Genomic DNA, 57,671 nt, shown 5'->3' with positions numbered 1-57,671 from the left:
AGCTTGATACTTTTGAAATATCCAATCTGCCATACGAAGATTGCTGTACGGTCTTTACGCCGGCAAGCCCAAAAACGAAACCGAAACGTGAAAAAGTCAATTACTATGAAAGCTTCGTCGACTTTGAATCCTTGATTGAAAAAGCGGTCTCCGAAACAGAAGTATTGACGGTTAAACCTGGTCAGACTTTCGATAAGGAAGAAGCGATGGAAGATTTATTTTAATATCCTGTAATTACCAATAAAATAGTGCGAATGAAGCCATGTGTTTTAACACACTCTATAATCACAAGGAGGTGAAAAACACATGGCAAACAACAACAGCTCAAACGAATTATTGGTACCTGGAGTAGAACAAGCTCTACAACAAATGAAATATGAAATCGCTACAGAATTCGGCGTACAACTTGGTGCCGACACAACATCTCGCGCTAACGGTTCAGTTGGTGGAGAAATCACAAAACGCCTTGTTCAAATGGCTGAACAACAATTAGGCGGAGGCTTCAACAGATAATTTAATAAATATGGCTACAGAGAGCGGGTTTTAACACCCGCTCTCTTCTGTTTGTCGACTTCGTTATACTACATGGTTTTTTACTGTAATTCTTATTGGATTGAAGAAATTTGCGACACGCCTGCGGATACTGGCTAGCCGAGACCCCACAGACGCTTGGCAGACAGTCGGCGGAAAGGGAGCTGATTTCTGAAATCAATTGGAACGTTTATCAATAAAAAACTGAAAGCAAATTCGCTTTTCTTCGAGTTTGTCTACAGTCTGCAGAGAGCGGGTTCAACACCCGCTCTCTTTATTTATTTGTAAAAATAAATAGAAATAGTAGAGAAGTATCTTGTATAATGAGTAGGTACTAAGAGTTCATAATTGGAGGGGAAGAATATGAAGCGTGAAGACTTATTGGCTCCGGAACATTACAACTTAGTGAGTGAAATGGAACGTTATGCAAAAGATCCAGAAAAAGTTGCCGTACTCTGGGAGAACGAAACCGGAGATAAAAAACAACTTACATATGAGAATTTATTAAAGAGTGCAAATAAAATTGGAAATGCCTTAAAGAAAAAAGGACTGGGTAAAGGTGATACGGTCCTTATCATAATTCCTCGTTTGGTGGAAGCATATCAAGTGTATTTAGCCGCATTGAAAATTGGCATGATTGTCATTCCTTGTTCGGAAATGCTTCGTGCGAAGGACTTGCAGTATCGAGTCAACCATGGTGATGTCAAAGGAATCATCAGTTATCATGAATATACTCATGAATTGAATGAAATAGAAGGAGCGGAAAGCCTTCTGAAATTCTCAATCGGAAAACGAATCGAAAATTGGCTGGATTTGAATGAGCTTGCCGACAAAGAATCCGATCAGCTGCAAATGGCCGACACGAAGAGTGGGGATATGGCGTTCTTATCGTATACTTCCGGAACGACAGGAAATCCAAAAGGGGTCGTCCATACACATGGCTGGGCTTATGCCCACTTGAAAACGTCTGCTGCAAACTGGCTTGGCATCAGCGAAGCGGATGTGGTTTGGGCAACTGCGGGTCCAGGGTGGCAAAAGTGGATTTGGAGTCCTTTCCTGGCGGTTCTAGGAACGGGAGCGACCGGTCTTGCTTATCATGGGAAGTTCGAGGCGAAAAAATATCTTCAGCTGCTTCAGGACTACAAAGTGAATGCATTATGCTGCACACCAACCGAGTATCGATTGATTGCAAAGGTGGATAACCTTGATGACTATGATTTATCCCATCTTCATAGTGCTGTATCAGCGGGAGAGCCTTTAAATCAAAAAGTGTTCGAGGTCTTTAAAAACCATTTCCATATTGAAGTGCGTGATGGATATGGACAGACTGAAAATACCCTGTTGGTAGGTGTAACAAAAGGCATGGAAATTAAATTGGGCTCCATGGGCAAACCGACGCCGGGCAACCATGTGGATATCATTGATGATTCCGGTAAACCTTGTTCTCCTGGTGTAGTGGGGGATATTGCCGTACATGTCGATACACCTGCTCTCTTTAAAGAATATTTTAAAGATCCCGAGCGGACATCGCAGCAATTCCGTGGGGATTATTATATCACTGGCGATCAGGCGAAAAAGGATGAGGATGGTTACTTCTGGTTTGAAGGTCGTTCCGATGATATCATCATCAGCTCGGGATATACGATTGGACCGTTTGAAGTGGAAGATGCACTCGTTAAGCATCCATATGTTAAAGAGTGTGCCGTTATAGCAAGTCCTGATGAAATAAGGGGAAATGTGGTCAAGGCATATGTCGTCTTGATGGATGATGTTGATCCGAACAGCCAAGACTTGATCAAGACGCTCCAATCTCACGTGAAAGAATTGACTGCCCCATATAAATACCCAAGGAAAATCGAATTTTTGGAAGAGCTGCCCAAAACGACTTCGGGTAAAATCAAACGGGTGGATTTACGGAAAAGGGAAGAAGCACTCCTTAACAATTGATTGTAAGCATTATCGTCAGCCTCCATGGCTGGCGTTTTTTTTTACATAGGGGATAGGTTAAAAGCATAAATATGGGAATTCATGATATGAGATGGTACACTTACTGCATATCTGCACAGTAACAATCATTTAATAAGGAGTGTAAAGCCGGAATGGGAACGTTATGGTTCAATGGGTCGATTTATACGATGGTTAAAGAAAACGATCAAGTGGAGGCAGTCTTCACTGAAAAGGGGGTAATTGTTGATACTGGCAGCCAGGATTATTTGAAAAATGAATATGCCGGCAATATTTCCAGGGAAATCGACTTAAAAGGACAAACGATGCTGCCAGGGTTAGTGGATAGTCACCTTCATTTGGTCGGGCATGGTGAAAGGCTGCTTCGTTTAGACCTCTCCTTGATGGATAGCAGGCAGTCCATCATGAAATCCTTGAAGGAAAAGTGCTCAAAGACCCCGGCTGGAAAGTGGATTGTTGCCGAAGGGTGGAATGAAAACGAATGGCCGAGTCCTGAATTGATATTACGGGATGAGCTTGATGTTATATCGACAGAACATCCCATCGTATTGAAAAGGATCTGCCGTCATGCCCTGGTGGTCAATTCCCGTGCCCTTTTGGAAGCGGAAATTAAAGAAGATATCAAAGAACCTTCAGGCGGGGTGATCTGCCGTTATCCGGACGGACGTTTAAATGGTTTATTTAAAGAAAGTCAGGCACAAAACCTAATTTTAGACAGTCTTCCGGGCATTGATCAAGAATATATCGAAAACGCGCTCACAGAGGCCATAGAAGACGCATATAAGCTAGGTTTGACTGGGGGACATACTGAGGACCTCTATTATTACAATGGCTTCATGCCGACATATCAGGCGTTTAAATCGGTGATCGAGGACCGGGAAATGGCCTTCCGCGCCAATTTACTCGTCCATCACGAAGCGTTTGAAGAAATGCTGGCAGCAGGCGGCGGCTATCAGAAAGGTACGCGATATATTAAATTCGACAGCATGAAGATATTTACGGATGGCTCCTTAGGCGGACGCACAGCCCTTTTGAGCGAGCCTTATGTAGATCAAAAGAATACGAATGGAGTCGCGATATTCACTGAAAACGAGCTTCAGGAATTGGTGAAAAAAGCAAGGGATGCCGGAATGCCGATTGCTGTCCATGCGATTGGCGATCTCGCTTTTGAATATGTCTTGAATGCAATTGAGGCCCTCCCCCCGCAAGAGGGACAGAGGGACCGGCTCATCCATGCGCAGATCGTCCGGCCAGAGCTGTTGCAGCGGGCGGCAAAGCTGCCGTTAATCTTTGATATCCAACCGGGCTTCGTCCCGTCCGATTTTCCGTGGGTGGAAGAAAAGGTTCCAGCCAATCTGTTGAAATCCTCCTATGCCTGGAAAACCTATTTGAATTTGGGCATCATTTGTGCGGGAGGGTCGGATGCACCCATTGAGCCATTAAATCCAATTTTGGGCATTCATGCAGCTGTCACAAGGATGAAAATCAATAGTGAGGACCATACCGTATATGGCCTGGGTGAAAGGCTTTCCGTTTACGAAGCCTTTGCACTGTATACAAAAGGGAGTGCTGCGGCAATTGGCCAGGAAAAACGACGTGGTGTAATCATTAAAGGGTACGATGCCGATTTTACCGTGTTTAATCTGGATGTCTTTGCTGTTGCGCCGGATGACCTCCTAAAAGCTGAGGCGGTCATGACGGTCATCGATGACAAAATCATGTATGATAAAAAATAACAGTTGCAAAAAAGAAATGGAAATACAAAATTGTGAGATGGAATTAGATAAAAGGAATGTAAATGGAAAGAAGGCAGGTTATGAACGTGGATGAACAAAAAGAAGGGGCGATCTATGCAGCCCTTTCTTACATGATGTGGGGAGTCGTGCCGATTTACTGGAAGTTCCTTCAGGGGGTCGGTGCAATAGAAATTTTAGCTCAGAGGGTATTATGGTCTTTCGTGTTCATGCTGGTTTTATTGATGTTCATGAAAAAATGGCAGTCGTTTCTTGTCTATGTCAAAAACATAATGGGAAATCCCAAACTCTTTGCGGCATTACTTACGGCGTCACTGCTTGTTACAGCTAATTGGGGAGTGTTCATCTGGGCCGTTAACTCAGGACGGATCCTCGACACGAGCCTTGGATATTATATCAATCCGCTAGTCAGTGTACTATTGGGAGTGATAGTCTTAAAAGAAAAATTGAGCGGGGCCCAAATCATTTCGTTCCTGCTTGCAGGAATCGGAGTCTTGATCCTGGGCATTCATTTTGGCACGATCCCGTGGATTTCTCTTGTTTTGGCCATGACCTTTGGATTATACGGTCTGGCAAAAAAAATGATCAAGGCCGAAGCGGCGATCGGGCTGACGCTCGAAACGATGATGGTAACGCCTCTGGCCCTGGGTTACCTGATATACTTGATGAACCGATCAGAAATGCAATTCTTTACAGAAGGAAGCACAAGCTTGCTGTTGGTGGGCGGCGGGATTGTCACGGCCTTGCCTCTTTTATATTTTGCAAAAGGGGCGGAGAAAATCCCGTTATCGATGCTTGGCATTTTTCAGTATATCGCTCCGACCTTATCTTTATTGATCGGGGTATTCATCTATCATGAAAGTTTTACCAAAGCACATCTTTTAGCCTTTTTGTTCATATGGTCAGCCTTGGCGGTTTATACACTATCCATAACGAAATGGGGTCAGGCCAATGCCCGCAGGCTTAAAGGCAAAGGGAATATTGGTGCATGAATAAGAAAAAATGCTTGGGAGATCTCTCCCCAAGCATTTTTTTACGCCGGTATATAAAACAGAAAGGTCATGAAAGGTATATCTTCGAACCTATTTCAGAAACAATACAATTGGAAAGGCTGACAGGACAGTGTTCGGGCTTTGCTCTATTTAGTTGGAATTGTCTATAGAAGGAACTATCCAGGAAAATGATATGCGTTGTCAGGAATGCTGATATGGTGGCGTACGGCTTTCTATTGCTATTTAATTCATTGATGATTCCCTGTGAAGTGGTAATCCCGATCCCGTGGCCATAAAAGAGGTTTCTCCCTAATAATATGGCATTTTCACCTTGCCATTCAGGAGTTGACTTGTCGTGATCAGGGTTAATGAAGTAAACGCAATCGCCTGGTGAATAATCCCTTCCTTGATGAATATTAAGAGCCATATTCTCTGGAGGGCGCCAGTCATATAAAAAAAGGTTTGAAAAAAGATAGTCGAAATTCCTAGGTCCGATTAAATCCAAAATCGCCTTTAAAAAAGTGACGACTATTGCTGTCCCGCATTCGAAAGCATAAAGCCTTCCATTCATGAAAATGTCCAGAAGTGCAGCATGAGGGAAAATCCCTGGCTGAAGAGTAAAGGTGCCACCCTTTGAAAGGCGCCAATATTGTTCATTGGATTGCGATTCCTCAAGTGTGGAAAATTCTGCATCACTCTTATCCAACGCAATAGCTGCCTCAATGACTCGGTGCCTCAGCTGCATATCGAAATTAAACTCACCAAAGTTCCGGTATTCAAGAACGTTAGAATCTCCCGCCAAACATTGGAGAATTTCAAGTGATTTAGCAGATGCTATTCCTGGTTGGATTTGACTGACATCTAACCATTTGTGATTAATCTTTATCATGATCATATCCACCTTTTGCTTATTAAATTAACGGTTTATAAAACCAGTAAACATAAATGTCTACATGTAATGCTCATTATATGAACGCCTGCAAAGAAATGACTATTTGCCACCGTTGCATCCAAGAATGATTGGAATGGTAAGAGGCAGAATTACCTTGCTTTCAATGATTTTCGTTCCTAAAGATGTTTTGCTAGATATCCTTAAGAGCAAGGAATACCTTTCCAATTAGTGAGAAGAAGCAAATTAGTATTCCCTTTTCCCTATGAATTGATATAATGAGAGAGAAAAGTTCATATGTGCGAGAAATGTAGGGGGGCCAGTACTGCTGGCTGAGATTGCATCCTTTAGATGCTGACTCTTTGAACCTGATCTGGATGATGCCAGCGGAGGGAACATATTATTACTGATTTTCTGTTTTGTATGTTAACGTCCGAATTCATCTTCGGGCGTTTTTTGCTTTTTTATCCAGTATTTGAATAGACCCTGGAGTCCCATTATGGTTCCGGCATATGGATCTTATATGATGTATAGGAGGATAATAACTTGAATAAATTCTTACCACTGTTAACTTCGTTGTTCCTTTTGGCTGGATGTGGTGCAGGCGGAACTAATGAAAAAGAAGAAGCATCCAAAAATGAAGAATTAAAAAAGGTATCGGTCGTTCTCGATTGGACACCGAATACAAACCATACAGGATTGTATGTTGCCAAGGAAAAAGGTTATTTTAAAGAGCAAGGTCTTGATGTGGAAATTATCATGCCAGGTGAAGCTGGAGCGGATAAGCTTGTCGCTTCAGGAAAATCTGAATTTGGCGTGAGCTACCAGGAGGGCATAACACAGGCCCGCGTGCAGGGCGTGCCAATTGTTTCGGTTGCTGCCGTCATCCAGCATAATACCTCTGGATTCGCTTCCCCTGAGGCAAAGAATATAAAAACTCCCAAGGATTTTGAAGGGAAAACGTATGGTGGCTGGGGGTCTCCGGTTGAAAAGGCCATTATTGATTCACTAATGAAAAAAGAAAATGCGGATGTAAATAAAGTGGATATAGTCAATACAGGAGACATGGACTTTTTCACTTCGGTTAAAAGGGATATAGATTTTGCCTGGATTTATTATGGATGGACAGGCATTGAGGCTGAGTTGCGAAATGAAAAGCTTAATATGGTTTACTTAACCGAATACTCTGATAAGCTTGATTACTATACGCCTGTTTTGACTACAAATGAAAAGATGATAAAAGAAGATCCCGAAACTGTTAAAGCATTCGTTCATGCAGCATCGAAAGGGTACCAGTTTGCGATTAAGAATCCTGCTGATGCAGCAGACATGTTAATTAAGTCTGCGCCGGATCTTGATGCAAAACTAGTTAAGAAAAGCCAGGAGTGGCTTGCAGCCAAGTATCAGGATGATGCTCCGCGTTGGGGTGAACAAAAACTGGAAATCTGGAAGAATTACAGTGATTGGATGACTGAAAACAAACTTCTTGAAGGTGATTTCGATCCTGAAAAGGCATTTACCAATGAATTTTTACCAAAATAGGAGGAAATACAATGGCCAATTCATTAATTAGTATACAAATTATTCCTAAAGGGGAAAATGTCATCCCTATGGTCGATGAAGCAATCAAGATCATTGAAGAATCTGGTGTCAAGTATGAGGTTCACCCGCTTGAAACGACAATGGAGGGCGAGCTTTCCGAACTTTTTGCCGTGATAGAAAAAATGAATGTAAGAATGATTGAAATAGGATCGCCGAATGTCATTTCGCAAGTGAAAATATTATATCAGCCAAGCGGGATTACGATGGATACGTTAACGGAGAAATATCGGGCATGATCGGAAGGGGAATTTGGAAGAAGGGGGCTCCCTTCTTTCTTTTATTATTGTTGCTGATAGTTTGGGAGTCAGTGACAGTCTTATTGAAGGTTGAAGAATGGCTGCTTCCCGCTCCATCGGCCATTTTCATTGAAGGAATTGAGTCGTCGCGCAATCTTTACGGACACCTTATATCGACAACTGAGCTTGCGTTGTCGGGTTTTTTTATTGGAAGCTGCATCGGCTTATTGATCGCAGCAATCCTACACCTATTTCAAGGTGTGAAGGACGCGGTTTATCCTCTGCTCATACTATCACAAAATATACCTATCATAGTTTTGGCCCCGCTTTTGGTGATCTGGTTTGGCTTTGGCATGCTGCCTAAGTTAATAGTGATTTCGCTTGTATGTTTTTTTCCGGTTGCGGTTGCATCATTGGACGGTTTTCGCCAGACACCATACGAACTTAAGCATTATTTCAAGATGATGGGAGCTGGAAAAAACCAGTTATTTTGGAAGCTGGAATTTCCTCACTCAATCCCGTTCATTTTCTCCGGCCTGAAAATTTCGGCCACCTATAGTGTAATGGGTGCGGTTATTTCAGAGTGGCTCGGGGCAAAATCGGGGATTGGTGTTTATATGACGCTCGCGTCCTCTGCGTTCAGGACAGACCGGGTGTTTGTTGCCATTTTCATCATCATGGGAATGAGCCTGATCTTTTTTGGAATCATCACCTTCCTGGAGAAATACTTAGTTTCTTGGAAGAGAAAGGAGGGCGGCAAGGATGAAGCTGGAAATTAAAGATGTCTCCTATTCTTTCGATGGTAAACAGAATATATTGGAGAATATGAATTTTCATGTGGATGATGGGGAATTTGTCACGATCCTTGGGCCATCGGGCAGCGGTAAAAGTACATTGTTCCACTTGATCGGCGGCATTTTGAAGCCGGATCATGGCATCATTTCACTGGATGGTAAAAAGATAAATGGCTTAAAGGGCCATATCAGCTATATGCCGCAGCAGCCTTCCCTTTTACCTTGGAGAACGGTATTGGAAAATGTTTTGCTTGGAAGTGAACTTGCTGGGATCAGTGATAAAGAAAAGGCAAAAGCCCTTTTAATGAAAGCTGGATTAGAAGAGTATGAGAAAGCATATCCGCATGAATTATCAGGAGGCATGAAGCAAAGGGCCGCATTCATCCGGAGTATCTTAAGTCCACAGGACTTGATGTGCCTGGACGAACCCTTTTCTGCCTTGGATGAACTGACAAGATTGCAAATGCAAAAATGGCTGTTGTCGGTTTGGGAAGAAAATCGGAGGTCGGTGCTTTTTGTTACGCATAGCATAGATGAAGCGGTTTTCCTATCCGATAGAATTTATGTGTTATCAGCAAAACCGGCTGCTGTCATCAAAGAAGTGAAAGTTCCATTTCCAAGGCCAAGAAGTGAAGAACAGCTTCTTAGTGATGAATTTTTTCATTTGAAAAGAGAGTTATATGCAGCACTAATGCCAACTCTTTCTACTTAAGGAGGCTATTAAATTTGAGAATCATCGACAGCCATATCCATTTGGATAAATATGATGTTGTTAAGCGGAAGCAGATTCTGACTGACATGGAAAAGGTTCATTTGCAATCCTTGCTGACTGTTTCCATGAATTTGGCTTCTTCGATTAACAATTATCAGCTTTCACTGAAAGATTCCCGAATTAAGCCTGCCTTTGGCTTTCATCCAGAGCAGCCCCTCCCGAGTGATGAAGAAGTGAACGAATTATTGAACTGGATGCGGGAACATCGTCAAGATATGGTTGCCATAGGTGAGGTTGGACTGCCCTATTACTTAAGGCAGGAAAATCCCGATATTGATAACTCAGCGTATATATTGATACTGGAGAAGTTCCTGGCTTTTGCTAAAGAGGTGGAAAAGCCGGTTATCCTTCATGCCGTCCATGAAGATGCACCTATCGTTTGCGACCTTTTGGATAAGCATCAAATCACAAAGGCGCACTTTCATTGGTTTAAAGGCGATATCCGGACAGTCGAAAGAATGGCCGAAAAGGGCTACCACATTTCGATTACACCTGATGTTTGTTATGAGAGGGAAATACAGGAATTAGTTTCGGCATACCCACTTAAGCTGATGATGATTGAAACGGATGGCCCATGGCCGTTTGAAGGGGTTTTCGAAGGGAAATGGACCCATCCCGGCATGATGCATGACAGTGTGCGTCAAATTGCTTCGATTAAAGGATTGCCGATTGAGGATGTTTATGAAACCCTTTATCAAAATACGAAAGATTTTTATCATATATAAGGTACCGGCTATCATATCCGGTACCTTTTTAGTTCGTTCAAAGGAAGGTCCTTTTAACCTTTTCCCAAAAGGAATTGTCTTTTAGCTTAACGGTCTTGATGACTTTACCGCTTAACCGGACCTTTACCTGTTCGACATGATTGATGCTTAAGGCTTCATTGTCCATTCCGATGATCGGATAGCTTGGTCCGTTTTGTTCAAGGTGGATGGTCAACGTCCTATCACCGCTAAGTATGAATGAGGAACCTAAGGTCCGATAGGTATTATTATTGATGGAAGCAAGCTCGCTCACTTGAAAGCAAGGGAGAAGGGGATCGACAACCGCCCCATTGACCGATTTATTATAGGCGGTGCTTCCGGTCGGAGTCGCAATGATGATTCCGTCCCCGCGAAAAGTTTCAAAATGGAGTCGATCAATGAAAATATCCATGATGAACGTTTTGGTGATGGAAGACCGGATACTGAGTTCATTAAGGGCATAAAAGGAAGGCTGATCGTCCAATTGGATATCGATGGTTGGATATTTACGCACCTCAATTTGCTCTCTAGTCATGGCATCGATCATTTTATCCGTATCTTCCAAGTGGAAATCGCAATACATATTCAAATTACCTGTGGTGGAAATGCCCGCATATAAACAGTCATCCCTGAACCCGGTTTTACGGGCTGCCTGCAGGAATGTGCCGTCATCACCGATGCTTACTATAATGTTTGCTTTTGTGAAATCCTGGATGACTTCATACGAATGTTGCTTCGCCAAGTCTGACAAGTATTCAACCTTGCTAAGCATCTCTGCATTCGGTGCATGGAAAAAATAAATATTCCTTCGAGTGTTCATAATGATCCCTCCTAGTATGTATGGTGATGAAAGGGCTTTCTTTATCCTGTTTACGATAAATGCAATTTGTGCAAAATGCACCAATTCATTTCCAAATTGAGGATTCTTTGCTACAATTTTATATGTCTTAGTTTATCATGGAATGAAACATTTTTGTTATTAGTTCGTATGGTAAGAAGGATACATATATTTAAGGGGGAAAACAGATGAATGGAAAGCGTTGGGCGGCACTTGGAATTGCAGCCGTTTTATTTTTTGTTTCTATTGCTGTAGGGATTTCTACGACTCTATTTACAAAGGATACGGAAAATATCATTGATGATTTATTTGCTTCTGAAAGTGCATTTTACGAGGAAGTCATAGAAGGCGATGATTTCTCTAATGTTATTGCCGTATTCGATGTAGAAGGCACGATTCAAGATACAGGAGAAGCATCATTACTTAGTTCGGCAACATATAATCACCGTGCCTTCATGGATAAGCTGAAGATGGCTGAGGAAAATGATGATATCAAAGGAATCATCCTTCGGGTGAATTCTCCAGGCGGCGGTGTCGTCGAAAGTGCAGAGATATATGAAAAGATCCTTGATATCAAGAAAGTGAAAAAACCTGTTTATGTATCAATGGGGTCTATGGCAGCTTCAGGAGGATATTATATTTCTGCACCAGCCGATAAGATTTATGCTAGTCCGGAAACGATGACGGGTTCACTTGGTGTCATCATGCAGGGGTATAATTACGAGAAGTTGGCCAAGAAGTATGGTGTTGAGTTCCAAACCATCAAAAGCGGACCACACAAAGATATTATGAGTCCGACCCGGGAAATGACTGGTGAAGAACGTGAAATACTCCAAGACATGATCGATAATTCTTATGACCAATTTGTAAAAATCATTGCAGACGGACGCGGTATGTCAGAGAAGGAAGTAAGGGAAATCGCCGATGGCCGCATTTATGATGGACGTCAGGCTAAAGAAAACCATCTAATCGATGATTTCGGCCATTTGGATGATGTAATTGCCGCGATGAAAACGGATATCGGCGAAAAGGATGCTCAAGTTATCCGTTATACAGATGAGGCAGGATTCGGTTCATTATTCAGTATGGGTGCGCAAAAAATGTTGGGAAATGATGTGGAAACGGCAGTCTTGACAAAAATCCTTTCCTCTTCAAATTCTCCACGCTTAATGTATTTGTATGCGGAATAGGGGGGCTGAAGGATGACGGAACGAAATGAAAATAATGAACAAATCGCTTCATCCAATCTAATGGCAGATCAAGAGGTTCCCGTTCAGCAGGGATTTTCACCAGTCAGTAAGGCCGTGGATGATGACGGTGTCAAGAAAGTGCATTTTGCCGGTTTTTGGATGAGGTTTTGGGCCTATTTAGCCGATCTATTGGTTATCGGAAGTTTGAACCGGATTTTGATTCATCCCATCTTCAAGTTTTATGAAGGGACAGATGATCTCTGGTTTTCCGCAGAGGGCTTTTTAACGGGGGTCGTATTCTTCTTATACTTTGTTTTGATGACCAAATTCTTGAACCAAACTCTTGGTAAAATGATTTTTGGACTGAAAGTCGTGGCATTGAAGGAAGAGAAAAAAAACATTTCATGGGGCACGATTTTGTTCAGGGAGCTGATTGGCCGCTATATTTCAAAGGTCACTTGGATTGGCTATCTCTTGGCAGGCCTATTACCGAAGAAACAGGCTTTGCATGATGTCTTTGCAGACACGGGCGTTGTGTTGGTCAGAAGATGATTTCTTCTATTCATAAATCTGTAAGAGCGTGATTTTCGCTTTTGCAGGTTTATTTTTTTTGCATATGTCGATAATGATAGGCTGAAGGGGTGTGGGTGCATGAAGTGGCTTTTTTTGATTATAGGTATCCTCATTTTGGTGCTGCTAATAGTTGTTTTCACTAAAGTAAGTGTGTCCATCGACTACAAACGTGTCCAAACTAATGACCTAATACATATTAAATTATCAGCTTGGTATGGGCTTTTTCACTATACATTCAAGGTTCCGGTCATCAAAATGGAAGATGACTCGGCAACTGTAGTAGTAAACGAAGAGCAAGAAATGAACGGAAAAACAAAAAAGGAAGAAAAGAACAAATTCACATCCGAAGATTTACGTGAAGGATTTGCAGACATTCTGGAGATGCTTCAGCATATCATCGGATTCCATAAGATCGTCCGTCACTTCGCTGGGAAAGTCCAAGTCAAAAAATTCACCTGGCATAGTAAGGTCGGTACTAAAAACGCTGCACACACCGGTGTTTTAACAGGAGCATGCTGGGCACTCAAAGGTTCCATCATCGGTTTGCTGACAACCTATTTCAACTTCCTGATCATGCCCTCCTATTCCATTACACCCGACTTTCAGAGATGGCAGGCAAACACATCGATTTCCTGCATATTACAATTTAGAATCGGGCAGGCTATGGTGACTGGAATAAAACTGCTTCGTTATTGGAAAGGCGGAAAGCCGCATTTCAAGTCGAGGAAATTAGCGAAGCTATCAGGTGATTCCAATAAACAATCGTTCTAGAGTGGAGGAATTTAAATGTCAGATCATCCGATCCAAGGTTTAATGAAAGAAGCGATGGAAAATCTGAAAGAAATGGTCGATGTGAACACGATCATCGGGGATCCGGTGGAAACTCCGGATGGAAGTGTCATTTTAACCGTATCCAAAGTGGGATTTGGTTTTGCAGCCGGTGGCAGCGAATTTGTAATGGATGGAAACCATCAAGGACAGCAAGGTGGTTCCAAGCAACCCTTTGGCGGCGGTAGCGGCGGCGGGGTCTCCATAACACCAATTGCCTTTTTGATTGTCGGATCCCATGGAGTGAAAATGATCCATCTGGATGAAGGGACGCATCTTCTCGAAAAAATGATGGATTTAGCTCCTCAAGTCGTCGATAAGATTCAGTCCATGCTATCCAAGAAAGACAATAATCAAAAGCAGGGCAGTAATCAAAACCAAGGCGGCAGTCAACCAGCTGCAAAAAGGTACCAAGAACCTAAAATGGATATAGATTTCTAACTGCGACTCGGCATCCGCCGAGTTTTATTTTTGCTGCAGTCTGCCATTACACCTTCAAAAGCTTGGATGTCATGTACGGGCACCAATCTCATTTCCCAAACCAATTAATTGCAAAATTCCGGCAAAACAAATATTATTATGCTTGTACATATAGCAGAAAAAGGAGGAATTTTTAATGGCTTCAGTTACATTTAAAAACAACCCGATCACTTTAGTGGGACCAGAACTAAAAGTTGGGGACAAAGCGCCTGACTTTACAGTATTGGCTAATGACTTATCACCGGTTACATTAAACGACTCCAAAGGTTCTGTCCGCATTATCAGCGTGGTTCCATCCGTGGATACAGGTGTTTGTGATGCACAGACGCGTAAATTCAATGAAGAAGCGGCAAAATTGGATAATGTAAAAGTACTTACGATCAGTAACGATCTTCCTTTCGCGCAAAAACGCTGGTGTGCTGCCAGCGGCTTGGACAATGTTCAAGTTCTTTCCGATCACCGTGACCTTTCATTCGGTGAAGCATATGGTGTCGTCATGCAAGAACTTCGTCTATTGGCTCGCTCTGTATTCGTAGTGAACAGCTCTGATGAAATCACATATGTAGAATATGTAAGTGAAGGCACAAGCCATCCTAATTACGAAGGTGCAATCGAAGCGGCTAAAGCGGCAAAATAAGATGCGAATACTAAGAAACCGGGCGCGATGTGCCCGGTTTTTTGTTTTACAGAGTGCTTTGTTTAACGGATGTTGTTGAATAAACACCATTGGAGTGGACAGGGGCTTTTTAGGCCCTGATTTTCAATGGAGCTGTGGTTATATTAGTCTTTGTTCGTTTCTTATACACTGTTTTTATCATTAATATCCTCAATTTAGTTATGGCTCTAAACTCGGGCCATTCAATGGTAAGACAATCTTGCCAGACCACTCTTGGCCATTAGGTGTCCCGACTTTTATGTCAATTTCATTAGGCCACGACGGCATTTGTCTTTGATGGGGTCCTGGAAAAAAACCCGCTTGTTGCCCTGCTCGATATCCATCTCGATACCCTTGACGATACCCTTGTCTATACCCTTGACGAAACCCTTGTTGAAACCCTTGTTGCTGCCTGTTAAATTCATCTTCTGACTGAATATCATGTTGCTGATTTATCGGATTAACCTGCCCATGATAGTTTTGATATTGATTATCCATATAATCACCACCTCATGCATGATATTCTGTTTGGGCATTCATTGAGCCTATCCAATTAATAAAAAAACTGTAGACAAAATCATTTTCATCGAGTTTGTCACAGTTATTTTATGGCTTGTACAATTTGGACGTTGATTGGAACGTAAGGCACTCGCTTTCCGCGGGCGGTCCGGGAGCCTCCTCGGCGCCTTTGCGCCTGCGGGGTTTCCCCTGGACGCGCTTTTCCCGCAGGAGTCTCGTACCTTCCGTTCCAATCAACTTTGTTATAAAATTTAGATACAAACCATACCTAATACAGGGGAACAACCCTGTTTTTTTATTTGTTTTAATTACTCATGGTTAAAAATTTTGAAAAAGAGTGTCTCGCGCGAATTCATTATATGCGGACTTTCGAATCGGAAAACAGTACGCTAAACAAACGAAGAATGATAAGCAGGACGTACGGCTTGTATCTCTTTCTTCTTACCTTTAAAATAGGGACAGAAGCAAACAGGAGGAATTAATAAGTGAAGTCTACCCCAGTTGAACAATTATTTTATGAATTTGATGAAACAGCCCAAATATTGCAAAGTGAACTATCATGTACGTATCTGGATGCCTTAGGTGAAACGGGCGAGAATTTCTTCGAAGGGAAAGTCCTGCAGGAGGAAATCAGTGAAGTATCGAAAAAAAGGTTAGTGAAGCATTATGCAGATTTTTCACCAGAGAAATATGAAAAAGAAGCAATCCGAAAAGCGTACCAGCTTGCCATTTTAAAAGGCATGCAGCAGAGCGTTCAGCCGAATCATCATATGACTCCTGATGCAGTCGGCATGTTCGTCAGTTATTTAGTCGGTAAATTCACAAAGGATCAAAAAGAGATAGTCATGCTCGATCCAGCCATCGGAACGGGGAACTTACTATTTGCGATCTTGAATCAACTTACTGATAAAAACATCGCTTCATATGGTGTCGAGATTGATGAAACCTTGATCAGGCTTGCTTATGCAGGTGCCAACCTGCAAGAACACCCGCTGCAATTTTTCAACCAGGACAGCCTGGAGCCGCTTTTCATCGATCCTTCAGATGTTGTGGTCAGTGATTTGCCGATTGGTTATTATCCGAATGATGTGCGTGCAGCTGAATATGAATTGAAGGCCGATAAGGGACATTCGTATGCACACCATTTGTTTATTGAACAAGGTGTTAAACACGCGAAGGATGGCGGTCATCTATTCTTCATTGTCCCGAATAACCTGTTCGTCTCGGAGGAAGCGCCGAAACTCAATGATTTCCTGAAGAAGCATACACATATCCAAGGGATGGTGCAATTGCCGCTATCCATGTTTAAGAGTGAAGCGGCTGCGAAAAGCATCCTGATCCTTCAAAAGAAAAAAGAGGGTATCGAAGCACCGAAGAAGGCATTGCTCGTACAGCTTCCGAAGTTGTCGGATTTCGAAGCGACAAGGTCCGTCATGCAACAGATGGACGATTGGTTTAAAGAGGAAAAATAGTCAATGAAAGCTGATGCCCCAGGCATTGGCTTTCATTTTTTTATTTGAGAGTGATTATTTGCAATTATTCATTAATATTTGGTTGAATCCGCTTGTCATGATAAGATTGTACAATACACTGCACGTTTCGTTGAGATAGCATTGGAAGAACTAGCTTAGAGAAAAGGAGCAGGATGGATGTCAAAAATCATGGCTATTAATGCGGGCAGCTCTTCATTGAAGTTTCAGCTTTTTGAGATGCCTTGTGAAAAAGTAATTACAAAAGGTCTTGTAGAAAGAATCGGCTTGAAAAATTCCGCATTTACTTTAAGCGTCGAAGGCGAAAAGGTCTCTGAAACGCTGGATATACCCAATCATGAAGTGGCTGTAGGGCTTTTATTGAAAAAGCTGATTAACCATCGCATCATTGACTCCTTTGAAGAGATAGATGGCGTAGGGCATCGGGTGGTGCATGGCGGTGAGGTATTCAGTGACTCGGTCTTGATTACGGAGGACGTAATAGCGGAAATCGAAAAGCTTTCCGAGTTGGCGCCCCTTCATAATCCCGCCAATATCACCGGGATCAAAGCCTTCAGGCAAGCACTGGATGATGTGCCAGCGGTTGCGGTATTCGACACTGCCTTCCATCAAACGATGGCAGCAGGTTCCTATTTGTACAGCTTGCCTCTTGAATATTATGAAAAATACGGAATAAGGAAGTATGGTTTTCATGGTACTTCACATAAATATGTATCTCAGCGGGCTGCCGTAATGATTGGCCGCCCAATTGAACAGCTTCGATTGATATCGTGCCATTTAGGGAATGGTGCAAGCATCACGGCCATAAAGGGCGGCAAATCAATTGATACATCAATGGGATTTACACCATTGGCCGGTGTTACTATGGGAACTCGTTCAGGGAACATCGACCCTGCATTGATTCCTTATATCATGGAGAAGACGGGTAAAACAGCAGATGAAGTTCTGGATGTCCTGAATAAGAAAAGCGGCATCCTTGCCCTTTCCGGTTTTTCCAGCGACCTGCGCGATATTCAAGTTGAAGCGGATAAAGGCAATGAGCGGGCTGAACTCGCACTTAAAGTATTCGCAGACCGAATTCACAAGTACATTGGCTCCTATTCAGCTAAAATGGGAGGTGTGGATGGCATCATTTTTACAGCGGGCATCGGTGAAAACAGTCAAACCATTAGGGGGCGAATCTTGGAGGGACTTGAATTCATGGGGGTTTATTGGGATAAGGATCTCAATCGCACCTCGGGTAAGGAAGCGTTCATCAATGCACCCTATTCCCCTGTAAAAGTCATGGTCATCCCCACTAATGAAGAAATCATGATTGTCAGGGATACCATGAAAATAGCTTTGCGCGAAACTTGGAAAACATGACTTCCTGTTTTTTTATAATGATCCCCTTATCCCTCTGGTAAGGGGTCTTTCCCGTGAAATTTCCTCCTCAAAGTCCGACTCCTCATGGAGTTTAAGTCCATTCAGCCCATCCCCATTTACACTGGATTCCCATCATCCGTTCTCTGAAAAGCTTCCCTCTATGGTATACTTAAGGGAGAATCCACCAATTCTGTACATAGGAGGCTTGATGCATGGAATTCACGAACCGGGAAATGAAAATTTGGAATGAAATTAGTGAATGGCAGGAAAAACTTTATCAATATGAGCCCACGGACCTTGCTGCATTGTATGATAAATGGCTGGAGCAGGGGTTTGCACTGCTTCCTGAAAACGTCCAACAACAGTTTTTTGAAAAGCTGGATACCTGGCTTTTTCATTTACATGCCATGGTTCAGAGCTCACAAGTTCAAATAGATGCAAGAGAGCGGATTTTAGCATCAGCGCGCGTGTTTAATGAAGAAATCGAAACATTGAGTGATTTGAATCATTTATCGATCGATCAGTTGAATTACATAGCCAATCAGCATATCGCTAAGCATCGCTTATATTCATTTGCACAGGGCGGGATGAGCGGATCAGGAGGCCTGCTTCTGCTAGGGAGCGATATTCCAGCCATGACGGTCATCAATGTCAGGATCGTACAGCTGATTGCGATGTCTTATGGTGTTGAGGTGAATACGCCGTTTGAAATGATGTTGGCCCTTAAGGTATTCAATGCAGGAGCGATGCCAAAGAGGCTCCAAGGAATAGCGTGGGAAGAATTGATCCGCGAGGTCCAGACCGCAGAAGATGACTATTTTTATTTAGGAATAGAAGAACTGACAAACCCTACCTGGATGGAACAGCCTCTGAAGCAGCTGTTGAAAGCATTATCCATTACTGTTTTTCGAAAAAAACTGGTTCGGGGCATACCGTTCATCAGCATGGCCATCGGGGCTGGAGCCAATTATCAAATGACCCGGAGTGTCAGTGAATTTGCCCAGAAGTTCTATCAATATCGTTATTTACTGGAGAAGAAGGCTGATGAAGAATGAGTGTCAAGAATCATAAAAAAGCCATCACGGAGCCAGTTCGCTGCATGGTGATAACCGTAAGTGATACACGTAATGAAGAAACGGATAAAAGCGGAGCACTGATGATGGAATTGCTGAAATCGAATGGTCATGAAGTGAATGAATATGTAATCGTTAAAGATGAGCGGAAAGCGATTCAGGATGCGGTCACTTCTGGTAGCCAAAGCAGCAAGGTCGATGTCATATTAACAAATGGTGGCACTGGCATCGCCAATAGGGATGTAACGATCGAGGCGGTCAAAGAGTTGATGACCAAGGAAATTCCCGGTTTTGGCGAGATTTTTCGAATGCTCAGCTATCAAGAGGATATCGGGTCTGCCGCCATTCTATCCAGGGCGATTGCCGGAGTCGTGAACAATAAAGCCGTTTTTTCCACCCCAGGCTCATCAGGGGCGGTTCGGCTTGCGATGAATAAATTGATTCTTCCGGAATTGGGACATGTCGTTGGTGAACTTCGCAAGGATTTATAAGAGGATGCAAAAAAAAGCCACAGTTTTAAACTGTGGCTTTTTTTGCATGGAATAGGCCTTAATTATGCATCTTTTCACTTACGACTTGATTGGCACGATACCATAGCCATAAATCATTGATGATGGAAGCAAGTTCCGCAATTTCGGAATTGAGCTGGCATGATTTGGCGAAATTACTTTCATCGGAGAGCCGAAACTGCTTTCGGTTAATGGTGGATTCCAGTTCCTTGATGCGGTCCGGGATGCTTCCCCGGATATTCTCCCAGTGTACGAGTATTTGCTGTTGCTCGCCTTTTGTATATTCATCCCACTCCAGATTCAAATCGGGAATTGAGATGCCAAGCCGTTCATCAAAGGTAAATAGTTCTTTCATATGCCCTCCACTTTTCGATTTATCATACTCCTAGTTTACTATATTCCCGCGGAAGCATCCAATGTGTAAATTCACAAAAATTATTAGCGGATTATTTAGCAAAATCTTTAAAATACCCCTTGTATTCCTTTAATAAAGATGATAAAGTACTAATCATAGATTGAATAAAAATAACAAACGATGAATTTTTATTCACACGAAAGGACGATGGAAATGGAAAATCAAAAAGTTGTTTTAGCATATTCCGGAGGTTTGGATACTTCCGTTGCAATTAAATGGTTACAAGATCAAGGGTACGAAGTTGTGGCATGCTGTTTGGATGTCGGTGAAGGAAAAGATTTGGACTTCATTAAAGAAAAAGCGATCACTGTTGGTGCGGTAAGTTCCTATGTCATTGATGCGAAGGACGAATTCGCTGATGAATTCGCATTGACGGCTCTTCAGGCACATACTTTGTATGAAGGGAAATATCCATTGGTATCAGCTTTATCACGTCCGCTGATCGCGAAGAAATTAGTGGAAGTGGCTGAAGCGGAAAACGCGGTAGCCGTTGCGCACGGTTGTACGGGAAAAGGAAATGACCAAGTGCGTTTCGAAGTATCCATCTCCGCCTTGAACCCTAATTTGCAAGTTCTTGCACCTGTTCGTGACTGGAAATGGTCTCGTGAAGAGGAGATTGAATATGCAGCGAAAAATGGCATTCCCGTTCCGATTGGCATGGCGAGTCCGTTCTCGATTGACCAAAACCTTTGGGGAAGAAGTAACGAGTGTGGAATCCTGGAAGATCCTTGGGCAGCTCCGCCGGAAGAAGCATATGATTTGACTGCAAGCCTTGAATGTACGCCAGATACTGCCGATATCATTGAAATTGGTTTTGAACAAGGTGTGCCGGTAACATTGAATGATAAAAACTATAAATTGGCTGACCTGATTGTCGAGTTGAATCAAATTGCCGGCAAACACGGAGTTGGACGTATCGATCACGTTGAAAATAGATTAGTAGGAATCAAATCCCGTGAAGTTTATGAAGCTCCTGGTGCGATGACATTGATAGCTGCACACAAAGAACTTGAAGATATCACGCTTGTAAAAGAATTGGCTCACTTCAAACCGGTGATCGAGAAGAAAATGACTGAATTGATTTATGAAGGACTTTGGTTCTCTCCGCTTCAAAAAGCTTTGGCTGCATTCCTGAAAGAAACACAAGTGAATGTAACGGGTACGGTCCGTGTCAAACTATTCAAAGGTCATGCGATTGTTGAAGGAAGAAAATCCGAGTACTCTCTATATGACGAAAAATTGGCTACCTATACCAAAGCAGACGAATTTGATCATGATGCAGCAGTTGGATTCATTAAATTATGGGGACTTCCAACGAAAGTGAACAGCATGGTCAATAACAAGAAGGTGACAGTGTGAGCAGCAAGCTTTGGGGAGGAAGATTCACGAAATCTGCCGAAGAATGGGTAGATGAGTTTGGAGCTTCCATTTCCTTTGACCAGGAACTTGTCCTTGAAGATATTCAAGGCAGTTTAGCTCATGTAACCATGTTAAAGCAATGCAGCATTTTACCTGAAGAAGATGCGGATCAGATCATTGCAGGTCTGAAAAGTTTACAGGAAAAGGCTGAGAAGGGTGAATTGACTTTTAAGGTTGAGATGGAAGATATCCATCTTAACCTGGAAAGTATGCTAATAAGCGAAATCGGTCCAGTTGGCGGAAAGCTTCATACAGGAAGAAGCCGTAATGACCAAGTTGCAACCGACCTTCATCTATATATGCGGAACCAAACGAAAGTGATCCTGGAACTCATCAATGATTTGCAAATAGCGATTTTGGGACAATCCAAGAAAAATGTGGAAACGTTAATTCCAGGTTATACACATTTGCAGCGTGCACAGCCCATTTCATTTGCGCACCACTTAATGGCTTATTTTTGGATGCTTGAGCGTGATAAGCAGCGTTTCACCGAGAGTTTCAAAAGGATCAATATTTCTCCATTGGGTGCTGGGGCATTAGCTGGGACGACTTTCCCGATTGACCGTGCCCTCAGTGCCGAGCTATTGGGGTTTGAGGGAATTTACGAAAACAGCCTTGATGCGGTAAGTGATCGTGATTTTGCCATTGAATTCATGAGCAACAGTGCGACAATGATGATGCATTTATCCCGTTTCAGCGAAGAAATCATTCTCTGGTCAAGCCAGGAATTCCAATTCATTGAATTGGATGATGCCTTTTCCACGGGAAGCAGCATTATGCCGCAAAAGAAAAATCCTGATATGGCGGAATTGATCCGTGGTAAAACAGGACGGGTTTATGGAAACCTAACGGGGTTATTAACTGTTTTGAAAGGACTGCCGCTTGCTTATAACAAAGATATGCAAGAAGATAAAGAAGGCGTTTTTGATACGGTTAAGACCATTGTTGGTTCACTTAAAATATTTGCCGGCATGATTTCAACGATGAAAGTGAAAACGGACGTAATGGAAAAAGCAACAAAAAATGACTTCTCGAATGCGACGGAATTAGCTGATTACCTAGCTTCAAAGGGAATGCCTTTCCGTAAGGCACACGAAGTGGTCGGGAAGCTTGTATTGTTCTGTGTCCAGAATGGCTGCTATTTAGTGGACCTAAGCATTGAACAATTCCAGGAAGCTTCCGAGTTGTTTGAACATGATATTTATGATGCATTAAATCCTTATGAGGCCGTTAAACGCCGTAACAGTGCGGGCGGTACAGGTTTTGCCCAAGTCTTGCTGGCGATTGAAAAAGCGGAAAAACTGGTAAGTGAATAACAGGAAAAAGCTCGTTCACCAATTTGGCGAACGAGCTTTTTATATCATTTTCTTTTATCAATTCGTACGCACGACCATTACATCACAGTTAGAATGGCGAACGATGCCTTCCGACACGCTGCCGATAAGGAAACGTTCGACTGCGTTAAGGCCTGTTGCACCGCAAACAATTAAGTCGATCGAATGCTTTTTCGCTAAATCCCTTGGAATTTGAACTTTAGGAGAACCATATGCAACTTCTGTTTGGACTTTTGTAATCCCGGAGGCAATGGCTTCCGTTTTATACTTGTCCAATAGCTCATTGGCAAAGGTTTCAGAGTGATCACGGATAGTCATATCATAAGCTTCGACAGTAGGGAAATTCCTTGTATCCACGATGTGTGTGAGCACAAGGGTAGCGTCACTGAGTTTTGCTAAGTATATTGCCTTTTTTAGGGCCCACTCTGCTTCTTCCGAGCCGTCCACTGCTACAAGAATATTTTTATAATCTATACTATTCAAGTGAATCTCCTCCTTCTATTTCATTCCTATTATACTATGATTTACCTAATGGATCTGATTTCAATTGTAACAAATTAGCGAATGTTTATGCCAATAATCTGGAAATCGCAAAATGAAACAATATGATTCCAACCTTATTATGATGTAATGAATCATTGCAGGAACGAAAACCTCTCCTTTTTACCTTATTTGTTTATTTATGGTAGCCTTTAATGTGAGAGGGGAGTTTTTTTCTTTGAGTGTTTCAAAAATAGTAAACTATGCATTATATTCATTCGTGCTTTTGTATGCTTTGATCTATTTCATTTATATTTTTTTCATCAATGCTGTACATGCTTCAATCAGTTTAATGAGTATATCAGCACTGCTGCTTCCATTTATTCTATTACTATTTTTTCAATGGATTTCATGGAAATATACCAATAAGCATTACAAAAGGAAAATTAAAATGAGATTTATAGGCATTTCAAGCCTTGGCTTTGCCCTTCTAGTTTTTTGTGTGGTTCTGTTGGGGGTAAATGAATTTGAATCAAGCTTCACTGCTGAAAGATGGTTAAATGATGATGAAGGAAGAGTATATCTGGTAGATGATTTAATGAATGAACATGAAGTGATAGGCATGACAAAAGATGAAGTGTTCACGCTTTTAGGGTCTCCAACAGAAACGGAATATTTTAAAGAGGAAGATAATGTTGTTTATTATCTCGGTGCCGAGAGGGGAATCATAAGAATAGATAGTGAATGGCTGGTCATTTGGTTTGACGGCAGTGATAAAGCAATGAAGTATGAACTGCGGACCGATTAGTTGAAATGTTGAATAAATACCCCCGTCTTAAATGAAGGCGGGGGTATCCGGTTTTTGTTATATTAATTGGTTAATGTATTATCATTTTATGATTTGCAGGCTCTTCGGGAATTTGGTCAAAACCTCACAGCCGGTATCGGTGATCAATAGATCATCTTCAATCCTGACACCTGCAACATTTGGAACATATATGCCAGGTTCGATGGTATAAACCATTCCAGATTGAAGTTCGAGGGAATTCGTTTCAGTCAAGGATGGATACTCATGGACGCTGATCCCAAGTCCGTGACCGAGCCTGTGCGGGAAGAATTCACCGTATCCCTTATTGCTGATGATGTTTCTGGCCGTCAAGTCTATCTCGGAACAGGATACACCAGGTTTACTGGCTCTAACGGCAGCTTCTTGTGCTTTAAGTACAGTTTCATATATTTCTGCCTGTTTATCATTGATATCTCCGTATGCGACCGTTCTAGTGATGTCAGAGCAGTACCCTTCATGAACGACGCCAAGGTCAAAGAGGACGAGGTCGCCGCGCTGAACCTTCGTATTCCCAGGTGTGCCATGTGGGGAAGCGCCATTTTTACCAGTCAGGACCATGGTGGAGAAAGACATTTGGCTGACTCCGGCCTTTTTCAATTCGAATTCTATCGCTGCAAGGATTTCCATTTCCGTTTTACCTTCATGAATTTCGTTGACACCCACTTCAATCGCAAAGTCGGCAAGGCGGCATGCTTCACGGATTTTGACCATTTCTTCTTCCGACTTGATCATTCGCATCCTTTGAAGTTTTTCTTCTGCGGAAACGAGCTTTGGGGCTCCGAAGTGTTGTTGGACCTTTTCATAACGCTCTACATTCATATGCTCTTTTTCAATGGCCATTTTATGAATGGATAACCCGCGATTCTCCACTGCTTGCTTAACTTTTTCCCATGGATCTTCAATGTCGGTGTAACCGATGATATCCCCATTCCACCCAGCCTGTTTAGCATCCGGGACTTCCATCTGCGGGCAGATAAGGAATGGTTCGGCATTTGCAAAAATGGCAAGTGCCAGCAGTCTTTCATGAGGATCACTAAAAAAACCGCTCAAATAGAAGATGCTCTCTGTAGATGTAAGTAAAGCGGCTTCAGCCTCATTGGCCTGAAGCCAATTTTGTAGTTCTGTCAAACGTTCATTCATGACGATACCTCCATTAATAAGTTATAATTACCTTAGCAATATTTAATAGTATAGTAAATGGGAAAGGCCTAAGAAAGCTACTTAAAAAAATTAGTGGGTATGGGAAGGGAGCATCAAAAATGAAAGTATCTTTTCATGGACATGCAGTTGTAAAGGTCGAAACGAATGGCAAAACGATTTTAATCGATCCGTTCATTACCGGAAACGAATTGACCGACTTGAAGGTGGAAGATGTGAAACCGGATGTGATCATCTTATCACATGGTCATAATGACCACGTCGGTGATACGGTTGAATTGGCCAAAAGGCATGATGCACTTGTCATCGGCATTGCAGAGATGGCCGACTACCTGGGCGCTCAAGGAGTTCGAACACACGGGATGAGCATCGGCGGAGCTTTCGAGTTCGACTTTGGAAAGGTGAAACTGACGCCAGCATTCCATGGAACGGGATTCAATAACGGGGATGGGCAAATCATTTATTTGGGAATGCCTGCTGGCATATTGCTTACGATAGAAGGGAAAACGATCTATCATGCAGGGGATACAGCGGTATTTTCCGATATGAAGCTGATCGGGGAGCGACATCCGATTGACTTGGCATTCCTGCCAATCGGCGACAATTACACCATGGGCCCGGAAGATGCCGCACTTGCAGCGAAATTCCTTCAAGCCAAACAAGTCGTGCCGATTCATTACAATACTTTCCCTGTCATCAAACAGGATCCTAACAAATTCATAGATTTGCTTGAAGAGGGAAATGGACTGATCATGGAAGCCGGGGATGAAATCGAATTATAAAAGAAGCGGGAGCCTGCAGGGCTTCCGTTTTTTTATGTGTACATGTGGGGATGACCGGCCGAAATGACGGGTTTTCCCAGCAGCATTGCCTTTCATGCAGGGGTCATTACAGCCAATCGGAAAGTAAAGTCTCGTTTTGCAGCCAAGTCTTTTTTCCTTTCACAGGCATAAAATGAATAGATGAAAAAAAAGGGGGGATTGGATGAAACAGAGGTTATTACTGTGTTTGCTTCTCTGCGGTGTGATGCTGTATTATGCCGTACCGCGTTTGTCGTTGGAAAGTGGCGGTCTGGAGGGTCTGTTTGCTGGATCCTGGCTGTTGTTTGCATTGTTGGCGGTAGCTGGAAACTTGACGGGCATACTATATTCTCCTAAGAAACAAAAGGTAAAACGACAGCCGGAATACAAAAGGTTGCGCCAATACTAGTAGTTGTTTGATAAACTAGGCTCTTTGACCTTATAATGGAGAATAGGAATACCGTGAAAAGGGTGAAGCGCTTGGCTACAAAGCATGAACAAATATTAAAACATATCGATGGGCTCCCTGTCGGCGAAAAGATTTCCGTCCGACAAATAGCTAAAGCATTGAATGTTAGTGAAGGTACGGCATACCGGGCAATTAAAGAGGCGGAGAACCAGGGCTACGTGAGCTCGATTGAGCGGGTAGGCACGATCCGCATTGAGAAAAAGAAAAAAGAGAATATTGAAAAGCTCACTTTCGCAGAGGTAGTCAATATTGTTGACGGACAAGTTCTGGGCGGGAAAACGGGACTTCATAAGACATTAAATAAATTCGTCATCGGGGCGATGAAGCTGGATGCCATGATGAGATATACGGGTGCAGGAAACCTGCTGATCGTCGGGAACCGTACACAGGCCCACGAGCACGCGTTAAAAGCGGGTGCAGCGGTGCTGATCACCGGGGGGTTCGATACGGAAGAGCCCGTTAAAAGGTTAGCCGATGAATTGGAGATGCCAGTCATCTCAACAAGTTACGATACTTTTACCGTCGCAACGATGATCAATCGGGCAATCTATGACCAATTGATCAAAAAGGAAATCTTGCTGGTGGAGGATATTTTGACACCCGTACAGGAAACGACCTTTTTAACGGTGGGTGACCGGGTTAAGACTTGGCATGAACTGAATCAGGAATCCGGGCATAGCCGTTTCCCTGTAGTCGATGACAATATGAAGGTTCAAGGAATGGTCACATCAAAAGATATCATCGGACAGGAAGAGATGACGCTCATTGATAAGGTGATGACGAAAAACCCGATGACCGTAGGCGATAAAATGAGTGTAGCATCTTCTGCACATATGATGGTTTGGGAAGGGATTGAGTTAATCCCGGTCGTGAATGACAGTCATATCCTCAAGGGTATCGTGAGCAGGCAGGATGTCCTGAAGGCACTGCAAATGAGCCAAAGGCAGCCTCAGGTCGGCGAAACGATCGACGATACGATTACAAGCCAGCTTGTGATGACTTCGAATCGCGGCAAGGGCGAGGAAGTGTATAACTATGGAGTCACTCCGCAGATGACCAATTACCTTGGGACCATTTCAAGCGGTGTGTTCACGACATTGGTCACCGACTCAGCAAATCGTGCACTTCGAAGCTATAAGCGCGGTGACTTGGTCGTGGAAAACATGACGATTTATTTCATCAAGCCAGTCCAGATCGACAGTACGCTTGAAATCCACCCGCGTGTCCTCGATGTAGGACGTAAATTCGGAAAAGTGGATGTTGAAGTGTTTAACCAAGGCAAACTTGTCGGCAAGGCGATGTTGACTTGCCAATTGCTCGACCGATCATGAAAAATCAAAAAGGATAATCGAATTTCGATTATCCTTTTTGATTTGCAGCTTCTTCGATTGCATGCGGCAAATAAAATTTATACATTTTATAGCCGCCCCAAACACTGAATAGGCCAACGAAAATGAAAACGGCAGCAATGATATAAGTGATGGTCGTGTGGAATAGAAAAAGCTGATTGATTCCGAATAGTGCGACAAACGCACCAAGGGCAATGGAAGACTTCCCTGAAATCCACTTTTTCTCCATCGGCATTCTGGTTCGGACCGATTTGATTTTATAAAACAGATAGACCCCTAATGAAAGAACGATCAAGGTGACAAGAATAGGCATCGTTTGAAATTCCCCCAATTTAACATATGTACCTTTTTATTGTAGCGGGAAATGAAAGAGAATGCCACAGTAAACAAGATGAGTCTTCCTATTTCCGCAATTTTTTGATTAAATGAAATATATCATCTTTATTAGGCTCGATAATACATATGTTAAGGGGAGATCTAAATGAAAGCTGAAATATTAGCAGATATAAAGCGTTATGATACTATCATTCTCCATCGTCATGTCCGTCCAGATCCGGACGCTTATGGTTCACAGGGAGGATTGGCGGAAATCCTGAAAGCATCTTTCCCCGAAAAGCGAATTTTTACGGTCGGGAAAGAAGAACCGTCATTGAATTACTTAAGAAGGCTCGATGTGATTTCGGATGAAACATATCAAGGTGCTCTGGTCATCGTTTGTGATACCGCAAATACGGACCGGATTTGTGATGCACGGTACACAACGGGGGATAAACTGATTAAGATCGATCATCATCCCAATGAAGATCCATATGGCGATATGCGCTGGGTCGATACATCGGCAAGTTCGACAAGTGAAATGATTTATGAGTTTTACCAGTTCGGGAAAGAGGAAGGCTTGAAGATGAATGATGAAGCGGCACGCCTTCTATATGCAGGCATTGTTGGCGATACAGGTCGTTTCCTATTCCAAAGTACGACTGAAAAGACATTTGCCTATGCCAGTGAGTTGATTCACTACTCGTTCTCCCGCCCTCAGTTATATAAGGAGATGTATGACGTCGAGGAAAGCATAGTCAGGTTGAATGGCTATGTGCTGCAGCATTTTGAAATCCTTCCATATGGCACAGGGAAAATGATCATCACAAAAGATATACTTGAAAAATTCCATGCTTCTACATCTGAGGCATCTCAGCTCGTTTCCTCACTCGGTTCGATTAAAAATGTTAAGTCATGGGTCTTTTTCATTGAAGAGGATAAAGAAATCAGGGTCCGTTTCCGTTCTAAAGGGCCAATCATCAATACGATTGCCCGTAAATACAACGGCGGAGGCCACCCGTTTGCAGCAGGGGCTTCGATTCATTCCTGGGATGAAGTGGATAATATCCTTGCCGACATGGAAGAGTTGAATAAAGCGGAATGAAAAAATTTAAAGACCAAATCGCATATGATTTGGTCTTTAAATTTGGTAGAAATCAATTAAGCCAACATCTAAGAAGTAGTCCTTTTTAGTTTGATTTCAATATTCATTTTCGTATAAAACATGATCTCGACGACTTCAAGTTGATAGCGCTTTTTATTGATGGTCACGATCTTATTTTCTATCGATTTTTTCAAAAGCACCTTTCCGTTATAGACACTGGCGACATCTTTGGCGAGAAGAGAGGAAAGGTCGTCCTCAATCACATCCTCCGCTTCTGCAATACTCAGCCGATCCAGACTGTATTTTTCATTCGTGATGGTTACTTCCACTTCCTGAATCGTCAGGATTTCCTCGTTTTTCTCGTTCAATTTTTTATAATCCTGCTCCCAAATTGCGATTTCCCCGTTTAAATCCTTGATCTCTTCTCTTTGTTCGTGAAGGGTCCGGATCTGATTCTCCTGCTGGACTCCATGCATATAAAAGAAAATAACCCAGCTGATCAATCCGCCAAGTGCGGCTCCGGCAAAAAAACGCTGCCAGGTGGGAGACCTGTGATAGGGAGGAATTCTCATGGTGAAATATGCTCTTGCGTGAACCAGTTTATGATCAGTGCTCCTGTCTGTGCCCCTCCAAGTGCAGATAGAATCAATAGGACCTGCTTGACTATATCCTTCGTTTCTCCGTGGAAAATACCGCGTTCGAAATTATAGACCATATCAAAAGTACCCCCGATCGCAGCGACAATGGCCCAAATTCGAAGGCTGTCCGACAGCCGGAATACAGTCGTCATCGGGGCTTGTCCTGTAAAAAAAGCCGCGAGGCCCCCGATTATCGAGCCGCCAAGCAATACGCCAAGCGATATGAAAAAGCTGTTGAGAAAGGCGGGAACAAAGGCTTCATTCATATATCATCATCCTTTTTTGCTTGATATTCTTCTATTCCATTTATATGGGAAGTTCAGAGGTAATATGATAGTCGCCGGAAATCAGGAAGTTAAATTGCATTGGTAATGAGAACATATTTTCTTTTTTTGAAATAAACACTATAATGAAAAGAAACATGCCTTACAAAGGTGGGAGAAAAAACGTGTATACTCATCTCCATATTCAGAGCGGATACAGCCTGCTGACAAGTACGGTGAAGATCACTGAACTTGTGGCCAAAGCGAAAGCGGATGGCTGTACAAGTCTTGCCTTAACCGATCGAAATGTTATGTACGGTTCGATCTATTTTTATAAAGAATGCAAGAGACAGGGTATAAAGCCGATCATCGGCATACTTGCGGATGTCCTTGATGAACGGGAATCGCCACATGGACTTCTTTTATTGGCAAAAAGTCTACAAGGATATCAAAACCTGCTTAAAATAAGCAGTGCCATAAAAACGAAATCCCCATCAGGCATTCCGATGAATTGGCTAAAAGCCTATTCCAGGGGTTTGATTGCAATCACACCGGGTGCGGAGGGGCAAATAGAAACGCTATTGAGAGAAGAAAACCCTGAAGAAGCCAAACAGGCAGCAGGGCGATTTCTGCAAATTTTTGGTCATGACAATTTTTATGTATCCATACAGAGACTTTCGATTACGGATGAGGAAAAAGGTAACGAAGCCATAAGTCAGCTGGCGAGAGATTTAGAGATAAAGATTGTCGCGACGAATCCGGTCTATTATTTGAACGAAAGCGATGCACTCGCACAAGAAGTCCTGTTGGCAATTGGAAATGGCGACAAGCTGGCGGATGAGACGCATACGGTTCTTGAATCAGATCAATTTTATTTGAAAAGCCGGGCTCAGATGGCAGAACTATTCCATGACAGACCGGATGCACTCGAAAATACACTACATATTGCCGCGCAATGCAATCTGGAAATTCCATTTCATCGTTCACTGCTGCCTAAGTACCCTACTGAAGATGGAGTCACAGCCGAGGAAATGCTCGAAGCCATCTGTTTCCAAGGGCTGAAGAAAAGATTGCCGGAGCCATCCATTCAATATGAAGAGCGCCTACGATATGAACTGGATGTAATCACCAAGATGAAATTCAGCGATTACTTTTTAATCGTTTGGGATTTCATGAAATTCGCTAAGGACCATCAAATCCTGACTGGTCCTGGAAGGGGCTCTGCCGCCGGATCGATGGTCGCTTATGTCCTGTCGATAACGGATGTCGATCCTATCGAACATTCCTTGCTGTTCGAGCGTTTCCTGAATCCGGAACGTGTCTCGATGCCGGATATCGACATTGATTTTCCGGATAACCGCCGCGAAGAAGTGATTGCCTATGTGGCGAAGAAATACGGGGAACTTCATGTAGCACAAATCATTACATTCGGAACATTGGCTGCCAAGGCTGCGTTAAGGGACACAGGACGTGTTTTCGGCTTGAATTCAAAGGAACAGGAAGCGGTATCGAAAATGATTCCAGGCCGTCTGGGCATCACGCTTCCCGAGGCTTTCAAGGAATCGAAAAGGCTCAGGGAATTCGTTAATGAGAGTGACCTGAATCAAAAACTTTTTCAAACCGCGTTATTGCTTGAAGGTCTGCCTCGCCATGCTTCGACTCATGCTGCCGGCGTCGTCATCAGCGACCAGGCACTGACCGAGCATATTCCGATTCAGGGAGGGCATGACGGAATCCATCTGACTCAATATCCAATGGACCTTCTCGAAGAGCTGGGACTTCTTAAAATGGATTTTCTTGGACTTCGCAATTTAACGCTCATCGATAATATTCTAAATAACATTAAAAAGGGTACGGGGAAAAAGCTCGACTTGTCCCATATCCCGATGGATGACCCCGAGACGCTAGCCCTTTTAGGGAGAGGAGAAACAACCGGGGTGTTTCAATTCGAATCGGATGGCATCCGGAAGGTTTTGATCAAGCTGAAACCGAACCGATTCGAGGATATCGTCGCGGTCAATGCCCTATATCGTCCAGGTCCGATGGAAAATATACCGCTGTTCATCGAGAGAAAACATGGACTGGCTCCGATTGATTACCTTCACGAGGATTTGAAGGATATCCTCGAGCCTACATACGGGGTCATCGTATATCAAGAACAAATCATGCAAATTGCCTCCCGCCTAGCCGGGTTTTCACTAGGGGAGGCTGACCTGCTCCGCCGTGCCGTTTCCAAGAAGAAGAAGGATGTTCTGGATCAAGAGCGGCAGCATTTCGTGAGCGGCTCATTGAAACAAGGATATTCCGAAAAAACGGCAGATGAGATTTATTCCTTGATTGTCCGCTTCGCTAACTACGGATTCAACCGAAGCCATGCGGTGGCGTATAGTTTCATCGCTTATCAGCTTGGTTACTTGAAAACCCACCATCCGGAATATTTCATGGCAGCACTCTTGACATCAGTCGTCGGGAATGATGAAAAGATTTCGCAATATATCCGTGAAGCAAAAAAGAAAGGGATATCGGTTCTGACTCCCTCGATTAACCGGAGCGGATACCCATTTTTACCGGAAAAGGACGGGATCCGTTATAGCCTTGGAGCAATAAAAGGGATAGGCGGTACGGTCCTGAAAGAAATATTTGCTGCGAGGAGGCAGAAGAAGTTCGCTGATTTATTCGATTTCTGTTTGCGCGTTTCAGGGAAAATCGTAAATAGGAAAGTGTTGGAGGCGCTTGTGCATTCAGGTGCATTTGATGAATTCGGTGAAGACCGGGCAACATTGTTGGCGAGCTTGGACGTAGCGATCAATCATACGGAATTGGTTAATCCGGATGATGATCTATTCGATATGTTTTCGGATGGTGAGTTTTCACTCAAACCGAAATACAACCGAGTTGATCCCATCCCTATCGAGCACAAACTCTCATTGGAAAAAAGCGCCTTGGGGCTTTACCTGTCGAATCATCCGGTGACAAGCTACAGAGAACTTTTTCAGCACTTCGGCTGCTTGACCATAGATGAAGCTACCGATAAAAAGGAATCAAAAGTCTTACTTGGCGCATACATTACGTCGGTTAAAACAATAAGGACAAAAAAGGGCGATGTGATGGCTTTCTTGAGCGTTAGTGATGAAGAGGGGGATATTGAAGCGGTCGTTTTTCCAAATGTTTATAAAAACCACTCTGCCGACTTGAATCATGGACAACTCGTTATGCTGCAAGGAACATTGGAAGAGCGGGATGGAAAAACACAGCTCCTGATCAGGAACGTATACCCGCTTGAAAAAGTGAAGCAGATGAAAGAGGAACAAAACGGAACGATATTCCTGAAAATTGAGGCCGGCAAGCAAACGAAGGATACACTGCAAAAAATAAAAAAAATTTTAATGCAGCATAGCGGTGAAACCAAGGTCATGCTTTTTTACGAGAGGGAAAACCGCTATGTACAGCTATCTTATTGGGATTGGGTCAATCCTTCAGATAGTCTGATGCAGGCATTATTTGACTTGGTCGGAAAAGGGAATGTGGTTTACAAGAAAGAATAACTGTTTTACAACTTTAATAGTTATGTTATATTGAAAACAGGCCGCTGTGGTCTGACCACTAGATTTCAGCATATAAGATATGGGTTATCCAATTTGTTTTAGGAGTGAAACTATGACATTAAGAGAAGAAGCATTACATATGCACCGCTTGAATCAAGGGAAATTAGAAACAGTTTCGAAAGTACCGGTAAGGAATGCAGTAGATTTAAGCCTGGCTTATTCTCCTGGTGTCGCAGAACCGTGTAAAGATATTTACGATAAGCCGGAAACCGTCTATGACTATACAATGAAGGGGAATACTGTTGCCGTTATTTCTGATGGAACGGCTGTGTTGGGACTTGGAAACATCGGTCCGGAAGCTGCTATGCCGGTTATGGAAGGAAAAGCCGTTTTATTTAAAAGCTTCGCTGGAGTGGACGCTTTCCCAATCTGTTTAAAAACGACGGATGTGGACAAAATTGTAGAGACCGTTAAATTACTTGAACCGACTTTCGGTGGAGTGAACTTAGAGGACATAGCCGCACCAAATTGTTTTGAAATTGAAGAACGACTCAAGAAAGAAATGAATATCCCTGTTTTTCATGATGATCAGCACGGTACAGCCATTGTTACTGTTGCCGGTCTTGTGAACGCGTTACGACTTGTGAATAAATCAATGTCGGAAATTAAAGTGGTGGCGAATGGAGCAGGCGCTGCGGGCATTGCCATCATTAAATTGCTTTATAGCTATGGAGTTCGTGACATCATCATGTGTGATACGAAGGGTGCCATTTATGAGGGCCGTTCGACAGGTATGAATGATACAAAAGAACAAGTGGCGAAAGTCACCAATCGAAATAAGATTTCAGGACCTCTGGAAACTGTCATTCAAAACGCTGATGTATTTATTGGTGTTTCTGCCGCAGGTGCATTGACAAAAGAAATGGTTTCTTCGATGAATCGGGATGCGATCATTTTCGCGATGGCTAATCCAGATCCGGAAATCATGCCGGAAGATGCGAAAGCAGCGGGTGCCAAGGTTGTAGGAACAGGCCGTTCGGATTTCCCGAATCAGGTCAATAACGTCCTTGCTTTCCCAGGGATTTTCCGCGGTGCCTTGGATGTACGTGCAACACATATCAATGAAAAAATGAAGGTTGCTGCAGTACAAGCCATTGCCGGTTTAATACAGGAACATGAGTTAAACGAAGACTACGTTATCCCTGCTCCATTTGATGAGAGGGTAGCACCTGCCGTTGCGGCTGCTGTTGCCAAGGCAGCGATGGAAACGGGAGTGGCCAGAATTAATGTAGATCCCGAGGAAATTAAAGAAAAAACAAGGAAATTAGCGATCATTGGAAAAAGTGAGGAATAATTAATTTGGCAGGTCGTACATCTTCATCCAAAATTTATCTCGATGTAGTTGAGAGCCTACGTAGCATGATTGAAGCGGACAGCCTCCTGCCGGGAGATAAAATCCCATCAGAACGGGAGTTATCGGATCGTTTTAATGTAGGCCGTTCCTCTGTCCGTGAAGCATTGCGTGCCTTAGAGCTATTAGGATTAATAGAAACAAGGCGTGGTGAAGGGACGTTTATCAGGGATTTCCAGGAGCATAAGCTAGTCGAGCTTCTGGGAACCTTTTTTTTGCAAGATAAAAAAGTACAAGAAGATTTGTCTGAGACGAAAAGGCTGATTGAAATTGACTGTTTGCGGATCGTCGCCTTTTTCGCTACGGCTGAGGACATCAAAAGATTAATGGTCTGGGTCAAAGCGGATGAGTTTCATGATGATGATTTCTTCTTAAGGATTGCCATTTTGAATCGCAATCGATTGCTGGAAAGAATTTGGCGCATTGTCAACAGCTATGCTAGAACATCAGAGATGGTACAGGGTAATGTGAAAAAAGAAGATTATCTGTCACTTCTTACATATTTGCTCGAACGTGATGAAGAAAAAGCCATCGAAACGTATCTTATTAGAATTAGAAATATGTCGAAGGACGAGTGACACCTTTTTACACGATACTAATTTTATTTCTGATATAGTTTGTACCAAGTATCATAAAATAGATAATTGGTGGTAAAGGGAGGATTAAGCTTGCTTAAAGAGCTATTTGCGAAGTCTAAGAAGAAATATGCAACGGTTCCTTTAGATCGGGAGAAACAAGATGTACCAGAAGGAATCATGACAAAGTGCACCGGCTGTAAAAAAATCATGTATACAAAAGAATTGGTGAAAAACAAGAAAGTTTGTTTACATTGCGGGCATCACCATTCGATGTCTTCCCATGAGCGCATCGAATTTTTATTCGACGCCGGCAGTTTTAATGAATTTGATAAAGAAATGATTTCCGTTAACCCGCTTGAATTTCCGGATTACTTGGAAAAATTGGAAAAAGATAGAAAGAAAGCCAAGATTAATGAGGCGGTTGTCACAGGAGTTGGAAGCATCAATGGGTACCAAGTTTCAACAGCCATAATGGATTCGAATTTCCGGATGGGGAGCATGGGATCCGTTGTTGGGGAAAAAATTACCCGTGCCATTGAACGTGCAGGTGAATTGAAGATTCCGTTCATCATATTTACGGCATCAGGCGGCGCTCGGATGCAGGAGGGTGTTTTAAGCTTGATGCAAATGGCAAAGACAAGTGCAGCACTCAAGATATTCAGCAATGAAGGCGGACTGATCATATCAATGATGACCCATCCTACCACAGGTGGGGTTTCGGCCAGTTTCGCGTCACTTGGCGATATTAATCTAGCCGAACCTGGAGCCCTCATTGGTTTTGCGGGAAGAAGGATCATTGAACAGACAATCCATGAAGAGCTTCCTGAAGATTTCCAAACGGCTGAATTCTTGATGAAGCACGGCCAATTGGATGCGGTCGTCAAACGGACGGAAATGAAGGAAACCTTGACGACGATCCTTAAAATCCATGCCCCGGGCGGTGAGTGGTTATGATTTACGAATTGGAGTTCGAGCGTCCCATAACGGACCTGAGAAATAAGATTAAAGAGCTAAAGTCGATTTCGAAGGATGCTGATGTAGACCTTACAGCTGAAATCGAAACATTGGAAAAGCGTTTAGAGAAGCTGGAAGTGGATATTTATAACCATCTTAAACCGTGGGATCGTGTTCAGATTGCCCGGCATCCAGCACGTCCGACGACTCTTGATTACATTCCGCTATTATTCAATGACTTCATCGAGTTTCATGGTGATCGTTATTATGGGGATGATGAAGCGATTGTCGCTGGAATCGCGGAATTTGATGGACTTGCCGTGACGGTCATCGGCCATCAACGAGGTAAGGATACGAAGGAAAACATCCGTCGTAACTTTGGCATGCCCCATCCTGAAGGCTATCGAAAAGCATTGCGTCTGATGAAACAGGCTGAAAAATTCAACCGGCCGATCATTTGTTTCATTGATACGAAGGGAGCTTTCCCTGGTAAAGCTGCTGAAGAGCGCGGGCAAAGTGAAGCCATTGCGAAAAACCTTTTCGAAATGGCAGGGCTGAAGGTACCGGTCATCAGTATAGTCATCGGTGAAGGCGGAAGCGGAGGTGCATTGGCACTTGGCGTCGGAGACCGAATTTTCATGCTTGAGAACTCAACATATTCGGTAATTTCCCCAGAAGGGGCTGCAGCCTTGCTGTGGAAGGATGCCTCCCAGGCTAAGAGGGCTGCGGAATCGATGAAAATCACGGCTCCCGACTTAAACCGCTTAGGAGTCATCGATGAGATCATTCCTGAAGTGAGGGGCGGCGCCCATCGGGATTCGAATTTACAGGCTGAAGCCATCAAGGATATCCTGAAACGTTCATTCAATGAACTTCTGCCATTGAATAGTGATGATCTTATCAACCAGCGTTATATGAAATTCAAGAAAATCGGTGAATATGAATTTGCAAAACAACCTGAGGGAGAACCTAAGGAAGTGGAACAGCATTCATAAACACATTTTGTAAATGGAAAAACGTGCTGCCTGGGGCAACACGTTTTTTCATCCTTTCATGGTCGCATATGTATTCATTACCGAAACGAGTAAAGAATATGGTTTGTGTGTAGAATGTAAACTTTTACGCCATTTTACTTCAATTTCTGAAGAGAATCGGTTAGGCTTATAACATCAAGTAAGCATAAGTGAAACAAGTTACTGCTTATTGAAGCTTGAAAAAGGGTACAATGATATAATGAAGCTTGAAATTGATTAGTGCTGTAGAGAGGTGACATTTATGAAAAGAATAGGTGTATTGACAAGTGGAGGAGATTCTCCAGGCATGAATGCGGCAGTCCGAGCAGTTGTCCGGAAAGCAATTTTTCATGAAATTGAGGTCTTCGGGATTTATCATGGTTATCAGGGTCTAATAAATGGAAATATAAAGAAGCTTGAACTTGGGTCGGTCGGGGATATCATTCATCGAGGCGGCACGATGTTACATACGGCTCGCTGTCCGGAATTTAAGACAGAGGAAGGCCAGCTGAAAGCGATTGAACAATTGAATAAACTTGGTATCGAGGGCATTGTCATAATTGGTGGCGATGGTTCTTACCGAGGAGCGAAAGCTTTAACGGAAAGGGGCTTCCCTTGTATCGGAGTTCCTGGAACAATTGATAATGACATACCGGGTACGGACTTTACGATTGGTTTCGATACGGCCCTGAATACAGTCATCGATGCTATCGATAAAATTCGGGATACGGCTACTTCTCATGAAAGGACTTATGTAGTTGAAGTGATGGGAAGAGATGCCGGCGATATTGCGCTTTGGGCTGGATTGGCTGGCGGAGCTGAAACGATTCTTTGTCCTGAATATGAATATGATATAGATGATTTGATTGGGAAGCTGAACCGCGGACATGACCGAGGGAAAAAGCACAGTATCATCATTGTAGCTGAAGGTGTTGGAAGTGCCGTTGATATCTCCAGGAGAATTGAGGCGAAAGCAGGAATTGAAACCCGTGTAACTGTCCTGGGCCATGTTCAGCGCGGAGGATCTCCATCGGCTAATGACCGGGTATTGGCAAGCCGCCTTGGAGCAAGAGCGGTTGAATTGCTTCTTGAAGGAAAAGGAGGCAGGGCTGTAGGGATAGAACAAAATCAACTTGTTGATTATGATATCATCGAAGCTCTTGCTAAACCGCATACAATTGACAAGAAGATGTATGATTTATCTGCAGAGCTATCGATTTAATCATTATTGATAGGAATTGCTTTTTAAAGAATTGGGTATTTAAATAGAAGACATAAAACACTGCGCCCCTGTCTTCAAAAGGTGGACAGGCGGCGAGTTTTCCTTAAAGGAGGATGACACATGCGTAAAACCAAGATTGTTTGTACGATTGGACCCGCGAGTGAAAGTATAGAAAAGCTGGTTCAATTAATAGAAGCAGGGATGAATGTGGCACGTCTTAACTTTTCTCATGGAAATCATGAAGAACATGCCGCTAGGATCCGCAATATCAGGGAAGCTAGCGAAAAAGCGGGTAAACAGGTTGCCATCCTGTTGGATACAAAAGGACCTGAAATACGGACAAATAATATGGAAAATGATTCCATAGAGCTTGTAGCCGGAAATGACGTCATTATTTCCATGAATGAAGTTCTGGGAACACCTGAAAAATTCTCCATTACCTATGGAGGGCTTCTGCATGATGTCCACCCAGGTTCTAAAATCCTTTTGGATGATGGATTGATCGGTCTTGAAGTGCTGAAGGTAGATGAGGTAAGAAAAGAAATCCATACGAAGATCTTGAATAGCGGTACACTTAAGAACAAAAAAGGCGTGAATGTTCCTGGAGTTTCGGTTAACCTGCCGGGAATAACGGAGAAAGATGAACAGGATATCCTTTTTGGAATCGAACAGGGTATCGACTTTATTGCTGCCTCATTTGTACGCAGGGCTTCCGACGTGCTTGAAGTAAGTGAATTATTGCAGCAAAATGGAGCGGAACATATTCAAATCATCCCTAAAATCGAAAATCAAGAGGGCGTAGACCGTCTTGATGAAATCTTGGAAGTTTCCGATGGATTGATGGTAGCACGTGGAGACTTGGGAGTGGAAATTCCTGCAGAAGAAGTGCCATTAGTCCAAAAACAAATGATCAAAAAATGTAATAATGCCGGAAAACCAGTCATAACGGCTACACAAATGCTCGATTCGATGCAGCGTAACCCAAGGCCGACCCGTGCAGAAGCAAGTGACGTGGCCAATGCCATATTTGATGGAACGGATGCAATCATGCTTTCTGGCGAAACAGCTGCTGGAACCTATCCTGTCGAAGCGGTGCAAACGATGCATAACATAGCTTCACGTGCTGAAACTGCCCTTGATTATCGGGATATATTATCAGTCAGAAGCAAAGTGAACCGTCATAATGTCACTGATGCTATTGGTCAATCCGTTGCCCATACCGCGCTTAATCTTAATGCCGGGGCAATCATCACCCCTACGGAAAGCGGTCATACGGCAAGAATGATTTCCAAATACCGCCCTAAAGCACCGATCATTGCGGTTACATCCAATGATCATGTTTCAAGACGGCTTGCATTGGCTTGGGGAGTCTATCCGCAGATTGGTCCAAAAGCGACGACTACCGATGAAATGCTTCAAACCGCAATAGATGAAAGCTTGCATTCTGGCTTAGTTTCCCATGGGGATTTAGTCGTCATTACAGCCGGTGTTCCTGTAGGTGAAACAGGTACGACTAACTTGATGAAAATTCATGTGTTAGGAGAGGTTCTTTTGAAGGCTCAAGGAATCGGCAGGAAATCAGCTAAAGGTGAAGTGGTTATAGCTAAGAATGCCAAGGAAGCTTTGGAAAAAGTGACGGAAGGCTCTGTATTGGTTACGATCGGTTCGGACCGCGAAATGATGCCGGCGATTGAAAAGTGTGCGGCATTGATTACGGAAGAAGGCGGTTTGACAAGCCATGCAGCTGTTGTAGGAGTCACATTGGGCATACCGGTCATCGTTGGGGCGGAGGACGCGACCAAGGTTTTCACGGATGGTCAAAGAATAACAGTCGATGCAGGTCGTGGAGTTATTTATGATGGACATGCCAACGTTTTGTAAAACGAAATTTTGGCTGATTCCGTGCCGATGAGGTAAGATGGATGTACCGCACCAGAAATGGGCTGTGCAGGAGGAATGTAGGATGAAATATTTTTTAATGTTTATCATTGCGATGCCGGTCGTTGAAATTATTGTCCTTTTGCTGTCAGGCAATCTCATTGGTTTTTGGCCAACGCTGTTCCTGATTGTAGCTACAGGCTTGATCGGAGCCTATTTGGCTAAACGGCAAGGGATGGAAACATGGAAAAAGGCACAGGAACAGATTCGTTACGGAATGATGCCAGGAAATGAAATCATCGATGGAATCTGTATCTTTATTGGAGCTGCACTGTTGCTGTCCCCTGGGCTCATCTCGGATATCATGGGATTGATTCTTGTGTTTCCGCCAACCCGGAATCTCCTCAAACCGATTGTCATCCGGTTTATCATGAACAGGATGAATAAAGGGAAAGTTACCATCATTCGGCATAAATAATATAAGGCTGTCTAAAGGCTCAAGCTTTTAGGCAGCCTTTTTGGCCTGGAAAAAAGGTCAATAAAAGCATCCAAGTTTTTATAGGGTGCTTTTTTGATTTACATTAAAATGGGAGTTTCAATGTAAATCGGATTTTCTCTGTTTCACCATTAAATGATGATTTCCATGAGAATGAAATGTGTATAATAACAGGATTTAAAAATTATTAACCCCTTGGAAACATTGGTAAATCAGGCTTTTCCATGCTAAAAAATCTTTTTTTAGATTTTTTAGAAAAAACTGGTGACAAATTTATACAATGTGTTATATAATACAAACAGGAAATAAAACAACTGTATTATAACATAGAAGAGTTGGAAAGGATGTGGAGAGGCAACATGATTACGGAAGCAAAAGGCTTACAAATTACAGGCAGCATTAAGCCAGGATATGAACAAATACTTACAACGGATGCTCTTCAATTCATCGAAAGAATTGAACGGCATTTCAGTGGAAGAAGGGCAGAACTTCTGGAACGGCGGAAAAGCGTTCAGGAAGAACTGAATCAAGGCAAGCTTCCTGATTTTCTTGTAGAAACGAAGCATATTCGTGAAAGTGATTGGACAATTGCACCCCTTCCGAATGATTTGCAGGACCGCAGGGTTGAAATCACTGGACCTGTCGATCGTAAAATGATCATTAATGCCATGAACTCAGGTGCCAATGTATTCATGGCGGACTTTGAAGATGCCAATTCACCCACTTGGGAGAATTGCATTGATGGTCAATTGAATCTGCGCGATGCAATCCGCGGAAACATTTCATTTAAAAATCCAAATGGCAAAGTGTATGAATTAAATAAAAGAACAGCTGTCCTAAAGGTAAGGCCGCGCGGCTGGCATTTAGAGGAAAAACATGTCCTTTTGGATGGACAGCCTATATCAGCCAGCATTTTTGACTTTGGACTGTACTTTTACCACAATGCAAAAGCATTGATTGAAAAACAAAGCGGTCCATACTTTTACTTACCAAAAATGGAAAGCCATCTCGAAGCAAGATTATGGAATGAAATATTCGTATATGCACAGAACGATTTGAGAATTCCGCAAGGAACCATCAAGGCAACGGTCTTGATAGAAACGATTCTTGCTGCATTCGAAATGGATGAAATTCTGTACGAGCTGAAAGAACATTCGGCAGGCCTGAACTGTGGCCGCTGGGATTATATCTTTAGTTTCCTGAAAAAATTCCGTCACTCGGATGATGTTATCTTCCCAGACAGGCAGCAGGTCACGATGACCGTCCCGAATATGAGGGCATATTCGCTGCTGGCAATCAAAACATGTCACACTCGGAATGCTCCTGCAATTGGCGGGATGGCCGCGCAAATTCCTGTTAAAAATGATCCGGTTAAGAACGATGAGGCTTTTGCGAAAGTAAGGGCAGATAAAGAACGCGAAGCAAGAGACGGTCATGATGGAACATGGGTTGCCCACCCAGGTATGGTAAGCACGGCAAAAGAGGTTTTTGACCTGATCGTCCCAAAACCGAATCAAATTTTCCGAAAACGGGAAGATGTCCATGTAACAGCTCAAGAGCTGCTTGCTGTACCGGAAGGAACGATTACAGAGGCAGGATTAAGGACGAATATTAACGTAGGCATCCAATATATCGCCTCTTGGCTAAGCGGCAGAGGTGCGGCACCCATCAATAACTTAATGGAAGATGCTGCAACCGCTGAAATTTCAAGGGCTCAAGTCTGGCAATGGATCCGTCATCCAAAAGGCATTCTCGAAGATGGCAGGAAAATAACCGAGGAATTATTCCATCAAATCAAGCAAGAAGAATTGGCGGTCATTAAATCGGAAGTAGGGGAAGAAACTTTCATATCAGGAAAGTTTCAAGAGTCTACTAAACTATTTGAACAATTGATTGAAGCGGATGACTTTGCAGATTTCTTAACCAACGCGGCATACGAAAAATTATCTTAATATTCAAAAAAATATAATATAAATTAGGAGGAAATAATGATGATGAATGAGAGAGCGCAAAAATTACAACAAAGCTGGGAAAATGACTCACGGTGGACTGGAATCAAGCGTCCTTATACGGCAGAAGAAGTTATTAAACTAAGGGGTTCCATCGATATTGAACAAACATTGGCACGCCGTGGTTCTGAAAAACTATGGAATCTATTAAATACAGAGGATTTCATCAATGCATTAGGAGCATTGACTGGTAACCAAGCCATGCAGCAGGTGAAAGCTGGTTTAAAAGCAATCTACTTAAGCGGCTGGCAAGTGGCGGCAGATGCTAACATCGCAGGGCAAATGTACCCTGACCAAAGTTTATATCCAGCCAACTCCGTACCGCAAGTGGTTAAACGCATTAATCAGACACTTCAGCGTGCAGACCAAATCAGCTTTGCTGAAGGAAAAGATGATATCGATTGGTTCGCTCCAATCGTGGCAGATGCTGAAGCAGGCTTTGGCGGTTCCCTTAACGTCTTCGAATTAATGAAAGGCATGATCGAAGCAGGAGCGGCAGGCGTTCACTTTGAAGACCAGCTTTCTTCCGAGAAAAAATGTGGTCACCTAGGCGGTAAAGTCCTTCTTCCAACCCAAACGGCGGTACGTAATTTAGTTTCCGCCCGATTGGCAGCCGACGTAATGGGTACACCGACTATCTTGATTGCCCGTACGGATGCTGATGCAGCAGATTTGATCACTGATGATATTGATCCGGTCGATGCACCATTCATCACGGGTGAAAGGACTCCAGAAGGATTCTACCGCACGAACGCAGGTCTTGACCAGGCAATTGCAAGAGGTCTTGCTTATGCTCCATATGCCGACCTTATCTGGTGTGAGACTTCTGAACCTAATCTAGCGGATGCTCGCCGGTTTGCCGAAGCGATCCATGCAGAGTTCCCGGGCAAACTGCTTGCTTACAATTGTTCACCATCATTTAACTGGAAAGCGAAATTAAGTGATGAAGAGATTGCCAATTATCAAGTGGAATTGGGTAAATTGGGTTACAAATTCCAATTCGTTACACTTGCAGGCTTCCACTCATTGAACCATAGCATGTTCAATCTTGCTCTTGGTTATAAAGACCGCGGCATGGCTGCTTACTCAGAACTTCAACAAGCGGAGTTCGCTAGTGAGCCCGACGGCTATACAGCAACACGTCATCAGCGTGAAGTGGGAACTGGTTACTTTGATGAAGTGGCACAAGTCGTTTCTGGTGGAACATCATCCACAACAGCACTTGCAGGTTCCACTGAAACAGAACAATTCGAGACGTCAAAATAATTTAGCTTAAAACCAAAGATCCGCCTTGTACCCGAGGCGGATTTTTAAATGGAAATCGGTGAATGCTAAGGATATTCGTGATCGACTTAAGTGGTTTTCTTTGTATCCCCGATGATGAAAGTCCATATGGCCTTGAAGACATTTGCACGCTGAAGTGTATTGAATATGACAAGCACTACCGGTCCTGCAATCAGACCTAGGAAACCGATCAATTTGAAGCCGATGAACAAGGCGATGAGAGTGGCAAGCGGATCCAAACCAATACTGGAAGAAAGTACTTTTGGCTCTATTAGCTGACGTTGGACAACGACGATTATGTAAAGGACGGACAAACCGATTGCTAGACTTGTATTACCGGCGATGAATTCAAAGATGATCCATGGAATGAAAATCGTACCTGTCCCTAAATAGGGGATGATATCGACCAGCCCGCATATCAGGGCAATGGTAATTGAATAATTCACCCCTAAAATAAGAAATCCGATTAAAATCGTGACAGTCGTCAATGAAACAAGAGTGAATTGTGCCCGGATAAACCCGAACAAAGCCCTTTTTAAATCCTTGAATAAACGCTTTGCACCCGCAAAAATCTTATCAGGCAACACTTTTCCGGTCATTCGGCCAAAGGTATCCCAATCTTTGCTGATGAAGAAAGTGCCCAGCAGGGTAAAAAGGAGTGCTGTTGCTGTAGTTGGAAACCATCCAATGATTGTGGGGATGTTCTTCAAGAAAGTTTGAATGAAGCCGCTTACTCCGGTAGTGATGGACTCACCGATATTTTGGATATTCTTGAGGACAGTGTCTTGCTGTTCGATATCCAAATTATTGAACATGGCAGCTATTTGATTATATAAAGGGATGACGGTGGTCGCGATGTATGTTTCTATATAATCCACGATGGTTTCAATGTGTTTCGGGATGACTCCGGCAAGGTAATTGGTTCCTGAAATGATCTCGGCAACCAGTAAGGTGATAAGACCTGCAAATAAAAGGAAAATGAGTAACAGGGAAACGAATACAGCCAATCCTCGGGGCAGCCTCCCTTTCCTTTCGAAAAAAGTGACCAGGGGATTCATCAAGAAAGCGATTATCATGGCGATGATGAATGGATATGTATATTTAGATAAATAAAACACGGCAATGCCGCCTAAAATTACCCCTCCAACGACCAGTAAAGAGCGAATGAAACGATACATATATACCGGATTCAAGTCATATCCTCCTTCAATCATAAAGTTTGTATTATAATTGTAACGATGATGGAAAAGAAAGGAAAGATTCTTTCATCTTTCGGCTTAACTTTTTTCGCCGATGCATCGTTCCATAAATCATTTTTCTCCTAGGAAACAAGGGAGTTTGTTATGTTAAAATAACAAAAAAAGAAAGGAAGAAGGTGAAGGGATTATGATCAACGGTCCTGTCGTATTTTTAATTCTGCTTGCTGCAATCGGTTGGTTTGGGAAAAATACCTCACTGATCATGGCTGCGGGTTTTCTTTTAATCATGAAACTGATTGGCCTTGATGCCAAAGTGTTTCCATACCTGGAAGCGAAAGGAATCAACCTGGGCGTTACAATCATTACGATTTCCGTACTCATACCAATAGCAAACGGAGCGATAGGTTTCAAGGAACTAGGAGACGCAATAAAATCTCCTTATGCCTGGATTGCGCTTGCATCTGGAATAGCCGTTGCGCTCATAGCAAAAAATGGGATTACGCTCCTATCACATGATCCGCACATTACCACGGCTCTTGTTTTTGGGACGATTCTTGCGGTCGCATTATTCAAAGGTGTGGCTGTCGGTCCGTTAATCGGGGCGGGAATTGCTTATTTATGCATGCAGATCTTCAATTTCTTTAAATGAAGCGAGTGGCTAAGGGTAGAAAAGTCCGTCAGTTCAGGGAATATAAATTTTCTATTTAATGTTTCATTTATTCTGCTTTGAGGCAAATTTTCAAATAAACCGTTATGAATCACATTAAAATAAGCAAGAGAATATGTAGCTAATTTTTCTAATAAAATAATAATTTTTTCACATTTTAAGTGCTTTTCATTCCCAAAAAAGTGTTTATTGTTTATAATAATCATGTAACTGCTCTGATTTATTAAAATTGGGATTCAGAATATCATTGATATTTTTGAGGAATCTTAAAAAAAAGATGTAGTTATTGAGCAAGCGCTCACTAGGAATAGCTACAAGCATTATTTTTAGAATTTCGTATTAAAGATTATCGTACATTTTATATTGTTGGGGTCATATTCTGTGAACGCTTCCAATATAAGGTGTATGTCTTCTGCTAAAAAATAGATGGTTGTTTACAAAAGCTAATTTCTTGGAAGCGCTACATTTATACGCTAATAGCAAGGGCATAGGGGAATATCTAGGAAAAGGAGAGATTTAGTATGACAGCAACAAAAGGTCTTGAAGGTGTGGTAGCAACAACTTCATCAGTAAGCTCCATTATCGATGACACATTAACGTATGTAGGTTATGACATCGATGATTTGGCTTCAAACGCAACATTCGAGGAAGTAATCTATCTTTTATGGCACGGAGCTCTTCCGAACAAAAGCCAACTAGAAGAATTAACTAAACAACTTGCTGAAAATGCTGAAATTCCAGCTGAAGTGGTTAATCACTTCAAAACATACCCAATTGATAAAGTACATCCAATGGGAGCTCTTCGCACTGCAGTATCTCTTCTTGGTCTTTATGATGAAGAAGCAGATGTAATGAGTGAAGACGCTAACTATCGTAAAGCAATCCGCATCCAAGCAAAAATCCCTACATTGGTAACAACTTTCGCTCGCGTCCGTCAAGGGAAAGAAGCTGTTGCTCCACGTACAGATTTAAGCTTTGCTGCTAACTTCTTATATATGTTAAGCGGTAACGAACCAACGGCAATCGAAGAAGAAGCATTCAACAAAGCATTGGTTCTTCATGCTGACCATGAATTAAACGCTTCTACATTCACTGCACGCGTTTGTGTGGCTACATTAGCTGATATCTATTCTGGTGTAACTGCTGCCATCGGCGCTTTAAAAGGCCCACTTCACGGCGGAGCTAACGAACAAGTCATGAAAATGCTTACAGAAATTGGTTCAGTTGATAACGTTGAGCCATATATCAACGAAAAATTAGCCAATAAAGAAAAAATCATGGGCTTTGGCCACCGTGTATACCGTAAAGGTGATCCTCGTGCTAAACACCTTAAAGAAATGTCACAAAAACTGACTGAACTTACTGGACAACCGCAATATTATGATATGTCCATCAAAATTCATGAAATCGTAACCGGTCAAAAAAACCTTCCGCCGAACGTGGATTTCTATTCTGCTTCCGTATACCATAGTTTAGGTATCGAGCATGACCTATTTACACCAATCTTTGCTGTAAGCCGTGCTTCAGGCTGGATCGCTCATATCCTTGAGCAATATTCAAACAACCGCCTTATCCGTCCGCGTGCAGAGTATGTTGGACCAGGTATGCAAAAATACGTACCGATTGAAAACCGCTAATTAAAAGTTTTTTTGAAAAATCATTTTTTATTTCATCGAATTTGTAGTAAATTAATAGATGTGAGTAAAAAAGGTTAGTGGTTCTGCCTTATTTAATGGCAGGCCATCTAACCTTTGAATTTGAATCGGAGGTAAGAGACATGACACAAAGCCAAAAAATCACAGTTACTAACGGTGCTCTTAACGTACCAAACAACCCAATCGTTCCTTATATTGAGGGAGACGGAATCGGTCCTGATATCTGGGCTGCAGCATCCCGCGTTTTAGACGCAGCAGTTGAAAAAGCTTACAATGGCGAAAAGAAAATCGAATGGAAAGAAGTTTTAGCTGGACAAAAAGCATTTGACCAAACGGGCGAATGGCTTCCGCAAGAAACTCTTGATGTCATTAACGAATATCTAATCGCTATTAAAGGACCTCTTACAACTCCAATCGGCGGCGGTATCCGTTCATTGAACGTTGCATTGCGTCAAGTTTTGGACTTATTCGTATGTCTTCGTCCAGTACGTTACTTTGAAGGTGTACCTTCACCAGTTAAACGTCCAGAAGACACTGACATGGTCATCTTCCGTGAAAACACTGAAGACATCTATGCTGGTATCGAATATGCAAAAGGTTCTGACGAAGCTAAGAAATTAATCGAATTCCTGCAAAATGAATTCGGTGTTACAAACATCCGTTTCCCTGAAACTTCAGGTATCGGAATCAAACCGATTTCAGAAGAAGGAACAAAACGTCTTGTTCGCTCTGCACTTAACTATGCGATCAAAGAAGGCCGTAAGTCATTAACGCTTGTTCATAAAGGTAACATCATGAAATTCACGGAAGGTGCATTCAAAACTTGGGGTTATGAAGTTGCAGAACAAGAATTCGCCGATAAAGTGTTCACATGGAACCAATATGACAAAATTAAAGATGCTGAAGGCACTGAAGCTGCTAACAAAGCACAATCTGCTGCTGAAGCTGAAGGCAAAATCATCGTTAAGGATTCCATTGCTGATATCTTCTTACAACAAATCCTGACTCGTCCTAAAGAGTTTGATGTTGTTGCAACAATGAACTTGAACGGAGATTACATTTCTGATGCATTAGCTGCACAAGTTGGCGGAATCGGTATCGCTCCTGGAGCAAACATCAACTACGAAACTGGACATGCCATTTTCGAAGCAACTCACGGAACGGCTCCTAAATATGCTGGTCTTGATAAAGTTAACCCATCTTCAGTTCTTCTTTCAGGCGTTCTTTTACTTGAGCACCTTGGCTGGAACGAAGCTGCAAACAGCATCACGAAATCAGTGGAACAAACAATCGCTTCTAAAGTTGTTACATACGACTTTGCCCGCCTAATGGAAGGTGCAACAGAAGTTAAATGTTCTGAGTTCGCAGACGAGCTTATCAAAAACCTTAAATAATTCATCATATGCTTTCTGGAAAAGTGCCTGAATGGGCTGCTTTTCCAGGAGGCTTATATATATTTCATGAGAATGTTAAAAGTATTCCAAAAGTATTTATATATTTTAAGGAGGAAATAACATGTCTAAACGTAAAAAAATCACAGTGGTAGGTGCTGGATTCACTGGCGCTACAGCTGCATTCCTTGCAGCGCAAAAAGAACTTGGGGATATCGTTTTGGTTGATATTCCGCAAGCTGAAAACCCTACAAAAGGTAAAGCCCTTGATATGGCGGAAGCAGGACCTGTTCTAGGTTTCGATGCTAATATCATCGGTACATCCGACTATGCAGAAACTGCTGATTCCGACGTAGTGATCATCACTGCCGGAATTGCCCGTAAGCCCGGCATGAGCCGTGACGACTTAGTTCAAACTAACCAAAAAGTCATGAAATCAGTAACAAAAGAAGTAGTTAAATATTCCCCTAATACAACAATCATCGTTTTGACTAACCCTGTAGATGCAATGACTTACACTGTATATAAAGAATCTGGTTTCCCTAAAGAACGCGTTATCGGACAATCAGGTGTACTTGATACAGCTCGTTTCCGCACTTTCGTAGCTCAAGAATTAAACTTATCCGTTAAAGATGTAACTGGTTTCGTTCTTGGCGGACACGGAGACGATATGGTCCCTCTAGTGCGTTACTCTTATGCAGGCGGAATTCCTTTGGAAACATTGATCCCTAAAGATCGTTTAGAAGCAATAGTGGCTCGTACCCGCACTGGCGGCGGAGAAATCGTAAACCTTCTTGGAAACGGGAGCGCATATTATGCACCAGCTGCATCTCTAGTGGAAATGGCCGAAGCAATACTTAAAGACCAACGTCGCGTTCTTCCATCCATCGCTTATCTTGAAGGAGAATACGGCTTTGAAGGTATTTACCTTGGAGTGCCGACTGTACTTGGTGCAAACGGTATTGAACAAATCATCGAACTTGATTTGACTGAAGATGAAAAGGCTGCACTTTCAAAATCAGTCGAATCAGTTAAAGCCGTTATGCAAGTCCTTCAATAAGAGATCATGAATAGACTGCCCGGATTGAAAGAAAAGGCAAAGGCCTTTTTCCGACTCCGGGCAGTTTTTTAATCCGCTTCAAAAGAATCCTGGAACTTATAATCTCAATGCTGAAGATAGGAATAACTATATTTCCGTTTTTTTTATGTGTAATTTTCATATAATATTCTTTATAATGGAATTGGATGAGTAGACCAAGGAATTGGTCTTTTGGGTAATACATAATTCAGGAGGATCTAATGTCAAAGAAAATTCTCGTAGTGGATGATGAGCAATCAATAGTTACCTTACTTCAGTACAATTTAGAACAATCAGGCTATACGGTTATCACAGCTTTGGATGGAGAACAAGGGCTGGAGGCTGCCGTGGATATACGCCCCGATTTAGTGGTATTGGATTTGATGCTGCCTAAAATGGACGGGCTTGAAGTATGTAAGCAGCTTCGCCAGCAAAAAATCAATATACCGATCTTGATGCTGACAGCTAAGGACGATGAATTTGACAAGGTGCTGGGACTGGAACTAGGGGCGGATGATTACTTGACCAAGCCATTTAGTCCCAGGGAGGTAGTGGCGCGGATTAAAGCCATTTTAAGAAGATCCCAGTTGCAATCGAACGGAAGTGAGTCAAGTCAGGATCAGGAAGATGGTCTCTTGAAATTAGGGGAATTGAAAGTGTTCCCGGAACGATACGAAGCATTCTTTGATGAACAGCAATTAGAATTGACTCCAAAGGAATTTGAATTACTTTTATACTTGGCGAAGAATAAAGGAAGAGTGCTGACCAGGGATCAACTGCTCAGTGCGGTATGGAATTATGATTTCGCGGGAGACTCACGGATCGTCGATGTCCATATTAGCCATCTTCGTGAAAAAATAGAGAAAGATACAAAAAAACCTCTCTATATTAAAACGATAAGGGGCTTGGGGTATAAGCTTGAGGAGCCTAAAAAAGAATGACGACCTATCGTAAAAAGCTCTTATATACCCTCATCACATTGGTGATGGTCGTCCTGATGGCCGTGGGCTTTTTATTAGGACACTTGTTCAAAAGTTATTATATTAAAACGTTCAATGAGCGTATACAGAACGAAACATTTTTCATTTCTACATATATTCAGGAGCATGGCGGAATCGAGTCCTTTTTGGAAAAAGGGAAGACGGCAAAATTGACACCCCTTTTAGATTCGAATTTAACCATTCTCTCCACGAGTGGAGAAATATTATACGATTCCACATCATCCAATGAAATACTTAAAAGCCATGCCAATGTCCTTCGCAAAATAACTTTGGAAAAAGGGCTTAAGCATGGGGAAGGGTATGAAGTGGTCGAAGGGGAATCGGACCTCCATTATTATTGGAAGACGGTTGAAAAGGACGGCGAGATTGAAGGCTTTGTCGTCCATAGCAATGAAATAGAGGCCATCCATCAAGTGAATAAACAAATGTGGCAAATATTGATCATTTGTTTAGGGGTTGCCTTGATCATCATTCTCATGCTTGCGAGCAAAATCACTTCATATTATACCCGTCCGATCGAAGAGGCGACGATGGCAGCCATTGAACTGGCAAAAGGGAATTACGGAACCCGGACATTCGGGCGGCATTCCGATGAAACGGGAATGCTGACAACTTCCTTGAACATATTGGCGAGGAACCTTCAGGAAACAGAGGTAGCGAGGGAAATGAATCAGGATCGTTTGGAAGCACTTGTTGAAAATATCGGTAGTGGAGTCTTGCTGATAGACAGTAAAGGGTATACGACCTTAATCAACCGGGAATTCAAGAAAAGCTTCCATGTGAACGCCGCTACGTTTTTGTTTCAGGAATATTATTCGGTCATTAAAGATCAGGAAGTGATAGCCATCATCGAAGAGATCTTTCGAACGGAAAAAACGATAAAACGACAGGTGAAGATACCGCTTTCCATAGAACGTAAGCATTTTGAGATTTACGGGGCGCCCATTATCGGGAATCATGATGAATGGAAGGGGATTCTCCTCATTTTCCATGATATCACCGAATTGAAAAGGCTCGAGCAGATGCGGAAGGATTTCGTCGCTAATGTGTCCCATGAATTGAGGACTCCGATCACTTCCATTAAAGGTTTTTCTGAAACATTGTTAGATGGCGCACTAAAAGACGAAAAGACCCTAAAGCACTTTTTATCGATTATCCTGAAAGAAAGTGACCGGCTGCAAGAACTCATTCAGGAGCTTCTGAATTTATCCAAAATGGAGCAACAGGAATTCGTTTTAAACGCAGGGGTCGTGGATATTACGAAAGTACTTGGCGAAATACAAGAGATGCTTATAGGCAAGCTGAAGGAAAAAGAAGTATCCCTTGAAATTAAAACATCACCGGAACCAGTATTCATTGAAGGGGAATCTGATAGGATCAAACAGGTTTTCATCAATTTGATTACGAACGCATTGACCTATACACCAAATGGCGGCAGGGTCACCGTTGATATCATAGAAAATGAACAGACGGTCGATATTGCAGTTCAAGACAGCGGGATCGGCATCGAAGAAAAAGAACTGCCAAGGATCTTTGAACGGTTTTACCGGATTGATAAGGCGAGGAGCCGCGATTCAGGAGGAACGGGCATTGGACTGGCAATCGTCAAGCATATAATTGAAGTCCATAAAGGTAAAATCAACGTCGAAAGCACACCTGGAACAGGGACGACTTTTACAGTCACTTTAAATAAAAGCTTAAAAGGGAAAATGTAGCGGGTTTCTTATTTACAAGTCCTTTACAATTCCTTAAAACGAACTTCATAATGCAGGGGTACAATGGTTGTACAACCCCTCATCCAAGGAGTTAAACATTGACAGAGACATAGTCTCTGTTTGATTTTTTTTGTATAAGTTCAATCTGAATTTTAAAGCAAAGATGATTGGAACAGGTGAGCGAAACTCCTGTAGGAATAGACCGTCCAAGGAGACCCCGCAAGCGCAAAGGGCGGACCGCCCGCGGAAAGCGAGTGCCCAACGTTCCAATTGTACAAACCCTTAAAAAACTTTAGACAGAGACATAGTCTCTGTCTTTTAATTTTGGCTATATTCCCCGGGAACCATTCCTCTATCCTATTTTTCCAGGAAAATATTTGATTTTCATGAAACTTTAGGCCCTTTCTTGCGTAAATAAGATATAACTGCAAAGAAGGGGTGATACATATCGTTAGCTTAAAAAGGATATATACGATCACAGGACTTGTCTTTCTTATTTTAATTTTAGGTGTAGTTGCGATATCGACCTGGTACACGGTTGATGAATCCGATCAAGCTGTCATAATGACGTTTGGTAAAGTGGAGGAGACGATAACGGAACCAGGACTTCACTTTAAACTGCCTTGGCCCATTCAATCGGTCGAGAAATTATCTAAAGAAACATTCAGTCTTAAATTTGGATATAAGGAAGAGGATGGAGAGGTGACGAATTACCCGAGTGAAACCAAAATGATTACGGGTGATGAAAATATTGTGCTGGCCGACCTAGTGGTTCAGTGGAAAATCACCGATCCTCCAAAATATCTATACAATGCAGATGACCCAGAAAAAATATTATACGATACGACTTCAGCTGCATTACGGAGCATTATCGGCAGCACGAAAATCGATGATGCCCTTACATCTGGAAAAGCGCAAATCGAAGCGGATGTACGCGATTTATTGTCACAGCTAATGGAGAAATATGATGTCGGGATTTCCATATCTGCGGTTAAACTCCAGGACGTGGAGTTACCGAATGAAGAAGTGCGGAAAGCATTTACCAATGTAACGGATGCCCGGGAAACGGCGAATACGAAAATCAACGAAGCGGATAAATATGAAAATAAGCGTATGAATGAAGCGGAAGGGGAAAAAGATGCCCTCATTTCTCAGGCTAATGGGGATAAAGCTGCCCGTACGGAAGCTGCCCGCGGGGATGTAGCGGTCTTTGAAAAATTACTCAGTGAGTATAAGGGCAATAAGGGGATTACGAAGGACCGCCTTATTATTGAGACCCTTGAGGAAGTATTGCCGAATGCTGAGATTTATATTATGAATGATGATGGAAACACAATGAAGTACTTGCCGCTTCGCTCGCTTGAAAAGGAGGAAACGAAAAAAACTCCTGCCCCTGATGAAGCCGCTATACCTGAAGAAGAAACGAAAAAAGGGAATGCATCGGAAGAAAAAGCGACAGGGGAAGGGGGCGCTAAACAATGAGCGGAAAAATAATAGATTTCTCTGAACTCAAAAAAGGGAATTTTCATTGGAGGGGCTATGTGAGATTCGGCATTTTCCTGATTATTATCATCGCGCTGCTGCTAATCATCTTCACCAATGTATATATCGTCAAAGAGGGAGAATATAAAGTCGTCCGGCAATTCGGTGAGGTGGTAAGGATCGATAAGACCCCGGGATTGAAAGCGAAGGTGCCATTCATTCAGAGTGTCGTGACCTTGCCGAAGTATCAGATGAGTTCTGATGTTTCAGAAGCGGAAATCAATACGAAAGATAAAAAGCGGATGCTGATCGACAACTATGCCGTTTGGAGAATAGAAGATCCGAAGAAATTGATTACAAATGCAAGGACACTTGAGAATGCCGAAACGAAAATGGGAGAGTTCATCTATTCGGCAGTTCGTTCGGAGCTGGGCCAGCTGAATTATGATGAGATCATCAATGATGAGAAGTCATCCAGGGGAAGTTTAAACGACCGCATAACCGAAAAAGTCAACGATATGCTGCAAAAGGACAGTTATGGCATCAGTCTGACGGATGTCAGGATAAAGCGGACTGACCTGCCTGCCGAAAACGAAGCGTCCGTCTTCAAGAGGATGATTTCCGAGCGGGAATCGAAAGCGCAAGAATACCTATCAAAAGGTGATGCGAAGAAAAACCGTATCATTGCGGATACTGATCGGAAAGTGAAAGAATTGCTCTCTACTGCAGAGGCTGATGCAGAAGTGATCAGGGCTGAAGGAGAAGGGGAAGCAGCGAAAATCTATAATAAGTCGTTTTCCAAAGACCCCGAATTCTATAAACTATACCGGACTCTTGAATCCTACAAAAAAACGATCGGAGATCAAACGGTCATCGTTCTTCCTTCGGATTCCCCTTATGCCAGCTTGTTAATGGGAAATACTAAATAACCTTGATGCCGTCATTTTTCTTTCCGCTTCTACTCATGGTAGAATAGAGAAAGAAAATGAACGGCTTTTTGCGTTTTTATATAGAAGCTATAACTACATAAACCTGTATGACTGGAGGAAGACGGATTTGGATAAAAAGCTAGTACTAATAGATGGAAACAGCATTGCATACCGTGCGTTTTTTGCGCTTCCGCTCTTGAATAATGATAAGGGGGTCCATACGAATTCCGTGTACGGATTCACCATGATGCTCAACCGCATTCTTGAAGAAGAAAAGCCAACGCACATACTTGTGGCATTCGATGCGGGTAAAACGACATTCAGACATGCATCATTTAAAGAATATAAGGGAGGGCGCCAAAAAACGCCGCCAGAATTATCGGAGCAATTCCCTTTCATTCGCGAGCTGCTTGATTGTTTTCAAATAAAAAGGTATGAACTGGAGAACTACGAAGCCGATGATATTATTGGTACGCTTTCTTTGCAAGCGGAAAAAGATGGTTTTGAAGTGAAGGTCATTTCCGGTGATAAGGATTTAACGCAATTATCCTCCCCTAGTACGACGGTTTCCATCACGAAAAAGGGGATTACTGAAATTGAGGAATACACTCCAAAGCATATACATGAAAAATACGGTCTTTCCCCTTTGCAAATCATTGATTTAAAAGGGCTGATGGGAGATGCCTCCGACAATATTCCCGGTATTCCGGGTGTTGGTGAAAAGACTGCCCTTAAATTATTGCATCAATTTGAAACAGTTGAAAACCTTTTGCAGTCGATTGATGAGGTAAGCGGACAGAAATTGAAAGAGAAAATAGAAGAACATAAAGACCTGGCCCTATTAAGCAAAGAGCTGGCTACAATAACGAGGGAAGCGCCGCTTGAAGTTTCCGTAAACGAGACCGAGTATACCGGCATGGATCAGGATCGAGTCATCTCATTCTATAAAGAGCTTGGCTTTTCGACTTTGCTCGATAAATTGGATGTAACGGAAAGTGCACCGCTTGAACAGGAGAAGATTGAGGTTCACTCGGCTGAAATGACAGAAGGAATGTTTGCCGATGAAAGTGCTTTGTATGTTGAAATTTTAGAAGATAATTATCATCGTGCCGATATAATAGGGATCGCCATCAGTAATGAACAAGGTCATTTTTACTTCCATGGAGATGATGCTCTGAGTTTCGGGGCCTTCAAATCCTGGGCAGAGGATGAAACAAAAAAGAAAACGGTTTTCGATGCAAAGCGTACGGTTGTGGCACTTCGCCATCGAGGAGTCGAAATAAAAGGCATCGATTTTGATGTATTTTTGGCATCCTATATCCTGGATCCGGCAGAGTCAGTGGACGAAGTGGCAGAAATCACGAAAACTCAAGGTGCTATCCGCCTTGAAACGGATGACGTTTTTTATGGAAAAGGTGCAAAACGCAAAATACCTGAGGAAGCGGAATTGAGGGAGCATATCGCCAGAAAAGCGAAGGCGATTCTGTCCCTGAAAGAACCGATGATTGATAAGCTGCAAGAGTTCGAGCAATTTCACCTATTTACGGAACTGGAGCTGCCACTGTCGATCATCCTGGCCAATATGGAATGGCAGGGAATCAAGGTGGATATAGGCCGACTGAAAAACATGGGACAGGAAATAGCCATTCGCTTAAGAAACATCGAAGCGCGAATTTTTGATTTGGCTGGAGAGGCGTTCAATATCAATTCACCTAAACAGCTTGGGGCCATCCTGTTTGAAAAGTTGGAGCTTCCTGTCATGAAGAAAACCAAA

55 protein-coding genes and 1 riboswitch (2 of these 56 cut by a window edge) are annotated in these 57,671 nt (G+C 42.7%); of the genes, 45 read left to right on the top strand and 10 right to left on the bottom strand.

The genetic code is table 11. The features are described 5' to 3' along the window. The 5 genes from thiI to rarD form a co-directional block, all read left to right on the top strand. Window positions 1–224, top strand: partial view of a tRNA uracil 4-sulfurtransferase ThiI gene (gene thiI, locus ACIQZD_RS04010; protein WP_402898439.1) — the 3' portion only. 988 nt of this gene lie to the left of the window's left edge; 224 of the gene's 1,212 nt are visible here — the last part of the coding sequence; its start codon lies beyond the left edge, outside the window; the stop codon is at window positions 222–224. A gap of 82 nt (window positions 225–306) precedes the next feature. After that, complete coding sequence (locus tag ACIQZD_RS04005) at window positions 307–513, top strand: alpha/beta-type small acid-soluble spore protein (protein ID WP_034309203.1); 207 nt, start codon at window positions 307–309, stop codon at window positions 511–513. 381 nt (window positions 514–894) lie between these two features. After that, window positions 895–2,478 carry an acyl-CoA synthetase MbcS gene (mbcS, locus tag ACIQZD_RS04000; protein WP_402898434.1) on the top strand — a complete coding sequence of 528 codons (1,584 nt, stop codon included), beginning with the start codon at window positions 895–897 and terminating at the stop codon, window positions 2,476–2,478. Window positions 2,479–2,630: 152 nt separating this feature from the next. Next, window positions 2,631–4,232: an amidohydrolase gene (locus ACIQZD_RS03995; protein WP_402898431.1), complete on the top strand. Its 1,602-nt coding sequence runs from the start codon at window positions 2,631–2,633 to the stop codon at window positions 4,230–4,232. Between the two features lie 80 nt (window positions 4,233–4,312). After that, window positions 4,313–5,242 (top strand): EamA family transporter RarD, encoded by a 930-nt coding sequence (gene rarD, locus ACIQZD_RS03990; RefSeq protein WP_402898428.1) that lies wholly within the window; start codon window positions 4,313–4,315, stop codon window positions 5,240–5,242. A gap of 67 nt (window positions 5,243–5,309) precedes the next feature. Here rarD and ACIQZD_RS03985 read toward each other — a convergent pair whose 3' ends face one another. Then, complete coding sequence (locus tag ACIQZD_RS03985) at window positions 5,310–6,131, bottom strand: protein-glutamine gamma-glutamyltransferase (RefSeq protein ID WP_402898425.1); 822 nt, start codon at window positions 6,129–6,131, stop codon at window positions 5,310–5,312. A gap of 302 nt (window positions 6,132–6,433) precedes the next feature. Continuing rightward, a riboswitch (TPP riboswitch) is annotated at window positions 6,434–6,543 on the top strand. Between the two features lie 134 nt (window positions 6,544–6,677). Here ACIQZD_RS03985 and ACIQZD_RS03980 point away from each other — a divergent pair. The 5 genes from ACIQZD_RS03980 to ACIQZD_RS03960 are packed head-to-tail and all read left to right on the top strand — an operon-like array spanning window position 6,678 to window position 10,260. Continuing rightward, entirely contained in the window at window positions 6,678–7,673 is a 996-nt protein-coding gene (locus ACIQZD_RS03980) for an ABC transporter substrate-binding protein (RefSeq protein ID WP_402898423.1), read from the top strand. A gap of 11 nt (window positions 7,674–7,684) precedes the next feature. Further along, entirely contained in the window at window positions 7,685–7,969 is a 285-nt protein-coding gene (locus ACIQZD_RS03975; protein WP_034309193.1) for a thiamine-binding protein, read from the top strand. Continuing rightward, entirely contained in the window at window positions 7,966–8,748 is a 783-nt protein-coding gene (locus tag ACIQZD_RS03970) for an ABC transporter permease (protein ID WP_402898420.1), read from the top strand. The genes ACIQZD_RS03975 and ACIQZD_RS03970 overlap by 4 nt, the downstream gene beginning before the upstream one ends. Next, window positions 8,732–9,475, top strand: a complete 744-nt coding sequence (locus ACIQZD_RS03965; protein ID WP_402898417.1) for an ABC transporter ATP-binding protein — start codon at window positions 8,732–8,734, stop codon at window positions 9,473–9,475. The genes ACIQZD_RS03970 and ACIQZD_RS03965 overlap by 17 nt, the downstream gene beginning before the upstream one ends. Before the next feature lie 14 nt (window positions 9,476–9,489). After that, window positions 9,490–10,260 carry a TatD family hydrolase gene (locus tag ACIQZD_RS03960; protein ID WP_402898412.1) on the top strand — a complete coding sequence of 257 codons (771 nt, stop codon included), beginning with the start codon at window positions 9,490–9,492 and terminating at the stop codon, window positions 10,258–10,260. A 37-nt stretch (window positions 10,261–10,297) separates the two neighbouring features. Here the strand turns inward: ACIQZD_RS03960 and ACIQZD_RS03955 are convergent, their stop codons facing one another. Then, window positions 10,298–11,098, bottom strand: a complete 801-nt coding sequence (locus ACIQZD_RS03955) for an NAD kinase (RefSeq protein ID WP_137018150.1) — start codon at window positions 11,096–11,098, stop codon at window positions 10,298–10,300. Between the two features lie 206 nt (window positions 11,099–11,304). Here ACIQZD_RS03955 and sppA point away from each other — a divergent pair, with 206 nt between their 5' ends. The 5 genes from sppA (at window position 11,305) to tpx (ending at window position 14,824) form a co-directional block, all read left to right on the top strand. Next, on the top strand, window positions 11,305–12,306 hold the full coding sequence (gene sppA / locus ACIQZD_RS03950; RefSeq protein WP_402898408.1) for a signal peptide peptidase SppA: 1,002 nt from the start codon (window positions 11,305–11,307) through the stop codon (window positions 12,304–12,306). Window positions 12,307–12,318: 12 nt separating this feature from the next. After that, window positions 12,319–12,858, top strand: a complete 540-nt coding sequence (locus ACIQZD_RS03945) for an RDD family protein (RefSeq protein WP_402898405.1) — start codon at window positions 12,319–12,321, stop codon at window positions 12,856–12,858. A 99-nt stretch (window positions 12,859–12,957) separates the two neighbouring features. After that, complete coding sequence (locus ACIQZD_RS03940; RefSeq protein WP_402898402.1) at window positions 12,958–13,650, top strand: DUF2953 domain-containing protein; 693 nt, start codon at window positions 12,958–12,960, stop codon at window positions 13,648–13,650. A 15-nt stretch (window positions 13,651–13,665) separates the two neighbouring features. Beyond that, a complete protein-coding gene (gene ytfJ / locus ACIQZD_RS03935) occupies window positions 13,666–14,148 on the top strand; it encodes a GerW family sporulation protein (RefSeq protein WP_137018154.1) in 483 nt (160 codons plus the stop codon). Between the two features lie 175 nt (window positions 14,149–14,323). Next, complete coding sequence (gene tpx, locus ACIQZD_RS03930; protein ID WP_101222931.1) at window positions 14,324–14,824, top strand: thiol peroxidase; 501 nt, start codon at window positions 14,324–14,326, stop codon at window positions 14,822–14,824. Between the two features lie 198 nt (window positions 14,825–15,022). Here tpx and ACIQZD_RS03925 read toward each other — a convergent pair whose 3' ends face one another. Next, a complete protein-coding gene (locus ACIQZD_RS03925) occupies window positions 15,023–15,340 on the bottom strand; it encodes a hypothetical protein (RefSeq protein WP_402898397.1) in 318 nt (105 codons plus the stop codon). Window positions 15,341–15,846: 506 nt separating this feature from the next. On the opposite strand from ACIQZD_RS03925, the gene ACIQZD_RS03920 reads away from it, so the two are divergent. The 4 genes from ACIQZD_RS03920 (at window position 15,847) to ACIQZD_RS03905 (ending at window position 19,780) form a co-directional block, all read left to right on the top strand. Continuing rightward, window positions 15,847–16,833, top strand: coding sequence for a class I SAM-dependent methyltransferase (locus tag ACIQZD_RS03920; RefSeq protein ID WP_137018157.1), 987 nt, complete (start codon window positions 15,847–15,849; stop codon window positions 16,831–16,833). Between the two features lie 177 nt (window positions 16,834–17,010). Next, complete coding sequence (locus tag ACIQZD_RS03915; protein WP_402898393.1) at window positions 17,011–18,216, top strand: acetate kinase; 1,206 nt, start codon at window positions 17,011–17,013, stop codon at window positions 18,214–18,216. Window positions 18,217–18,428: 212 nt separating this feature from the next. Next, complete coding sequence (locus ACIQZD_RS03910) at window positions 18,429–19,271, top strand: EcsC family protein (protein WP_402898391.1); 843 nt, start codon at window positions 18,429–18,431, stop codon at window positions 19,269–19,271. Further along, complete coding sequence (locus ACIQZD_RS03905; RefSeq protein WP_402898388.1) at window positions 19,268–19,780, top strand: MogA/MoaB family molybdenum cofactor biosynthesis protein; 513 nt, start codon at window positions 19,268–19,270, stop codon at window positions 19,778–19,780. The genes ACIQZD_RS03910 and ACIQZD_RS03905 overlap by 4 nt, the downstream gene beginning before the upstream one ends. A gap of 58 nt (window positions 19,781–19,838) precedes the next feature. Here the strand turns inward: ACIQZD_RS03905 and ACIQZD_RS03900 are convergent, their stop codons facing one another. Continuing rightward, entirely contained in the window at window positions 19,839–20,153 is a 315-nt protein-coding gene (locus tag ACIQZD_RS03900) for a hypothetical protein (protein ID WP_101222925.1), read from the bottom strand. 213 nt (window positions 20,154–20,366) lie between these two features. Between ACIQZD_RS03900 and ACIQZD_RS03895 the strand changes: the two genes are divergently transcribed. Both ACIQZD_RS03895 and argH read left to right on the top strand, forming a co-directional pair. Next, entirely contained in the window at window positions 20,367–21,572 is a 1,206-nt protein-coding gene (locus ACIQZD_RS03895; RefSeq protein WP_402835313.1) for an argininosuccinate synthase, read from the top strand. Continuing rightward, window positions 21,569–22,948, top strand: a complete 1,380-nt coding sequence (gene argH, locus ACIQZD_RS03890; protein ID WP_402898385.1) for an argininosuccinate lyase — start codon at window positions 21,569–21,571, stop codon at window positions 22,946–22,948. The genes ACIQZD_RS03895 and argH overlap by 4 nt, the downstream gene beginning before the upstream one ends. Window positions 22,949–23,005: 57 nt before the next feature. Here argH and ACIQZD_RS03885 read toward each other — a convergent pair whose 3' ends face one another. Next, entirely contained in the window at window positions 23,006–23,440 is a 435-nt protein-coding gene (locus tag ACIQZD_RS03885; RefSeq protein WP_133350611.1) for a universal stress protein, read from the bottom strand. Window positions 23,441–23,684: 244 nt separating this feature from the next. Here ACIQZD_RS03885 and ACIQZD_RS03880 point away from each other — a divergent pair, with 244 nt between their 5' ends. Further along, window positions 23,685–24,254 carry a hypothetical protein gene (locus tag ACIQZD_RS03880; protein WP_402898382.1) on the top strand — a complete coding sequence of 190 codons (570 nt, stop codon included), beginning with the start codon at window positions 23,685–23,687 and terminating at the stop codon, window positions 24,252–24,254. A gap of 81 nt (window positions 24,255–24,335) precedes the next feature. Here ACIQZD_RS03880 and ACIQZD_RS03875 read toward each other — a convergent pair whose 3' ends face one another. Next, on the bottom strand, window positions 24,336–25,433 hold the full coding sequence (locus ACIQZD_RS03875; protein WP_402898379.1) for a M24 family metallopeptidase: 1,098 nt from the start codon (window positions 25,431–25,433) through the stop codon (window positions 24,336–24,338). Window positions 25,434–25,552: 119 nt separating this feature from the next. On the opposite strand from ACIQZD_RS03875, the gene ACIQZD_RS03870 reads away from it, so the two are divergent. From ACIQZD_RS03870 to ACIQZD_RS03860, 3 genes are all read left to right on the top strand, one after another. Next, the gene (locus ACIQZD_RS03870) at window positions 25,553–26,233 is read left to right on the top strand and encodes a metal-dependent hydrolase (protein WP_402898376.1); all 681 of its coding nucleotides are present in this window, start codon (window positions 25,553–25,555) and stop codon (window positions 26,231–26,233) included. A 202-nt stretch (window positions 26,234–26,435) separates the two neighbouring features. Continuing rightward, window positions 26,436–26,660: a hypothetical protein gene (locus tag ACIQZD_RS03865; RefSeq protein ID WP_034309145.1), complete on the top strand. Its 225-nt coding sequence runs from the start codon at window positions 26,436–26,438 to the stop codon at window positions 26,658–26,660. A gap of 71 nt (window positions 26,661–26,731) precedes the next feature. Next, window positions 26,732–28,051, top strand: a complete 1,320-nt coding sequence (locus ACIQZD_RS03860) for a DRTGG domain-containing protein (protein WP_402898372.1) — start codon at window positions 26,732–26,734, stop codon at window positions 28,049–28,051. Window positions 28,052–28,079: 28 nt separating this feature from the next. On the opposite strand, the gene ACIQZD_RS03855 is transcribed toward ACIQZD_RS03860, so the two are convergent. Next, on the bottom strand, window positions 28,080–28,382 hold the full coding sequence (locus ACIQZD_RS03855; RefSeq protein WP_076364735.1) for a YtpI family protein: 303 nt from the start codon (window positions 28,380–28,382) through the stop codon (window positions 28,080–28,082). A 168-nt stretch (window positions 28,383–28,550) separates the two neighbouring features. Between ACIQZD_RS03855 and ACIQZD_RS03850 the strand changes: the two genes are divergently transcribed. Beyond that, complete coding sequence (locus ACIQZD_RS03850; protein ID WP_402898368.1) at window positions 28,551–29,489, top strand: DHH family phosphoesterase; 939 nt, start codon at window positions 28,551–28,553, stop codon at window positions 29,487–29,489. Between the two features lie 68 nt (window positions 29,490–29,557). On the opposite strand, the gene ytrI is transcribed toward ACIQZD_RS03850, so the two are convergent. After that, entirely contained in the window at window positions 29,558–30,061 is a 504-nt protein-coding gene (ytrI, locus tag ACIQZD_RS03845) for a sporulation membrane protein YtrI (protein WP_402898365.1), read from the bottom strand. Continuing rightward, on the bottom strand, window positions 30,058–30,393 hold the full coding sequence (gene ytrH, locus ACIQZD_RS03840) for a sporulation membrane protein YtrH (protein WP_034309135.1): 336 nt from the start codon (window positions 30,391–30,393) through the stop codon (window positions 30,058–30,060). Before ytrH ends, ytrI begins: the two co-directional genes overlap by 4 nt. A gap of 182 nt (window positions 30,394–30,575) precedes the next feature. On the opposite strand from ytrH, the gene dnaE reads away from it, so the two are divergent. From dnaE to aceA, 10 genes are all read left to right on the top strand, one after another. Continuing rightward, entirely contained in the window at window positions 30,576–33,935 is a 3,360-nt protein-coding gene (gene dnaE / locus ACIQZD_RS03835) for a DNA polymerase III subunit alpha (RefSeq protein WP_402898362.1), read from the top strand. 112 nt (window positions 33,936–34,047) lie between these two features. Further along, window positions 34,048–35,289 carry an NADP-dependent malic enzyme gene (gene ystJ, locus ACIQZD_RS03830; protein ID WP_402898359.1) on the top strand — a complete coding sequence of 414 codons (1,242 nt, stop codon included), beginning with the start codon at window positions 34,048–34,050 and terminating at the stop codon, window positions 35,287–35,289. Window positions 35,290–35,294: 5 nt separating this feature from the next. Continuing rightward, window positions 35,295–35,924 carry a FadR/GntR family transcriptional regulator gene (locus ACIQZD_RS03825; RefSeq protein WP_101222915.1) on the top strand — a complete coding sequence of 210 codons (630 nt, stop codon included), beginning with the start codon at window positions 35,295–35,297 and terminating at the stop codon, window positions 35,922–35,924. A gap of 90 nt (window positions 35,925–36,014) precedes the next feature. Further along, window positions 36,015–36,878 carry an acetyl-CoA carboxylase, carboxyltransferase subunit beta gene (accD, locus tag ACIQZD_RS03820; RefSeq protein ID WP_101222914.1) on the top strand — a complete coding sequence of 288 codons (864 nt, stop codon included), beginning with the start codon at window positions 36,015–36,017 and terminating at the stop codon, window positions 36,876–36,878. After that, window positions 36,875–37,873 carry an acetyl-CoA carboxylase carboxyl transferase subunit alpha gene (gene accA, locus ACIQZD_RS03815; RefSeq protein WP_076364750.1) on the top strand — a complete coding sequence of 333 codons (999 nt, stop codon included), beginning with the start codon at window positions 36,875–36,877 and terminating at the stop codon, window positions 37,871–37,873. The genes accD and accA overlap by 4 nt, the downstream gene beginning before the upstream one ends. 280 nt (window positions 37,874–38,153) lie before the next feature. Further along, on the top strand, window positions 38,154–39,113 hold the full coding sequence (gene pfkA / locus ACIQZD_RS03810; protein WP_402898353.1) for a 6-phosphofructokinase: 960 nt from the start codon (window positions 38,154–38,156) through the stop codon (window positions 39,111–39,113). A 120-nt stretch (window positions 39,114–39,233) separates the two neighbouring features. Further along, complete coding sequence (pyk, locus tag ACIQZD_RS03805; protein ID WP_137018175.1) at window positions 39,234–40,994, top strand: pyruvate kinase; 1,761 nt, start codon at window positions 39,234–39,236, stop codon at window positions 40,992–40,994. Between the two features lie 82 nt (window positions 40,995–41,076). Continuing rightward, entirely contained in the window at window positions 41,077–41,469 is a 393-nt protein-coding gene (locus tag ACIQZD_RS03800; RefSeq protein WP_034309123.1) for an FxsA family protein, read from the top strand. A 377-nt stretch (window positions 41,470–41,846) separates the two neighbouring features. Next, entirely contained in the window at window positions 41,847–43,439 is a 1,593-nt protein-coding gene (gene aceB / locus ACIQZD_RS03795) for a malate synthase A (protein ID WP_402898348.1), read from the top strand. A gap of 39 nt (window positions 43,440–43,478) precedes the next feature. Next, window positions 43,479–44,762, top strand: coding sequence for an isocitrate lyase (aceA, locus tag ACIQZD_RS03790; RefSeq protein WP_101222909.1), 1,284 nt, complete (start codon window positions 43,479–43,481; stop codon window positions 44,760–44,762). Between the two features lie 86 nt (window positions 44,763–44,848). On the opposite strand, the gene ytvI is transcribed toward aceA, so the two are convergent. Continuing rightward, window positions 44,849–45,973 (bottom strand): sporulation integral membrane protein YtvI, encoded by a 1,125-nt coding sequence (gene ytvI, locus ACIQZD_RS03785; protein ID WP_402898344.1) that lies wholly within the window; start codon window positions 45,971–45,973, stop codon window positions 44,849–44,851. A gap of 193 nt (window positions 45,974–46,166) precedes the next feature. On the opposite strand from ytvI, the gene ACIQZD_RS03780 reads away from it, so the two are divergent. The 9 genes from ACIQZD_RS03780 to polA form a co-directional block, all read left to right on the top strand. Further along, the gene (locus ACIQZD_RS03780; protein ID WP_101222907.1) at window positions 46,167–46,628 is read left to right on the top strand and encodes a DUF441 domain-containing protein; all 462 of its coding nucleotides are present in this window, start codon (window positions 46,167–46,169) and stop codon (window positions 46,626–46,628) included. Window positions 46,629–47,167: 539 nt separating this feature from the next. Beyond that, window positions 47,168–48,283: a citrate synthase gene (gene citZ, locus ACIQZD_RS03775; RefSeq protein ID WP_095390768.1), complete on the top strand. Its 1,116-nt coding sequence runs from the start codon at window positions 47,168–47,170 to the stop codon at window positions 48,281–48,283. A 95-nt stretch (window positions 48,284–48,378) separates the two neighbouring features. Next, a complete protein-coding gene (gene icd / locus ACIQZD_RS03770) occupies window positions 48,379–49,695 on the top strand; it encodes an NADP-dependent isocitrate dehydrogenase (protein WP_402899889.1) in 1,317 nt (438 codons plus the stop codon). Between the two features lie 121 nt (window positions 49,696–49,816). After that, a complete protein-coding gene (gene mdh, locus ACIQZD_RS03765; RefSeq protein ID WP_402898339.1) occupies window positions 49,817–50,752 on the top strand; it encodes a malate dehydrogenase in 936 nt (311 codons plus the stop codon). A 239-nt stretch (window positions 50,753–50,991) separates the two neighbouring features. Next, a complete protein-coding gene (locus ACIQZD_RS03760) occupies window positions 50,992–51,711 on the top strand; it encodes a response regulator transcription factor (protein WP_101222903.1) in 720 nt (239 codons plus the stop codon). After that, window positions 51,708–53,486, top strand: coding sequence for a two-component system histidine kinase PnpS (pnpS, locus tag ACIQZD_RS03755; protein ID WP_402898334.1), 1,779 nt, complete (start codon window positions 51,708–51,710; stop codon window positions 53,484–53,486). The genes ACIQZD_RS03760 and pnpS overlap by 4 nt, the downstream gene beginning before the upstream one ends. 447 nt (window positions 53,487–53,933) lie before the next feature. After that, on the top strand, window positions 53,934–54,968 hold the full coding sequence (gene hflK, locus ACIQZD_RS03750) for an FtsH protease activity modulator HflK (RefSeq protein WP_402899886.1): 1,035 nt from the start codon (window positions 53,934–53,936) through the stop codon (window positions 54,966–54,968). Further along, window positions 54,965–55,897, top strand: coding sequence for a protease modulator HflC (gene hflC, locus ACIQZD_RS03745; RefSeq protein ID WP_402898331.1), 933 nt, complete (start codon window positions 54,965–54,967; stop codon window positions 55,895–55,897). The genes hflK and hflC overlap by 4 nt, the downstream gene beginning before the upstream one ends. A gap of 127 nt (window positions 55,898–56,024) precedes the next feature. Then, on the top strand, window positions 56,025–57,671 hold the 5' portion of the coding sequence (gene polA / locus ACIQZD_RS03740; protein WP_402898328.1) for a DNA polymerase I. The gene runs 978 nt beyond the window's last position; the window shows 1,647 of its 2,625 coding nt (coding positions 1–1,647); its start codon is at window positions 56,025–56,027; its stop codon lies off the right edge, out of view.

Source organism: Peribacillus sp. NPDC096447 (genome assembly GCF_044762725.1).
In the GTDB taxonomy this organism is placed as follows: Bacteria; Bacillota; Bacilli; order Bacillales; family DSM-1321; genus Peribacillus.
Note: the sequence above shows the minus strand (reverse complement) of the source record. Positions and strands in the feature narration are given on the sequence as shown.

Excerpts from the sequence above, each read along its gene's own strand:
- ACIQZD_RS04005 (WP_034309203.1), top strand. The coding sequence starts at position 307 with ATGGCAAACAACAACAGCTCAAACGAATTATTGGTACCTGGAGTAGAA.
- mbcS (WP_402898434.1), top strand. The coding sequence starts at position 895 with ATGAAGCGTGAAGACTTATTGGCTCCGGAACATTACAACTTAGTGAGT.
- ACIQZD_RS03995 (WP_402898431.1), top strand. The coding sequence starts at position 2,631 with ATGGGAACGTTATGGTTCAATGGGTCGATTTATACGATGGTTAAAGAA.
- rarD (WP_402898428.1), top strand. The coding sequence starts at position 4,313 with ATGAACGTGGATGAACAAAAAGAAGGGGCGATCTATGCAGCCCTTTCT.
- ACIQZD_RS03985 (WP_402898425.1), bottom strand. The coding sequence starts at position 6,131 with ATGATAAAGATTAATCACAAATGGTTAGATGTCAGTCAAATCCAACCA.
- ACIQZD_RS03975 (WP_034309193.1), top strand. The coding sequence starts at position 7,685 with ATGGCCAATTCATTAATTAGTATACAAATTATTCCTAAAGGGGAAAAT.
- ACIQZD_RS03970 (WP_402898420.1), top strand. The coding sequence starts at position 7,966 with ATGATCGGAAGGGGAATTTGGAAGAAGGGGGCTCCCTTCTTTCTTTTA.
- ACIQZD_RS03965 (WP_402898417.1), top strand. The coding sequence starts at position 8,732 with ATGAAGCTGGAAATTAAAGATGTCTCCTATTCTTTCGATGGTAAACAG.
- ACIQZD_RS03955 (WP_137018150.1), bottom strand. The coding sequence starts at position 11,098 with ATGAACACTCGAAGGAATATTTATTTTTTCCATGCACCGAATGCAGAG.
- sppA (WP_402898408.1), top strand. The coding sequence starts at position 11,305 with ATGAATGGAAAGCGTTGGGCGGCACTTGGAATTGCAGCCGTTTTATTT.
- ACIQZD_RS03945 (WP_402898405.1), top strand. The coding sequence starts at position 12,319 with ATGACGGAACGAAATGAAAATAATGAACAAATCGCTTCATCCAATCTA.
- ACIQZD_RS03940 (WP_402898402.1), top strand. The coding sequence starts at position 12,958 with ATGAAGTGGCTTTTTTTGATTATAGGTATCCTCATTTTGGTGCTGCTA.
- ytfJ (WP_137018154.1), top strand. The coding sequence starts at position 13,666 with ATGTCAGATCATCCGATCCAAGGTTTAATGAAAGAAGCGATGGAAAAT.
- tpx (WP_101222931.1), top strand. The coding sequence starts at position 14,324 with ATGGCTTCAGTTACATTTAAAAACAACCCGATCACTTTAGTGGGACCA.
- ACIQZD_RS03925 (WP_402898397.1), bottom strand. The coding sequence starts at position 15,340 with ATGGATAATCAATATCAAAACTATCATGGGCAGGTTAATCCGATAAAT.
- ACIQZD_RS03915 (WP_402898393.1), top strand. The coding sequence starts at position 17,011 with ATGTCAAAAATCATGGCTATTAATGCGGGCAGCTCTTCATTGAAGTTT.
- ACIQZD_RS03910 (WP_402898391.1), top strand. The coding sequence starts at position 18,429 with ATGGAATTCACGAACCGGGAAATGAAAATTTGGAATGAAATTAGTGAA.
- ACIQZD_RS03905 (WP_402898388.1), top strand. The coding sequence starts at position 19,268 with ATGAGTGTCAAGAATCATAAAAAAGCCATCACGGAGCCAGTTCGCTGC.
- ACIQZD_RS03900 (WP_101222925.1), bottom strand. The coding sequence starts at position 20,153 with ATGAAAGAACTATTTACCTTTGATGAACGGCTTGGCATCTCAATTCCC.
- ACIQZD_RS03895 (WP_402835313.1), top strand. The coding sequence starts at position 20,367 with ATGGAAAATCAAAAAGTTGTTTTAGCATATTCCGGAGGTTTGGATACT.
- ACIQZD_RS03875 (WP_402898379.1), bottom strand. The coding sequence starts at position 25,433 with ATGAATGAACGTTTGACAGAACTACAAAATTGGCTTCAGGCCAATGAG.
- ACIQZD_RS03870 (WP_402898376.1), top strand. The coding sequence starts at position 25,553 with ATGAAAGTATCTTTTCATGGACATGCAGTTGTAAAGGTCGAAACGAAT.
- ACIQZD_RS03865 (WP_034309145.1), top strand. The coding sequence starts at position 26,436 with ATGAAACAGAGGTTATTACTGTGTTTGCTTCTCTGCGGTGTGATGCTG.
- ACIQZD_RS03855 (WP_076364735.1), bottom strand. The coding sequence starts at position 28,382 with ATGCCTATTCTTGTCACCTTGATCGTTCTTTCATTAGGGGTCTATCTG.
- ACIQZD_RS03850 (WP_402898368.1), top strand. The coding sequence starts at position 28,551 with ATGAAAGCTGAAATATTAGCAGATATAAAGCGTTATGATACTATCATT.
- ytrI (WP_402898365.1), bottom strand. The coding sequence starts at position 30,061 with ATGAGAATTCCTCCCTATCACAGGTCTCCCACCTGGCAGCGTTTTTTT.
- ytrH (WP_034309135.1), bottom strand. The coding sequence starts at position 30,393 with ATGAATGAAGCCTTTGTTCCCGCCTTTCTCAACAGCTTTTTCATATCG.
- ystJ (WP_402898359.1), top strand. The coding sequence starts at position 34,048 with ATGACATTAAGAGAAGAAGCATTACATATGCACCGCTTGAATCAAGGG.
- accA (WP_076364750.1), top strand. The coding sequence starts at position 36,875 with ATGATTTACGAATTGGAGTTCGAGCGTCCCATAACGGACCTGAGAAAT.
- pfkA (WP_402898353.1), top strand. The coding sequence starts at position 38,154 with ATGAAAAGAATAGGTGTATTGACAAGTGGAGGAGATTCTCCAGGCATG.
- pyk (WP_137018175.1), top strand. The coding sequence starts at position 39,234 with ATGCGTAAAACCAAGATTGTTTGTACGATTGGACCCGCGAGTGAAAGT.
- ACIQZD_RS03800 (WP_034309123.1), top strand. The coding sequence starts at position 41,077 with ATGAAATATTTTTTAATGTTTATCATTGCGATGCCGGTCGTTGAAATT.
- aceB (WP_402898348.1), top strand. The coding sequence starts at position 41,847 with ATGATTACGGAAGCAAAAGGCTTACAAATTACAGGCAGCATTAAGCCA.
- aceA (WP_101222909.1), top strand. The coding sequence starts at position 43,479 with ATGATGAATGAGAGAGCGCAAAAATTACAACAAAGCTGGGAAAATGAC.
- ACIQZD_RS03780 (WP_101222907.1), top strand. The coding sequence starts at position 46,167 with ATGATCAACGGTCCTGTCGTATTTTTAATTCTGCTTGCTGCAATCGGT.
- citZ (WP_095390768.1), top strand. The coding sequence starts at position 47,168 with ATGACAGCAACAAAAGGTCTTGAAGGTGTGGTAGCAACAACTTCATCA.
- icd (WP_402899889.1), top strand. The coding sequence starts at position 48,379 with ATGGCAGGCCATCTAACCTTTGAATTTGAATCGGAGGTAAGAGACATG.
- mdh (WP_402898339.1), top strand. The coding sequence starts at position 49,817 with ATGTCTAAACGTAAAAAAATCACAGTGGTAGGTGCTGGATTCACTGGC.
- ACIQZD_RS03760 (WP_101222903.1), top strand. The coding sequence starts at position 50,992 with ATGTCAAAGAAAATTCTCGTAGTGGATGATGAGCAATCAATAGTTACC.
- pnpS (WP_402898334.1), top strand. The coding sequence starts at position 51,708 with ATGACGACCTATCGTAAAAAGCTCTTATATACCCTCATCACATTGGTG.
- hflC (WP_402898331.1), top strand. The coding sequence starts at position 54,965 with ATGAGCGGAAAAATAATAGATTTCTCTGAACTCAAAAAAGGGAATTTT.